Origin of the sequence: Leifsonia aquatica (assembly GCF_014190775.1) — a bacterium.
GTDB lineage: Bacteria > Actinomycetota > Actinomycetes > Actinomycetales > Microbacteriaceae > Leifsonia > Leifsonia aquatica.
In genome coordinates this window covers 1-56,349 of sequence record NZ_JACHVP010000006.1, presented here as the reverse complement: position 1 = coordinate 56,349, position 56,349 = coordinate 1, and the positions used below count along the sequence as shown (strand labels likewise).

Here is a 56,349-nt window from a genome sequence, read left to right as displayed (position 1 = left end):
CGCCGGCCCGGCGCGGTCGCCCAGATAGCCGAGGATCTCGAGATTCTTCAGAATCTCGCCCACCGGTTGGATCGGCGATGGGAAGGCGCCCAACAATACAATATCCCTGGCCTGGTGGAGGAGTTCTCTCGTACCCTTCGGGCTGAGTTGGACTACCTTCAAGAGGGCCGTAACGCTGAACGTTTCGCAGCGAATTTCGAGGGCTCATCCGACGTTCAGATTCCGCGAATTTTTTGGGAGACGACGACCTCGCGGGTGCTCACACTTGAGCGAATGCGGGGGATACGGATTGACGATGTCGAAGCGCTTGACGCCGACCATATCGATCGGCACCAGCTGGCCCGGCGAGGCTCGGATAACATCCTGCGGATGGTGTTCGAGCATCAGTTCTTCCATGCCGACCCGCACCCGGGAAACATGTTCGTGCAGCCCGACGGGTCCATCGCGCTGATCGATTTCGGGATGGTGGGCTCCTTGGGTGCCCGCGTTGCAGACCAGCTCGCCAGAGTGCTCCGCAGCTTCGCCGAGGGAGATTCTGATGAGATGACCGACGCGGTGATCGACCTCTCGGTCACGAAGTCATTTCTTGACCGGCAAGGACTTCGTGATTCATTAGCACTGCTAATAGCCGGATTCCGCGGGCACACCCTTGCCGAGGCGAATCTCACGCATTTCCTGACCCGGCTGCTCGGACTCCTGCGCGAGCATCATTTACAGCTTCCGCAAGAGACGGCTCTGCTGTTCAAAGTGCTCATGATCGCCCAGGGCGTCGCAACGAGGCTTGATCCGCAATTCGACATGATTCAAGCCATCAACCCGTTTGTCGAGCGATTCGCTCGACGCCAGTTCTCCCTGTCTGTTCTTGGGCGGCGATTGGCTGAGAGCTCATCGGACGTGGGGGCAGTACTGCTCGAACTTCCAGCCACACTGAGAAATCTTCGTCGCGTTCTTGACGCCGGCGGTTTCGAGGTGCACCTGAGAGCCAGGGAGCTCGAGCCACTGGTCAGGCGCTCCGAGCGAATCGGCAATCGACTTGTGGCGGGGCTGATTGCGGCCGCGCTGATCAATGGGATCAGCGGCTTGGCCAGCGGGCCGGCCGAATGGAGGCAGCGACGAGCCGCCATGATCGGCACGGGTGCAGGCCTGCTGAGCGCATTGGCGGGCTACTTGCTGTGGACCGCGCGACGTGGGCGCTGACTTGAGGTCGCGAACGTAGCGGTTTTCCCACGCACATGTCGGTTCGCAGATAGCCGTATTACAGTGGCACGGTCACCCACCTTGATCGGAGATTCGATGGCGCACGCCCACGCGCATTCTCATGGCGGCTCCCTCCGTTCCGGGGCCGGCGGCGGGACGCTTCGCGTTGTCGTTGCCGCCGTTCTGATAGCGGCGGCACTGGGCACGCTTGCGGGTCTGGCCCTTCTTTGGCCTGATCACGGGAAGGTGGTCGCTGCTTCTTCGGGTATCGAGTTCGCCGCGAAGGGGACGACGTTCCCGAGGGGGGAAATCGTCGCGATGGCGAAATCCTGTCCTGGCTACATCTCCTCGGAGAAGGCGCTCTCTGGCCCGGGCGACACGCGCGCGTGCCAGCTGGCCAAGGTTCGTTTGCTGGACGGTTCGTCCAAAGGGCAGGCAGTCACGCTCCCGCTGATCTGGCCGTTCTCAAGCGCCGGCCTGAAGGTGGGCGACACACTCGAACTTGTCGTCCCGCCGAAGGCCGCCCACCCTGCGGCGTCCGGACTGGACGCCCAAACTCTGGCGACCGAGGCGCAGGGAATCACAGTCAACGGTGTTGTGAAGGACCAATCACTGTCGACCTGGGTGATCGTGTTCGCCGTCATCGTCATCGCAGTCGGTCTTCTGCGCGGTCTGATGGCACTGGTCGCCTTGGGATTCAGCGGATTCATGCTGATGGAGTTCGTGCTCCCCGCCCTCGTATCGGGCCAGCCGGGACTAGCCGTCGCAGTGGTCGGCGGATCCGCGATCATGTTCGTCGTCCTGTATCTCGCTCATGGCCCGTCGATGCGGACGAGTGTCGCTCTTCTGGGCACGCTCTTCGGTATCGGGATAACGGCGGGGATCGCGCAGCTCGCGGTCAGTACAACGCATCTGACCGGGGTCACCGGCGATGTTGGCGGAATGCTTGCGGGGGTGACGCAGATCGACTTCCGGGGAGTTCTCAACTGCGCCATCGTCATCGCGGGCCTCGGGGTCCTGAATGACGTGACTGTTACCCAAGCATCAGCAGTGTGGGAGCTGCGGGCCGCGTCACCGGTCCTGACGCGCAGGCAGCTGTTCACCCGCGCCATGAGGATCGGTCGTGACCACATCGCCTCGACGATCTACACCATCGCCTTCGCTTATGCCGGCGCTGCGATGGTCACCCTCATGATCATCTACCTCTACAACCGCCCCGCAGTCAGTCTCCTATCTCAGGAGGATCTCGCCGCCGAGGTCGTTCGTACGCTGTGCAGCGGAATCGGGCTTGTCCTCGCAGTCCCGGTCACGACTGGGATCGCCGCCCTCCTCGTGCCCCAGGAGCTGACGCACCTCGAAGAGAACCGTTTCCTGAACGCGATGAAGCTGCGGTGGTACTCATTCATCCCGCGCCCGGCGCTGCAGCCGGCCAGTCGGCCCGACTCCATCAGGAACCCCGGAACCGGGCAGCAGGACCGGGTCGACGCGCTCTGAGGCATGAGGCGCGTTCCTGGCGCGGACGTGCCTCGGCTGGGCTCCACCGTGGCGCTCGACGCGAGTGCGGGCGGTGAAGATCAAACTGACCACGACGGTTAGGCCCAACATCCAGGCCAGACCGATGAGTAGTCCTCTTGTCTCGTCGAAGGTTTTCGTGAGACCCGCGTCGAGCAGGACCCGGTAGGGCCCATACCCGGGCAGGAGGACCGCGGCTGCGGGCGGTTCCAGCCTCAGCATCGGGCTCTGAGTGATACCCAAATCGAGGAACGGCACGACGAACGCTATGAGCACCCCGCTGACGCGATCGAGGAGGAACCCTAGGCACATCCCGAAAATCGCGTAGACCATCCCCAAGAGGACCATGCCCGCAATGAACACGCCCCACTGTTTGGCTGGGAACAGCAACGCGGTGACCGCCAGGGAAGCGGCCGTAGTGACCAGCACCGCCACGGCCACTTCACCGAAGCGGCTCGCCAGGAGCGCGGAGCGGTGTTGGCCTGCCAGGACGAGCCTGCGGTCGCCGGCACGAGCGTTCAGTGCAATGAACAAGCCGGCGACGGTGGAGAGCGACGCGACGGCGATGGGTGCCATGGTCCCGGCATGCGTGTCGGGTAGCCAGAACCGCGCGTCGACCACCTTGCCGTTCTCGATCACGCGCATCACCGAGTACTGCTCCTTCGTGATCAGCTTCGACATCCAAATGAAGATGATCGGGACAGTGATCAGCAGGATCCACAGCGCTGGGTTTCGACGGTACTGCCTGAGGCCCATGCGAAAGGCCATGTTCGTTTGGCGTGCCCAGCCGGGCCTGCGCTGGGAATGCGGGCGACGCCCCGCCCGCATCGCCCCCGCGAGTAGCAGCGCACTGACGAGCAGAGACGCGGCAACCCACACCCACGCGAGACCGAGGTCCCCGAGCAGTCCGCTGTGCCCGGAGGGGAGATCGACCATCCAGAGGGTGATGAAATGGGTCGGCATCCACCGGGTGAGCTCGACCCGGCTAGGTGAGGTCAGTGCTGGGCCGAAGAAGACATCGAGGATCCAGATCAGCAGGATAATGACGGTGCCGTTGACGGGGTCGCGGACGAGCGCGCCGACCGCTGCCCCGATTCCCACATACACGGTCGCGAACATCAAGGTTCCCGCGATTGCTCGAAGCGGATCGTCCACGTTGCTGCGCAGAAACAACGTGGACAGCGCCGCCGCTGAGACGAACACAGCGATCACCAGCCCGGTCGACACTCGCGCTGCGACTAGCACAGGGACGCGGACACCGCCGAGGGCCAGTCGCCGATCAGCCGAATGCGCCTGACGAGTCTGGAAGTACATCGCTAAGGCGGCGAGGAATGCGGCTGCCCATCCGGCGGTGGCGGTCTCCACGGCCAGACCCCTTCCGCCAAGCAGCTCGGCCGCGTCGGCCATCGGCTTGGCGGCAACCAGGACGAACACGACTGGAACCAATATCAGCACCAGCAGGTTGACCGGGTTGCGACCGTACTCGAGGAGGAACCGGCGCGCGAGCACAAAGTATGCCGTCACTTCGGGCTCGCTTTCCCGCCCTGGAGTTCAACGATGCGGTCGAACCGCTGCTCGTCGGCGATGAAATGGCTGATCACCAGTACCGCTCGGCCGGATTCCCTTCGTCGTGCCATCATCTCCCAAAACCGCACATAGGTGTCCCAGTCGAATCCGGCGTAGGGCTCGTCCAACATCAGGACGTCAGGGTCGGCGAGCAACGCAAGCGCGAGATTGAGTTTGGCAAGCGTTCCGCCGGAGAGTCGATCCGCCCGGGTGCCCGCGTACCGGGCGAAGTCGAGCTCTTCATAGAGCTGGGCTTGCGCTTGCAGCCGAGCGTTCCGGGTGAGCTTGTACGCCACACCGAACAGCTCGAAATGCTCGTCGCAGGTCAAACGCTCGAACACTACCGGGCGTTGGGGGCAGTAGCCGATCGAGCCGTGGAGATCGACTTCGCCGGCGTCGGCGGAGAGGAGTCCCACCAGTATCTGCATGAGTGTCGACTTGCCCGAACCGTTCTCACCGACTAAACCCATCACCTCCCCCGAGTTCACGCTGAGTGAGGCGCCGGTCAGCACCGGGTTGTTCCTTCGGAAGGGCCAGACACCTTGGCGATAAGTCTTGATGACGTCCCGGGCTTCGAGCACCGCCGTTCTTGACGTCCCGTTGCGTGGTGTCAGCGCCGTAGCCATCGCCAAACCTTTCTGATCCTCACGCGTGCAGCGAGCCGCTTCGACGCTCACACCGCGGATTCAGCGATTCTCAGCCAACGCCCCTCGCTTGCAGGCGAGAAGGGTCCTTTGGCCTGTTGTCTGTTTTGCTTTGAGGAAAGCCGCTAGGCCGCCGGCCCGTCCGGAAATCGTCGGGCCAGCCGACCTCGTCGCAGATAAGGAGGTCGGGGGCATCAGCGGTCGGCAGGCGGCTCATGCGGGCGTCCCGGCTCACTCAACGCTAGGTTGAGCCGCCTTCGGCGGCGCTGTTCTTGCCGTTTTGTTTGTCTTTCCGCCGGCCGATCGCAGCTCGTTCCCGGTTCTTCGTGCCGGGCTTTCGCGGCATATCCTCGCTCCGCTGCGCTCCGTTCCGGTATTCCACGGTCCCGGCACTGCGCCCCTCTCGCTCGCTCTCGATCTCTCCGCCGGAAGGCAAACAAAAACGATCGACAGGGGAGTGATCAGGATGCGGGTATTCGTCATCGATGCGAGCAAAATGGGTCCGGAACTGCAGGGCGGCCTCATCGGAGTGGTCGGCTCGTCGACGCCCAGTGCGGAAGAGAAGAAGGAATGCGTGGAGGTCGTGACCCGCTACGTCGTGGACGGGTGGGCGATAGCAGCTGACCCGGCAACCCCGATCGGGCGGCTTGCTGCCTTAACCGCTGAGACAGCGTGCGTCGCGTTCGTGGCGTTCAGCCGTGTGGCGCAGCGAGGAGGCCCGGTCATCGAGCCAGCTGTGATCAAGCCCTCGATCGGTGGCGTCTCCTGAGGGCCTTATGCGGAAGCGGGTCCCGACTCACGGGACCCGCTTCCCTCTGTGGTCAGGTGATCTAGGCCTGGGTCGCGCGTTCGACCGCGGCTTCTTCCGTGACGATCTGCTCGACCTCGCTCAGGCCGTAACCCCACGCCTCCAGCTGGGCGAAGTAGGCGGCATCGGTGGGGGACGGGTAACGCCAGGTCTGCTTGCTGGTCACGCTCTCGCACGCGCCCAGGACGACGGCGAGGGCGACGTGCTGCGCCTTGGCGGGGGTTTGCGCAATGAGCGCAGCGAGTTTGTCGGTTTCGAAGTACCCGGACGGCTCCAGTCCCAACAGCCGGTGAGCGAGCTCGTTGCCTTCTCGCGTGGCCGTGCTGATCGCCTGCCGGTGCGCGGTGAGGGCTTTGGCGATCACGAGGGTCGTGTCCTTCGGAAGAGTCTTCCGGGAGAGCAACTCGGTCAGCCATTCGCGGCGGACGATCTCGGCAGAGGCCCAGGCCTTGTTGTTGGCGATCAGAGTTCGCCGTTCGGCCTTCTCTTCCTCCGTCATCGGCCCCGACTTGGACTGGCTGCCTCCGTATGTGTGGAAACCTGCCATCTTGGCGTCCCGGATGAAGTAGATGACGTTCGCGTCGTTGTCCGCGTAGACGCGAACATGCGCGGCGCGGCCGTCGATGTTCTCGATGTTCTCGACGGTGACACGCTGGTCGTCGGCTGTGAGGAGTTCGCTGATGCGTGTGTACTCCGTCTCGTGGTAGCCAGGGTCGCTGTCGAGGATCGTGTACCCGCGCCCGACCAGGTCGGCTTCGGTGTCGGCCTTTGTCCTGGCTCGGGCCTTGTCGTCGCGTGCCCGCTGGGCCGCGTGCGCGAACTGGGCCGGGTCCGTGGTCGCGGCCTTGATCAAGTCACCGCGGACCTCGTCATCACCGTCGAACTCGATCAGCACGGCCGCCTGATCCAGGGTGAGCTGGTGCTCCTGAATCGCGGACGCCGCCACCGCGTTCTCGGCCACCGCCAGCGCGGTCTTGACCTCCCTCAGCTTGGTCCCGGTACGGCGGGCGATCGCGGTCACCGAAAGTCCTTCGAATGCGAGTTGCTGGAACGCGGCGGCACGGTCGCCGTCGGTGAGGGCTTCGCGCTGGTCGTTCTCGACCATCTGCTGCACGATGCGCTCGGTCGTCACCTCGTCCGCTTCCACCAGGTAGACGGGGATGGTGGTGAGTGCGGCTTCGCGGGCGGCGAAGACTCGTCGCTGTCCGGCCCGGACGATCACCTGGCCGTCGTCGTTGCGGTGTCCGAGGACCGGGGTGAGGACTCCGTTCTCGCGGATGCTTTGCACGAAAGCCGGGGTGATCGGGGCGGAGGGGCGCACATTGTCCTCGATGGTGAGGGTGTTGGGGTTGAGGTGTTCGATGGTGCCCGCCACGGTGGTGGTGTCGCTCATGGTTCTGTGATCCCTTCAACTGTTCTTGTTCGCCTGTCTGGCAAGGGGATCGAGGGTGAGCGGAACGGAGTGTAGTGCTGGGTCGACGCTTCTATATCTGTCAAGTCGTCAGCACTGGCTGGTGGAGCGCGTTGAGTGATCGATAAACGCTTCGGGCGAGGTAGCGTTTCAGTGCCCGTCGGATCTCGCGTCGGCTGCGTCCTTCCTGGAGCCTGTTTTCGACGTAGGCGCGGGTTTCGGGGTCGTGGACCATGCGGACGAGCACGGCCGTGTGGAGCGCCCTGTTGAGACGTCGGTCGCCTCCGCGATTGAGACGATGCCTGGTGGTGTTGCCCGAGGATGCGGGGATGGGGCTGACGCCGGCGAGGGCAGCGAAGGCGGCCTCGGAGCGCACCCTGCCGGGGTGGGACCACGCGGTGAGCACGATTGCAGCGGTGACCGGCCCAACCCCGGTGATCTGAAGAAGCGGAGCGGCGGGGCTGGTCTGAATCAGTCCGGTCATGCGATTCAGGTTCGCTGCCAGCTGCTCGGTGAGTTCGTGAACGCGACGGGCGAGACGGACGGCCTCTTCCCGAGCGATCACCGCTTCCAAGGGTTCATCTGCTAAGGCCGGCCTCCCGCACTGTAGCCCGCACCTCGATGGATGTGAGGATGACCAGCGCAGAGCAGCAGCAGCTCGCGCCCGGTGGGTTGACATTCCCCTATAGGGAAACGTGAAAGATGAATACAGACCGGTCGGGTATGGCCGGGATTGTCTGACCGTGGATGGAGAGTGCGATGTCCGAGAATCGTGGAGGCGGGATGAGCGTGGCGTTGATCGCCATCGGCGCGGTGGGGCTGGCAGTTGCGTGTTGCGGCGGCCCGGCGCTGATCGCGGCGGGTGGACTCGCGTTGGTTGGTGGAGTGCTGGGCAGCTGGCCGGTCTTGGCTGTGGCGGCCCTGGTGATGGCCGCCGCCGTGGTGTACACGGTGCTTCGGGCGCGGCGTCGTTCGGCCGCCCGTTCAGCGGAAACCAACAGCGCAGGCCGCGAGGGTGCTGGTGAGCAGGTGTTGCCAGTGATGGTTGACGACTGCTGTGCTGTGCCGAGCCCTGCAGTGGTGCCGCCGAATAAGGAGCGGCGCCAGCGGGCGGCGCGCAAGTGAGGCGCGGTTCGGGATCCAGCCTGTTGCGAAGCCGTCGAGGTCGTGGTTTCGCCGTCGCCTTGGCAGGGATCGCGGTGGCGTTGCTGCTTACCGGGTGCGGAGCGCAGACGTCGCCGGGCGCGGCAACGGGCCCGTCGGGTGGCTCAGCTGCCGGGTCCTCGTTCCCGTCCACGACGGTGCGGACGGTGTCCGGGACGAATTTGACGGTGCCGAACAACAAGCCGGCTCTGTTTTACTTCTTCACCGCCTCGTGTTCGAGTTGCGTGACGGGCGCGAAGTCCGTCGGGGCGGGTGTGGCGAAGGCTGGCTCGGGGGTGCAGGCCGTCGCGGTCGATCTGGACCCCGGCGAGCCGGTGAACATAATCAACGGGTTCATGCAGGACGTCGGGAATCCGCCGTTGTCGGTGGTACGCGACGACGGGACCCTGCTGAAGCGGTTTAACGTGGACGCGCTCGGGTTGACGATGGTGCTGGATAAAGCCGGGCGGGTGGTCTACCGCGGGGTGGACCCCTCAGCGGCCCAGACGGCCCAGGCCATCGCGGCCGCGGGCTCATAGGAGGCGTGTTGGGTACCTTCGCTTTCGCCTTCGCGGCGGGCATGCTGTCGACGGTGAACCCGTGCGGATTCGCGATGCTGCCCGCGTTCCTCGCCTACTACATTGGCCGCGACGAACCCGGCGCGCAGCAGAGCCTCGTACGGCGTGCGCTGGTCGGGCTCGGAGCCGGGCTGCTGGTCAGCGCCGGATTCGCCGGAGTGCTGAGCGTGGCCGGGCTGCTGGTCGCACTTGGAATGCGCAGCCTGATCGGAGCGGTGCCGTGGGTAGCAGTGCTGGTCGGTGTGCTGCTTGTCGGGCTTGGCACCGCTTTGCTCGCCGGCCGGCACGTCGGGTTCACCATGAACTCCAGCCGGATCGCTCGGCAAGGACGCGGCCCGAGCGCGATGCTCGCCTTTGGTGCCGCGTACGGGGTGGCGTCCCTGTCCTGCACCCTCGCGGTGCTGCTTGCGGTGATCGGCCAGGCTCTGGCAGCTGGCAGCGCGGTCGGCCTGGTGGTGGTGTTCGCCGCGTACGCAGCCGGAGCGGCGATGGTGCTGGTGCTCTTGGCTCTGTCCTCGGCCCTGGCCAGCGGCCTGCTGGCGCGGATCCTGCACCGCACCGCAAGGTATGTGCCCCGGATCGCCGGGGCGGTGCTGCTGCTGTCCGGGATCTACCTCGTCGCCTATTGGGCACCTGCGTTGGTCGCCGGGGGCGCGAATGAGAGCCTGGCCACGACCGGCAGCCGCATTTCCTCCGCTATGACCGCTTTCCTCAGCAGCAACATAGGTCTGGTCACCGGCTCCGCCCTGGCCGCGGTCGCGGTCATCTTGATCAGCGCAATTCTCGTCCGCGCGCGGAACCGATCCCGGAACACAGTGACGGCCGACGATGACGAGCCGCGATCACGGTAATCGCAGCCGGGAAATTCGAGGCCGCCGTGGGACGGTGGCCGCGCTGGACGAGGGACCGAGGAGATCGATGCTATCGAACAACGACCGCCGGCAGGCGGCGCGCTGTCAAGCAAGGAGGACATCGCTATCATCGTGACCCACGGCGGCAACAGTCCGGTTGCCCCCCAGGTTCGCCTGGCCGAGCGGCTACTGACCGCATCATGCAAGAGCGCCGACAGTTCGACACCGACCCGGAATTCCGTCCACACCGCTCGGACGGTCCGAATTCGGCCCGCCTGGCGTGCGCGTAGCCGCGGGGCCCGGACGTCGCTCCAAGTGGCCGATCCGACAGTCTCAGCGGCGGCGCCACCGTGTGGCTAGATGGCTTCGCAGGGTGACCACGGCAGCGAGGCCGAAGACTTGGTGGGCGAGGAAACCGTGCAGGTGGGTGACCAGCGGTAGGCGCGATTCGGGGCGCTGAAGCCGGCCGTCGGTGTCACCATGTCGTCGGCGATCAGTTGCCCCCGGGTCGGACAGCGTCCTCCATCGGCCGGGGCCTGCTTGGCTGCACTTCGTTGAGCTTGGTGCTCACCGGCTCCGCAACTTTCGTGCCGACGTAGCCGCCGACTTACGCGGTGAGTACGTCTTCGATCGCTCCTGGGATCTTCACGCTGATCTTTTCACGGCTCTTGAGGGAACGAAACCAGCTCGGGCAGCTCTTCAGACCGCCCCTCCCGCGCACGAGCTCAGGCCTTGATGTGGTCGAGGGCGGCGAGGTAGGCCTCGTTGTAGGTGGGGTATTGGGCGACCTGGTCGCGGAGGGTGTCTAGCGGTATCCGTGCCCGGATGGCGAGCGAGGCGTGGTGGATCCACTCCCCGGCCAAGGGTGCGACGGCCCAGGCGCCGACCAGCACCTTCGCCTCGGTATCGACCAGGAGCCCGAGGTTGCCGACGGGGTCCTTCTCGTAAGTCCAGGGCCGGGTGATTGCGTCGGCGAGGTCGAGCTCGGTGGCTGTGGTGTGCAAACCGGCGTGATCGGACTGCTGCTGGGTGAGCCCCACCGCGGCGATCTCCGGCTCCCCGAACACGACGCGAGGGATGCCGTCGTAGAACGCTTTCCGCGTCCCGCCGAGGATCGCCTCGGCGGCGATGCGGCCCTGGTACTTCGCCACATGGGTGAACGGCATGACCCCGGTCACATCGCCGATCGCCCAGATGTTCTCGGCCGCCCGGCACTGGTCGTCCACCAGCACCTGACCGTGCTCACCGAGCGAGACGCCGACGTCCTCGAAGCCGAGGCCGCCGCTGCGGGGGCTGCGGCCGGTGGCGAAGATCACGACGTCTCCGGTGGCCGTGCTGCCGTCCTCGAGCTCGATCACGCTCGCGCCGCCATCGCGGCGCCCTCTTCGGACCACCGCGTTCAGCCGCACGTCGACCCCGGCGCTCTGAAGGTAGTGCTTGGCAAGCTCCCCGACGCGCGGATCCTCGCGGTCGATCAGCCTGGGGCCACGCTGCAGCAGGGTGACGTTCACACCGAACCGGGAGAGGAACGTCGCCGTTTCCACCCCGACGGCGCTCCCGCCGACGATTACGGCACTGCCGGGCAGTGACGTCGCGGTGTAGGTCTCCCGGTTCGTCCAGGCGGTGATGTCCTCCAGACCCTCCAGTGGCGGCACGACCGCATCGGAACCGGTGGCGATGATGATGTGCTCGGCCAGTATTTCCTGCTCGCCGGCCTGGATACGGCCAGGGCCGGTGATGCGGGCATCCTCTTTGATGACGAGGGCACCTCGCTTGCTGTAGCCCTCGACCTGGCCAGCGTCATTGAGGTTCCGGATCATGTAGTCGCGGTAGTCGCTAGTCTCCGACCAGTTCAACTCCGCACCGCTGACTCCGGCCGCTCGCTGGACCTCGGTCTGCGCCTCCGGCGGCCGCAGCACGGTCTTCGAGGGGACGCAGGCCCAGTAGGCGCATTCCCCGCCGATCAGCTCCCGCTCGATCACGGCAACCTTCTTGCCAGCCTTCATCAGCCGGCTCGCCGCGACCTCACCGCCGGGGCCCATCCCGAGCACCGCAACATCGACACGTTCACTCATTAGCTACTCCTTGTGTTGTCGTCATTGATCGTTTCGGGTGCCGTTGGGCGTCGGCTGGCTCTTGCTGATCGTCGGGTCGCTGAGCCGCCTGTGTTCTAGCAGCAGCTGTCGGCGCCTGACGGGCCGCTTCCCTCCTGGGCATTCTCGATCATGGTTCGAGCCATTTGGGTGCCGAGGGCGTAGGCGTCGGCCACGGGCATGACTTCTCCTCCTGGGTGTGTCTCGAGCCAGGTTTGCGCGTCCTCGGCGGACGTGAAGTAGTGCACCTGGTTGCAGAACGCCGATCGGATCGAGGTCATGTCCTCGGGATTGACGAGGGAAACCACGGCGGTCTCGGGCGAGACCGACTGAACCCCGTGGGGGCCGACGGTGACGGCGATCGGCTCGCCGGTTGCGGGGCTAACGGACTCGACCCGCGCTGACGCGTCCAGCAGGGTGGGGAAGATCAGGGTGTCCAGTGCGCACCAGGTGTAGAGCTGCTCACCGTTGACCTCGAAGCGGTGCGGGGTGGGACGCAGGGTGAGGCCCTGGCCGATGATGCGGCCGTACTCGTACTCGATGTCGGGAACCGCGGCCAGCGCCTGTTGCACGTCGGCTTCGCTGCGCCCGGTCACCGTCGCGAGGGTGCTGACCTCAACCGGGTCGCCTTGGGCAAGTAGTTTCATCAGCGGCAGCCAGAGAGAGGCTTCCTGCCCGGTCTCGCTCGACGTGAGGCGCTCTGCGAGCGTGTCGTTCTCGGTCATTGTGACCCGCTTTCGTTGTTGGTGTGATGAAGGAACAAGGGGTTACGCGGCGCAGCAGGAGAGCTTACTGACGTCGGTGCTGAAGGACTGCGCGGCGATCCTGATACCCTCGGCCATGGTCAGATAGGGGCTCCAGAGCTTGCCGACCTGGTCAACCGTCATGCCGGCTTCGAGGATGTAGACCCCGGCCGCGGCAAGGTCGGCCGCTTCTTTCCCGACAGCGGTGAGTCCGACTATGCGGCCGGTGTCTGCTTCGGCGACCATCTTGATGAAGCCGCGGGTGTCGCGATTCACGATCGCTCGGGGCACGTACTCCAGCGGCACCACCTGGCAGCGGCAGCGGACCCCGGAGTGGTTGGCTTGCTTGTCCGTCATCCCGACAGCGGCGACAGTAGGGCTGGAGAAGATGATGCGGGGCAGGTGCCCGTAGTCGATCTTGCGGCCGGCGTTGTTGAACGCGTTCTCGGCCACGAGTGCACCGTGCGCCGCGGCGACATAGACGTACTCCGGATGCCCGGTCACGTCGCCCGCTGCCCAGATCCGCGGGTTCGAGGTCGCGAGTTCATCGTCGACGACGACCTCGCCAAGATCCCCGGTCTGCACACCTACTGCCTCGAGGTTCAGTCCCTCGGTTACGGGCCGGCGACCGGTGGCGACGAGAAGCCGTGCCGCCCTAAACTCCTCGCGGCCGCCCGAGACGGTGGCCGTCGCGAGGATCTCGCCGGTCGTCGGGTCGGCGCTCACGGAGGTGAGCGCGGCGCGACGCACCACCCGGATACCCTCGTCGGCGAACACCGCCGCAAGTGCGCGGGCGACCTCCGGCTCCTCCGTGGAGGCCAGTCGCGACCGGACCAGCATGGTCACCTTCGATCCGAGGCGGGAGAAGAGTTGCGCCATCTCGATCGCCACCGGTCCGCCACCGAGGACCAGCAACGATTCCGGAACCTCCGACACTTCCATCGCCGTCGTCGAGGTCAGAAAGTCGACCTCCGCCAGCCCCTCGACCGTCGGTGCCCACGGCCGTGATCCGGTCGCGACCAGATATTGCTCAGCACGAACGGGAACCTGGCGGCCCTCGAAGTCCGTGACGGTCAGCGCCGGGTCGTCGGGGGATCCGGTGAAGGTGGCGTCGCCCTGCAGCAGCTCCCAGCCGTACTCGCCGATCAGATCGACGTATTTCTCCGAGCGCATCCCCTCCACCAGCACCCGCTTCCCCTCGATCAGCGCCGGCATATCCACCGGCTCCACGGACGCGTCGATCCCCGGGAACCGGGCGGCGTCCAACGCGACGTGGCGTGCCTCGGCGGCCGCGACTAGTGCCTTTGAGGGCACACAACCGGTGTTCACACAGGTACCGCCGACGGTCGACCGCTCGATCATCACGACTCGCTTGCCAAGGTTGGTCGCCCGAATCGCGGCGGCGAAGGCACCGCCTCCGGAGCCGATCACCGCCAGATCGAACTCGGCGGGTGCGCTGTTGGTCATGAGGACTCCTGAATACGAGGTGCAGATGCTTCGATTTCCCCCATCATGCGCCTTGCCCTATAAGGCAAGGTCAACCCCCCGTGCCGAGCACTTGCGAGAACTCCAGCAGCAGCTCGGGCGGCTCAAATGATGCCCACCTCGCTCCCGTCCCAGGCCACGCACCGTGTTCACGTCGAGGCCTCTCGGGTTGCGCAGCGCCGGGTCGTGACGATCGCGGTCCCCGTCGCAACATCGTGCGCCAAGGAAGTGACCGCCTGGCCGTTCCTCAACGTATTCGGCACGCGCGCACGACATCCCCCATTTTCCCCTATACTGGACGGTCAGGTGGGGCTCCGGGAGGGTCAGATGCGAATCGGTGAGGCCGCGGCAGCGGCGAGCATGACAACGAAGGCGCTGCGGTTCTACGAAGTCGAGGGACTGCTTCCGTATCCGGAGCGGGCCCCGAACGGCTATCGGGATTACGGAGAGGAAACCGTGGGCCGGCTGCAGTTCATCCGCCGAGGGCGGGCCGCCGGACTGAACCTGGCCCAGATCCGCGAGATCCTCCGCCTGCGGGACGCCGGCACGGCGCCCTGCCGCCACGTCGTGACGCTGCTCGGCAACGAACTCGAGCGCCTGGACGCTCAGATCGCCGAGCTCACCGCGCTGCGCGCCACGGTCGCCAGCTTCCACGAGGCCGCCAACGCCGGGGATCCAACCCGGTGTGACGCGGAACTAATCTGCAGCTACGTCTGAAGCCCGACACAAAGGACGCATCAGGCAGAAACGAAACCGCGCCCGAAGCTGATCGTGCCGACCACTTTTGGCCAGAACGAGGTCACACCAGCCGCCACCGCTCCCTTTTGACAAAACTTCGGTCCGGACGGTCGACGCACTTGGTACCGGCTCGCTGACGGTCATCTCACGCCAGCGCTCGACGAGCTACTGCGTGTCGTGCTCTACGTCGAATCTGGCTGCTGCGCCGAAGAGAACTGCACCTTCGCATGACGGCCATGAGTCCCGCACTTGCCGACGAGCGCCGGCACGTCCTCCAGCACCGAATCCGGGATCGTCGCTGCGACCATCATCTATAACTGGTCGAGGCCGTTGTCGCGATCGCCGCGGGCGCCGCCGCATCATCGGCGGCGCTGATCGGCTTCGGTCTCGACTCGACAATCGAAATTCTGTCTGCGGCGGCTGTCGCGTGGCGGTTCACACGTCGCGACTCCGAATGGTGGGAGAAGGGCACACTGCGGGTGATTGCGGCCTGCAGGGGGCAGTCGTTCGCGCTCACCGGTACCATCTCATGGACGATGCCGGCGCTGTCTATTGCTGCTCTGGTTTTGTCGCTTGTTGCGGACCCGGACTCGACATACAAGGTGACGTTCGCGGTCACGGCGCACTCCTCTCTCATATCAACTCATTTGCCGTTCGGCGCTCTTGCCGAAACAGCGCCGACGGTGAATGAGCAAGAGACCGTGAAATACCGGAGCGAGCGCAGCGACGCTTCTATATCTGTCAAGTCGTCAGCACTGGCTGGTGGAGCGCGTTGAGTGATCGATAAACGCTTCGGGCGAGGTAGCGTTTCAGTGCCCGTCGGATCTCGCGTCGGCTGCGTCCTTCCTGGAGCCTGTTTTCGACGTAGGCGCGGGTTTCGGGGTCGTGGACCATGCGGACGAGCACGGCCGTGTGGAGCGCCCTGTTGAGACGTCGGTCGCCTCCGCGATTGAGACGATGCCTGGTGGTGTTGCCCGAGGATGCGGGGATGGGGCTGACGCCGGCGAGGGCAGCGAAGGCGGCCTCGGAGCGCACCCTGCCGGGGTGGGACCACGCGGTGAGCACGATTGCAGCGGTGACCGGCCCAACCCCGGTGATCTGAAGAAGCGGAGCGGCGGGGCTGGTCTGAATCAGTCCGGTCATGCGATTCAGGTTCGCTGCCAGCTGCTCGGTGAGTTCGTGAACGCGACGGGCGAGACGGACGGCCTCTTCCCGAGCGATCACCGCTTCCAAGGGTTCATCCCGTTCCCGCCATCGGGTCACGGTGCTCACTTGCGCTGCGCTGAGAGGTTTGCGGGCATCGATTCCGAGGTCGTTCACGCGAAGCAGCGCAGTGAGCGCGTTGATGTTCATCGTGCGCTCGTGGCTCAGTTGGTCACGCGCGGCGACCAGCGTCCGCAGCGCAGCGCGGGCGCCTTGGCCCTCTCGCGGCGTCCGCAGCTGAGTCTCCTCGAGGCTGAGGGCGGTGGCGGCGATCGTGTGGGCATCCAACGGGTCGGACTTCCCGATTCCGCGGCGGACGCGGGCGTTCATCCGCGGCGCCTCGGCTACCTGATAGCCGGCATTGGTGACCGCGCGGGCCAGGCCGGCGCCATAGCTGCCGACGCCCTCGATCACCCATAACGTCTCGGCGTCACCGCCGGTTCCGCGGCCGGCCCATGCGATCGCTCGGGCGATGCCGGCCGTGCTGGTGGGGAACTGCTGACAACCCAGCTGCTGCCCGGTGCTGGTGTCGATGACGACGTAGGTGTGGGTGCGGGCGTGGCAGTCCACCCCGACGACATACGGGCGGGAGTGCGCAACGATAGTCACAGCGGCCGCCTCCTCTCTCTAGGGGTCCTTCGAACGGCCGCGACGCGGCCGGCGCTGATCCGGGAGGAAATCACTTCGGGGCAACACTGTGAGGGGCCACAACCCTGACGGGGTTGGACAAGCTTCTAATCAAGCCACCGACGTGGGCCGGGCCAACGCCAGCCGCCCCGCCCCGAACGGACAAGTCGACCCGAAGGCACTCTGTCGAGGCCACGTGGAATATGAGTCACGAACCGGGCGAGACGACCAACATCAACCCTGCCAGCCAGTCCCAGACCAGCCAGTCCAAGACTCACAGTGGAATACCGCAGGGAGCGCAGCGAGTGAGGATATGCCGCGAAAGCCCGGAACGCAGCCCGCGGGAGTGAACTACGATCGACGGCCAGGCAGACGGACAACCCAACAAACACGGCGCCGCTCGCGGCTCATTCACCTCTGCCCGTCACATGAGACGAGCCCGCGCCAGATTGGCGTGGGCTCGCGGGTTGTTATTGGCAGCTGTCGCAGCCCAGGTCGTCCATCGGGTCGATCGGGACCAGATACTCGAGGGTGTCGCCTTGATAGTGGGCGTCGCCGAGTTCGTCGTCGGTGGCGTGTTCTTGGATCCAGGTGTTGGCGGCGGCGGGTTCTCCGAGTGCTCGGAGGAGGCCGGCGAGGGCTTCGACTTCGATGCAGCTGAGCCGGGGTGCCAGGTCGGCTGTGAGGTCGTGTTTGCTGAACACGGCCGTGAAGTGGATGAGCTCGTTGCTGTCACTGATGAGGGTGCTCATGATCGTTTCCTCCCTGCTGGTTGGTGTGCCGTGAAGGCACGCAGTGCCGATCAGGGAGACCCGCCCGGAGTGCCACCCGGTAGGGCGACGCCAGTCGGCCCCGTCAGGGGCTTGCGCGCAGGGTGCGCGACCGAACGATCGCCGCAGGCTTCACGGCACACCAACCAACCAGGTGAGGTGACAAGGTGCATCGAACAGTGGGGTCAGCGTCGACGCTCGATCGTCCGCGGTGGTTTCGAGCGGACGGCGTCCTTCCACACCCACCCTTCGTGGGTCTGGCCATCGCGGGCGGTGAACCGAACGCGGACGGCGTGCTCGTTCCACGCCACCACCTCAACTTCCGGTCGCACAACCGCTTCGTGGAAGCGCACGTACGCAATCGCCGGCGCTGGCACGGTAGCAACGACGGCCGGGTCGTGGTCGAGATCGACCTCCTCTTCGGTCAGCCAGACGGGTCGGGGCCGGGTGACGATTTGCTCGATCACTCGGTCCATCCCGGATCCCGGGTAGCGGCTGTTCTGTCCCACCGTCAGGCGGGGTCGACGTCGACCAGCACCCAGCCGGTGCCGACGGACTGCAACTGCATCGAACGGACTTCGGAGGGGTCCTGGTCTGAGATGGCGACAATTGACCACCCGACGAGCCGCTCGGCGGGGTGGGTGAGCGCGTCGTGTACTGCGGAAGAGCGAACGGGTTCAGCTGCGATGACGCGGTAGCGGTGATCGCGCCAAACGAGCCGGTTCGGGGTCCCGGAATCGGTCCAGATGTGGACGATGTCAGCGGCGGGAGCAATGCTCATGACCAGTTCCTCCGATCGGGTAGCGGGTGTCGGTCTTACTGGCCACAATAGAACATATGTTCGAATGTTTGGGTGGTGGGTCATGAGGGTTCTGCAGGCCGGAGAGCGCGTCTGGCTAGTCGTCGCCGACGCTGGAACGCGCATCCATTTCGTGATCGAGTACGGGCCGGCGGTGCATCAGCGCACCCACGAAACGCTGATGATGTACCGGGTCGACCACTTCACGATCAAGCGCGCCGAGCGGTGGCCGCTCGGATACTACGACGAGCTTCAACACGCGATCGACGCATGTGCGCTGAGCTTGGGGATGCCGAATTTCCTGGCTCCGATTACCGCTCCTGACGGTTCGATCGTGAGCCCAGAAGAGCAGAAGGCTCGTTGGCAGGTCGGGCGTGATCCCCGCACGGGCCTGCAGATGCGATCCGTTGTAACGCGGTACTGAGTTCGCAGAAGTTGCGGACGTCGGCCCCGGATTGACCCCAGTAAGCGGGTAGTGGGTCGCTGATCTTCCACCGTCGTGTCGTGTCAGGGTGGTGATGACGGCCATAGCTGACTTGGAGAAGATGATGGCGCGTACTTCCCAAGCGGAGCAGCGGCAAATCGTTGATTGGGCGACGAAGGCGATAGTTCGACGATGGCGGAGATCTCGTAAGTGGCGAATCCTATGTGCCTGGATCGTCGGCGTGGTCGGTGTCGCCCTGGGCCTCGCGATGTTCGTCGTGCCAAATCTGAGCGGTTGGCAACGGTTGCCATACTCCTTTACCGCTGGAGTTCTCATCGGTCTCGCATATCAGCTGATGCCGAACCGTGGGAACGCGTCAGCCTCACCGCGGCGTCGAGTATACATATTTGCGTTTGCGCTGTCCGGAGCAGCTGCCGCGACCGTTGGTATACTCGCAGCCCTTGTCGCACCTGGTTGGTGGGCGGCGGGGTTGAGCGTTGCGACCGCCGCGCTCGCGGTTGGACTTGCGGAGCGTTATCCGGGCAAGTACATACCTTTCGCATTCTTGCTGCCGGTCGCTCTGGACGCATGGATGTTGCTGCAGCTTTCCACCTCAGGAGACCGCACGCAGCTTGTTGTCGTTCTGACGCTTTTCGTGCCCGCGTTTGCCGTAGCAATTGTCCTCACAGTCTGGGCGTTCAAGCTTCGCAACCTTCCGTCGGCTGAGTACGCGAAAGCGACCGAAGTCGCCCGAGGCGTGCTTTGGGCATGGATTTTGTTGTTGGCCGCGACCCTAGCTTGGAGCGCGAGCGGCCTCAAGCTCGGCAGCGGTGAGCAATTTGACCCGCTCGTGTTCGCTATCCCGCTGGTCACCTTCGGGTCAGTGATCGCAACTGCGACGACGGGATGGACTCGATATCGAGAGGCGCGCTTACAGCTAGATGCTGACGATCAGCCGGCAGCAGAAGCAAAGCTAACCAGCTCCGAACAAGATGGCCAGCCAGCAATTCCTTCGCATGTGCGGGGGCTAGTTGAAGGGCTGATGAGACTGAGATCAAACTTCCTCCGGAACTTTGCCCGACCACGAGAAGACCCGGATGGCGAACCCGCCAGACACTCGTTACCGACGCCTCTCGCATCAGCTGGAGACCTCGTCGCTCTGATGCTTCGCGCCGGTGTAGGGGCACGTTACGAAGGACGCTTCGACAAAATCGACTGGGTCTACCGACTGCGGTACCGTGGCGAGGAATGTCGACTTCAGCTTGGTCGATCCGGCCTCTGGGCCGACTTCTGGATTGGGGAAGATGAAGGCGCGCGGCTCGCAGACCAACTCGGCAAGCAGTTGACGAAGGCTTTGAGGTTCCTGCATCAGAACGGTCTGAGGGATGCTATCGATGCTGGAATCAGCGTCAATGCAGTGGAGGTTGTCAACCAGTTCTTCCGTTACCGGGGGATGGTCAACTACTTCATTGCGCAGCTGCGAGGCCTCCGAGGTGCACCGATGCCTGAGGTCGACAGGTCGACGTTTACGGTTCACGACTTCGAGAGTGGAAAACAGGTCCCGGCACCCGACTTCATTGCAGACACAATGAGCTACTTTTCGGAGTTTCAGAATGAGCAGCAAAGGGCCGGGGAGATTGCACACGTGGCTACTGCTCTCGTAGCGTCTTACTTCGCCTACATCGAGCATGTATCGGTCCTCCTCGCCGCGTACTCGTCTGCCGCTTCCGAAGATGGATTCGCCGTAAGCGAGCTACTGCGAGAATCATGGGCCGTCAAATTCGACGTAGCGTTCGCTGATGTCTCGATCGGGAGCGCGAAGAGCGACCTGAGTCTCATGGCTTCCCGATTCAGAAACCCCCTCTTGCATGGAGGCGCCGGTCGCGCCGCCGACGGAATGTATGTCGAAGTCCTTCCTGACGTGGTCGCTCTGGCCACGGAGGATGGCTCACCCACCGACCAGTTCATGCTCTGGAAGCCGAGCCTGACTGCCGAGGAGATCGACTGGATACTAAGCAGAATCGCCCGCATTGATGCGGCCCTCGAATCTCACCCATACTGGGTGGCGGTATCCGCTGGGGCCCCGTCGAATTTCAGCCGCGATCGCGTGCGGAAGGCGTTGAGCGCCCAGCGAAGCGGAAACGCCGGCCAACTCGCCCGCGCAATGGCAGAAGCCTTAGACGACTGACGGGCAAATTCATAAGCTTTCATCCGCCGCGCAGATACCGGTCAGTCGGAGTTGGGACCGCATGGAGGAGCAGTATTCACCAAGGTACACACGCCTAGACGCGTTCGAGTCCGCCGCAGCTCAAGCCGCCGGCGCGGTGCTGCAACATGCGTTCGACAGGCTGACTAGCCTCATCGAGTCCGGGCGGACCGTCGTATCGAACGCCTCGGGTTCCACGTTGGAGCGCGATGACGAACTCACGCCGTACAACCCGATTAGCTACCAGCTCGCCTACTTCGCACTCGTTTCCGTAGATCATTTACGATTCGTGCGAGACGCGATCAGTACCCGACAGGATCTTGCAGTAATGGCCGAGTACTCCGTTATCCGCAGCGCGATTGAAGCTAGCGCCTATGCGGTCTGGCTAGCGACCGGGGGTACTCGCATCAAGCGAGTCAAGAATTCACTCCGGTTGTCCTGGGATTCGGCAAGCGACGCCGCCGCGTTGATGCGTGTCGCCGGCGACGATCGCAACCACCTTCTAGAGATCGAGGATCGCCTTCTCGAGATCCAGGCAGCCGGTCCGGCTCGCCAAGGTTCGATCGAAAACATGCCCTCGATCACCGAGGTGCTGATGATCGCCGACCGGCACGTCAATACCGGCCAAATCTCGGGGCTCGAAGCTTGGCGGATTTGCAGCGGAATTGCGCATTCAAACCCTCAGGTTGCCCTCGCTCTGCTCGAGCACACCTGGATTGACAAGGACGGAGGCCTCTCTCGAATAGCGAACAATGTCGACCTGCTCGCAACTGTCTACGAGATCGGTGTTACGTACCTTGAAGCCGCTCTTGCAGCATGGCGCAGACTTGCAGAGAACCCTGCGGCCGCGCTTCGGTGAGTTGTCGCCTACTGGGGTAAACCAGAAAGAAAGTCGTTCACCTGCCTGCTGATAACTGCCGCCAGAACGTTAGTGCCGACCTTATCGAGGAACTGGCCAATCCGGGAGACAATACTGTGGACTCTCCCCAGGTCAGCTGACCCTGCGATCTCCCCATCAAGAAGCTCGAGCTCGGAAGAGACGTCACGCCTAACGCTCTCGGGAAGTACAGGCATGGACTGCTGAAGGAGCGACGAAAGCTCCATCGCTCCCGAAAGCCATTCGCTCGGGGGTGTATGGATGGTCTGCGAGAAATGCGAGCTGTTATTGGCGATGTTTGCATTGCCGTTAATCACCGTTGAGTGATGCACGACTCCATCCTGGGATTCATCATTCACGCTTGTCCCGTTCTCTACCCTCCGTGAGCCCTTGGTCGTCACTCGTGGGCGCAGCGGCCCGCCATGGCCCCACGCTCCCGGCCCCTCGACGAAGCCTTCCTGCTCCAGCCAGTCACCTACACGTTGGATGTCGTCTTCGGTATAAACGACGCCTAGGAAGTTTGGTTCCCCATTCAAGAAGCCAGCCGGCGTGGGGGCGCGACCCTCCTCCTGTTCCTCGTAGATCCAACGTAAGTACGTGTCGCGGAGTTGCTTGCGTCGAGCGACCACCGATCTGCGGAACGTATCGAATTGCTGATAGGCGTCGGCTCCTTTCGGGGTGACGATTACCCCACCGATTCCGGCAAGGGAGTCAAAGAAGTCGACCCACCCACGGTCCTTCATGCGGCGACACTCGTCCTGCAGATCGAACGAACCGAGGTCACGCATTTGGATGAGCTTGTCGTTCAACTCGGCGAGTGAAACATCGCTCGCCGTGTGGTGCCCAGCAAGCTCGAATAATGCAGCCAGGATCCGCAGCCGGCGCGCCTCTTCCTGCGAAAGATCCATAACATACCCCTTTGGTGACTTCTCCAAATGGAGGTTATCGGCACCCACTGCTGGATCGCCTATTTGCGCTACGCGGTCCTCGGGTAAGGGAGGCAGTGATAGCCCTGCCTAGCGGGCCCGTATGACAACAATTTGACAACACTCGGGCGAAACTGGAGCCAATTGAAGAACATCGAGGACAACTACGAATCACCGTGGTTCCGGGGATCTTGGAAGACGAGAAGCTGTCCGCTGACCCGCGGCTAGAGTTCGAATCCCACGCCCTCCGCTCACGCGGTCTCGCCCTGGGCCGCCGCCCGCACGGCGGCGAACCCGTCCCGGATGGCGACGACCAGCTGCCGCACAGCGGGCGAGGGGTGGCGGGACGCGTCCTCCGCCGAGGTCGCCACCAGGATGGAGCGGGCGAACGACGGGTCGTTGATCGGCCGCAGGACGATCCCGGAGTGCTCGGCGGTGGTGGCGAGGCGCGGGATGAGCCCCACGACCATCCGGGCGGCGGTCATGCCGAGCAGGACCTGGAACTCGTCCGTGCGGATCGCGACGTCGAGGGTGTGACCTTCTGCCGCGAAGGCGTCGACCACGATGCGGTCCATCGGGTCGTCCACCGTCGTCGCGAAGACCCAGCGTTCGTCCCGCAGCGACAGGAGCGCGGGTACATCGATCGATGGACGTGAGGCGAGCGGGTGACCCACCGGGAGGGCGAGCATCAGCGGATCGCGGTGCACCTCCGTGGTCACCACGCCCGGGCGGAACGGGAGTTCGTAGCCGGGCACGGTGTAGACGAGCGCGACATCCAGAGCTCCCCGGTTCATCTGCTCGACGAGCGCCGGCACCTCCTCCAGCAGTGCGTCGATCTCGATCCCCAGGTCGCCGATGCGGGAGGCGACGAACGGCAGGACGTTCGCCGCGGCGGTCGCGAACGTCCCGAACCGGAGGCGCACCCGCCCCAGCTGACCGAACTCCCGCGCATCCCGGATCGCACGCGCGCTCAGCGTCAGGACCTCCTGCGCCCGCTCGGCGAGGAGCACACCGACGGGGGTCAGCCTGCTGCCGCGGGGGGAACGGGTCAGCACGGGGGATCCGACCAGCCGTTCCAGGTTCTTCAGGTGGTAGTCCACCGTCGGCTGGCCCCAGCCGAGCCGGCGCGCGGCGGCCGACACCGAGCCCTCCGCGTGCACGGCCGTGAGTGCCTCGAACTGCCGCAGATCGGCCATGGATGATCTCGTCCCTCTGTCGGTGAGGCCCGCGTCGAACGCCTGAGCCACATACAGTGTATGTGGGCTACGCGAAGATGCGGGGATTCCCACGGCGGACCGCGACCCGCACGATGGAGCAATGGCCTCCACACGTCCCTCCCCGGTCGACGGCGTGCGTCCGCCGGCGACCGCCGATGATCTTCGCCAGTGGGAGACGCCGTACGCGGACGCTCTCGACCGTCACGCCGCACGGGAGCAGATCCCGCTGATGGTTCCGGGGCACGGAGGCGACGGGCTGGGTCTCAGCGCCCGGCTCGCCGAGTTCCTCGGCGAGCGTCCGCTGCAGCTCGACGTGCCGATGCTGATGGACGACATCGATCTCGGGGAGGACTCCCCGCTGAGCCGCTCCCTCGACCTGGCGGCGGAGGCATGGGGCGCGCGGCGCACCTGGTTCCTCACCGGCGGTGCGTCCCAGGGCAACCGGATCGCCGCACTGGCGGTCCGGGGCCTCGGCACGAACATCCTGTCCCAGCGCAGCGCGCACTCGAGCTTCAGCGACGGCGTCCTCTCGGCGGGACTGGTGCCCTCGTTCGTCCTCCCCTCCATCGACACCGACCACGGCGTGGCGCACGGGGTCTCGCCCGCCGCGCTCGACGACGCACTGGTCGCAGCGGCGGCCGACGGGCGCCCGGCCGACGCGGTCTACATCGTCTCGCCGAGCTACTTCGGCTCCGTCGCCGACGTCGCGGGCCTCGCCCGCGTCGCGCACGCCCACGGCGCACCGCTGATCGTCGACGGCGCCTGGGGACCGCACTTCGGATTCCACCCCGACCTCCCGGAGTCGCCGGCCCGGCTCGGCGCGGACCTCGTGGTCTCGAGCACCCACAAGCTGGGCGGCTCGCTCACCCAGTCCGCGATGCTGCACCTCGGCCACGGCCCGTTCGCAGACGCCCTGGAGCCGCTGGTCGAACGCGCCGTCTCGATCACCGCCTCCACCTCGACGTCCGCGCTGCTTCAGGCCTCGCTCGACATCGCCCGGCACTCCCTCGCGACCGGCGCCGAGCTGATCGGCCGGTCGATCGTGGCGGCCGACGCGTTCCGGGATGCGCTGCGCGACGACCCGCGGTTCGGCGTCCTCAGCGACGGGTTCGGGGCCTTCGACGACATCGTCGCCGTCGATCCGCTCCGCGTGGCCATCGACGTGTCGAGCGCCGGTGTCAGCGGTCACTGGTTGCGCCAGCGCCTCGCCGACACGGACGGGATCTTCTTCGAGATGTCGACCGCGACCTCCCTGGTCGCCCTCATCGGCGCGGGCACGACGCCGGATCTCCAGCGCGCGCACCGAGCGCTCGCGGCGGCCGTCGACTCCGAGGAGGCGCAGACCCACCGCTCCCGGGTAGCCGACCACGGGTTCCCGGCCCTGCCCGACCCCGGTGCGCTGCGGATGTCGCCGCGCGATGCCTTCTTCGCCGACACGGAGCTCGTCCCCGCGGCGGACGCCGTCGGCCGCATCTCCGCCGACACCCTCGCCGCCTACCCGCCCGGGATCCCGAACCTCATCCCCGGCGAGGAGATCACGGCGCAGACCGTCGCGTTCCTCCGCGCGGTCGCCGGGTCGCCCTCCGGTTACGTCCGCGGCGCCGCCGATCCTGGAGTCGAGCAGTTCCGAGTGACCCGCCTAGGCTGAATCAGCGGCCGACTCCGACCCCCCCACCATTCAAAGGAGACTGGTATGCCCACGATCGCCCAGCAACTGCTGCGCAGAAAACCGACGACGCCCTCCGGGGTCGAGGACGGCCAGCTGAAGCGCAGCATCGGCCTGTTCTCGCTGACCATGATCGGCGTGGGAGGGACGCTCGGCACGGGCATCTTCTTCATCCTGTCCCAGGCCGTCCCCGTCGCCGGACCGGCGGTGATCTGGTCGTTCGTGATCGGCGGCGTCGTCGCCGGGCTGACCGCGCTCTGCTACGCCGAGATGGCGGGAGCCGTCCCGGCGTCGGGTTCCACCTACTCGTACGCGTACGCGACCCTCGGCGAAGGCACGGCGATGGCGGTCGGGGCCTGCCTGCTGCTGGAGTACGGCGTCTCGACGGCGGCGGTCGCGGTCGGCTGGTCGCAGTACGTCAACCAGCTGCTGCAGAACCTCCTCGGCTGGCAGCTGCCGGTGCAGCTCTCGCAGGCTCCCGAGCAGGGCGGCATCGTCAACGTCCCCGCCGTGATCGTCATCGTGCTGTGCTCGCTGCTGCTCCTGCGGGGCGCGCGCGAGTCGACCACGGTGAACAGCATCATGGTGGTCATCAAGATCGCCGTCGTGCTGTTCTTCTGCGCCGTCGCCTTCACCGGATGGAACGCCGACCACTTCCACAACTTCGCGCCGGCCGGGTTCGCCGGCATCGTCGGCGGCGCCGGCATCATCTTCTTCTCGTTCGTCGGCCTCGATGCGGTGTCGACAGCCGGGGAGGAGGCCAAGAACGCCAAGCGGAACCTCCCGCTCGCGATCATCTTCGCGCTCGTGATCATCGTCCTGCTCTACGTCCTGACCTGCCTCGCGGCCCTCGGCGCGCAGGCGCCGGAGAAGTTCGCGAACCAGGATGCGGGACTCGCCGCGATCCTCCAGAACATCATCGGGTCGGCGTGGCCAGGGACCATCGTGGCGATCGGCGCGATCATCTCGATCTTCTCGGTGACGCTGGTCGTCCTCTACGGGCAGACGCGCATCCTCTTCGCCATGTCACGCGACGGGATGATCCCGCCCGTGTTCGCGAAGGTCAATCCGCGGTCGATGACGCCGGTGCGAAACACCGTCATCGTCATGATCGCCACGAGCATCCTCGCCGCCGTCATCCCGATCGACTTCCTCGCCGAGATGACGAGCATCGGCACGCTGGTGGCCTTCCTCGTCGTCTCGCTCGGCGTCATCATCCTGCGCGTTCGCGAGCCGGAGCTGGAGCGCGGGTTCCGCCTCCCGCTCGGCTGGACCATCCCCATCCTGTCGATCGCGGGATGCATCGCCATCATCACGCAGCTGCGGGTGATCACCATCGTGGTGTTCCTCATCTGGACCGCCGTCTTCCTGGCCTTCTACTGGTTCTACGGCCGTACGCACTCCAAACTCGAGACGGGCCAGCGGGTCGGCGAGGGGGAGGCCCCCTACACGAGCAACTTCGCGCAGCCGAGCAAGAGCGAGATCCGCGAGGCCGCCGCGCGCCGCCGGGCAGGCCGGAAATGAGCATCGTCGTCGGGGTGGACCCCGCGCACCGCTCCGCGTCGGCGCTGCACCTGGCCGGGATGCTCGCCCGCTCCTCCGGCACCAGTTTGATCGTCGCCGCGATCGTCCCGCCCGCCTGGCCCGCGACGGCGGGCGGCGCGGACGCCGAATGGCTCAGCTACACCCGGGAGGCTGCGGACAGCACGCTCGACCACGCCGCCGCCGTGCTGGGCGGCTCCATCGCCGCGGAGTACCTCATGTACGAGGCTCCCTCGGCCCGGCGCGGCCTGCACAGCCTCGCGGAGGAGCGGGATGCGGGGTTGATCGTCGTGGGGTCGGCGACGCAGGCGCCGCAGGGGCGCATCGCCCTCGGCGCGGAGAGCGACGCACTCCTCCACGCGTCACCGGTTCCCGTGGCGATCGCGCCGCGGGGCTATCGCGTGGAGCAGGGCTCCCGCGTCGACCGCGTAACCGCCGCCTACCGTGGGACCGGTGCCTCGGCCGGCCTCGTCCTCGGCGCGGCGGCGGTGTCGGCGTCGGTGGGTGCCGCGCTGCGGATCGCATCCTTCGCCGTCGTGCCGCCCGACTCCGGGACCTCGGGAGCCGGGCTCGACGCCGAGACCGCCATCGCGGACACCTGGGCCGCCGACATCGAGAAGCACGCGACGTCGCTGGCGCGCCGGGTGTCGGAGCTGGACCAGGCTCCCACCGTCTCCGACGTCGCCGTCGGCAGGGGCGAGACGTGGGAGGCGGCCATGGCGGCCGTGGAGTGGGAGCCGAACGAAGTCCTGGTCGTGGGTTCGAGCACCCTCGGTCCCCTCGCGCGCGTGTTCCTCGGCTCGCACGCCGCGAAGATCGTCCGCCACTCGCCCGTGCCGGTCGTCGTCGTCCCGCACGGCGTCGCCACCCGGGACCGGGAGTGAGCGGCCGCCGCACTGGCGCACCAGAAGCAGGCATCGCCTGACCCGACATCGATAGAAGGACCCAGCCATGGCGCACCCCATCCTCGACCTCTTCCCGGCCGGGGCGGCCGTCGACCCCGACGGCACCCTGACGATCGCCGGGTGCCGGGTCGACGACCTGGCCCGGGACTTCGGGACCCCGGCCATCGTCGTCGACGAGGCGTCCCTCCGGGCGCGTGCCAGGGAGTACCGCGACGCCCTCACCACCCGCTGGCCGAACGCACGGGTGGTGTTCGCGTCGAAGGCGTTCCCGGCGACCGCCGTCCAGCGGGTCATGGTGGAGGAGGGGCTCGGCCTGGATGTGGCGGGCGGCGGCGAGCTGCTCAGCGCGCTGCGCGCCGGCGTGGACCCGGCGCTGATCGTGATGCACGGGAACGCCAAGACCACGGAGGAACTGCGGATCGCGGTGGAGGCGCGGATCGGCCTCGTCGTGGTGGACAACGAGGACGACGTCGACCGGTTGGAGCAGCTGGTGCCGCCCGGAGTTGTGCAGCGCGTCCTGGTCCGCATCGTCCCCGAGGTGGCGTCGTCCACGCACCCGCACGTGCAGACCGGGCAGGTGGGGTCGAAGTTCGGCCTGACCGCCGCGGCTGCGCGCATCCTCATCGCCCGGATCGAGGCCAGCCCGGTCCTCGACATGCGCGGTGTGCACGCCCACGTCGGGTCGCAGATCATGGACCCGGCGGAGCTCGCGGCGGCCGTCGCGCCGCTGGCGGCGCTCGGCACGTTCCCGGTCTACGACCTGGGCGGCGGCCTCGGCGCCCGGTACACGTACGACGACCGCCCCGCGTCCGTCGACGAGTACGTCGGTGCTCTGCTCGCGGCCGCTCAGGAACACCTGCCCGCGGATGCGGAGCTCATCATCGAGCCCGGCCGCAGCATGGTCAACGGGTCCGCGTTCACGCTCTACACGGTCACGACCGTCAAGCGGGACGCCCGCACCTTCGTCGCCGTCGACGGCGGCATGGGCGACAATCTCGAGGCGGCGATGTACGACCAGCGCTACGAGGCCGCGCTCGCCGGCCGCATGCACGACGAGGATGCCGAGGACGTCGTGGTGGTCGGCCGGCACTGCGAGTCGGGCGATGTGCTCGTCGATCCGCTGCGGCTGCCCGCGGCGCGCGTCGGTGACCTGCTCGCGGTGCCCGCGACCGGTGCGTACACGCACACCATGGCGAACAACTACAACGGCTACCGCCGTCCGCCCGTCGTCTTCGTGCGCGACGGGGAGGCGAGGGCCGTCATCCGGCGCGAGACCTGGGAAGACCTGTTCGGTCGCGACGCCTGAGGCGAGGGTCGAATCCCACGCCTTCCGGAGCACTCCGCGGGTGCCGCGGAACGGTCAGCGCCCCCTGTCATGCAGGGCAGCCCGGACGCGGGCGGCGAGGTGCAGGTGAAGCCTCGCGTCCGGGTCCCCGAGGTCCCGGCCGCTCACCTCGCGGATGCGGCCGAGCCGGTACCGCAGCGTGCTGCGACCGATGATCAACGCATCCGCCGCGCGATCGTAGTTGCCGCCGGAATCCAGGTAGACGGTGAGCGTGTGAACCAGGTCCGAGTGGTGATCCCTGTCGTGAGCGATGAGGGCGCCGAGCCACTCGTCCACGTAGCGGTCGACCTCCGCTCCGTCGCCGGACAGGTCGAGGATGCGGAGAAGGCCGAGGTCGTCGTGATTGGACAGCCCGTACGGACGGCGTGACTCGGCCCGGATCTTCTGGGCTCGCGCGGCCTCGGCGAAGGAGCGGGGGAGGTCCTCGGCCGTGTAGCGTCCACCCACTCCGATGGTGCCTCGAGTGCTTGAGATCGAGGACGAGAGCCGCTCGTGCAGGCCCGACAGGTCCTCGCCGTCGGCGAACACCACGAGCACGGCGTCATCCCGCCGCGAGATGAGGGCCGGCACTCGCATCGCCGCGAGCACGTGGCGCACCGCCGCGCCGATGTCGACGCCGTTCGGGGTCGGGTGCTCCCACGAGACGACCGCTACCCGGTGGTGACCGCTGAGATCGAAGTGCAGTGACTCGGCGCGGGCGAAGGCATCGACGACGTCGCCGCCGGTGACGAGCTCATCCGCGAGGTCGCGCCCCAGCCGGATCTCGACCTCCGCGACACGGCGTCGGTTTGCGAGCTCGACGGCGATCATCGCCCCGGCGAATTCGACGGCGAAGCGGTCATCGTCACTCCGGTCGTCGTCCGGATCGTAGATGCCGATCACTCCGAGGGTCTCCTCTCCGGAGCGGATCGGGGTGGGCTGCCAACCGGAGGTCGGCGCAGCTCTGGCGAGGCGCGTCGCGGGGGGCGCGCGCAAGTCGGACGGCGCGGGGGAGTCTCCGGATCCGATGTACGCGCGTTCGTTGCCGAAGGAGTCCTGCAGCACGATCGAGCGCCGGGTGATCGCACTCACGGTCTCGACGATCTGCGCCTCCGCGGCGCTGGTTCCGGCAGCGGTGACGATGGAGTCGCGGATCTGCTGGTGCATGTTCAACCGCACGATCGTCGCTGCCATCGTACGGTTCGAGCCCGCCTGCGCCTCGCCGAGCCGCCGGAGCTCATGCGTCTCGCGCCGCTCTCGGCCGATCAGCTCGGCCGTGGCCAGCGCGGCCCCGGTCGGCTCGGCCAGTGCGCCGAGCAGGAACATCTCCGCGCGTGACGGTTCGACCTCCGCCTGGAGCACGAACGCTCCCCTGACCCTGCCCGTGCCGCGGAAGAACAGCGCGTAACGCCAGACGGTGCCGCTCTCCAGCACGCCGTCCCTGCCCGCGCGGGCCTCCACCAGCAGATCGAGCCGACGGCTCGCCCTGCCCGAATACCGTGCCAGATGATCGCCCTCCGCGACGTACGCGGCGGCCACGGTGCACCCGGCGATCGACTTCACGGACGCGCAGGCGATCCGCAGCGTGCGTCGGATCGTCGGCTGCTCGAACATCTTCGAGCCCGCCCTGAAGACGTCGTACAGATCGGCCTGCGGCGTGGCAGCGTGGCCGACCCGCTCGACGAACTCTTGATCGCTCCGTGCGCGCATCATGGTGGACTCCGTTCTTTCGATGCTAGCCGTCTGCGCATGGACACGACAGTGCAAGTCCCGCGTCTTCTTTTGGCTCCCTGAGGTCGAACGAGCGGCCTCGTGCCGGGCGCACACTCATCTCAGCGAGACCGTGATCGGTCGACCGAGGAGGTCATCATGACGCTGATGGGACTCGACGCGTCCCGCGATGTCGATCGTGCGGTCGAGGAGGCGCTGGGCAGGAATCGGCGCACCGTCGCGGTCCCTCTCGAGGCGTACCGGCGCGACGATCACTATGTCGTGGTGGCGGACGTCCCCGGCGTGGAACCTGCCGACGTGGACGTGCGCGTCGAGCGCAACGTGGTGACCATCACAGTGCGGCGCCGGCCGGCGTTCGAACCCGACGACACCGTCTTCATCGACGAGCGTCCGCGCGGCGAGTTCGTGCGTCAGCTCTTTCTCGGCGAGAGCCTCGACAGTTCAGGGCTGTCGGCCGAATGCGGGAAGGGTGTGCTCACCCTGCGCATCCCGGTCGACGAGTCGAGCACATCGCGTCACGTGGAGATCTCCTCGACATGATCGCGATCATTCCGCGTGCGCGACCGGCATCGGACGCGGGCAGAGACGCGAAGCCGCCCGGCGGCTGACACGACGAAACGACGAAAGGGCAGCTCTCATGGCCAAAGCAGTGGGCATCGACCTCGGCACCACGAACTCGGTGATCGCCGTCTGGGAGGGCGGCGAGGCGAGAGTCATCCCGAATGCGGAGGGTGCACGCACGACACCGTCCGTCGTCGGGTTCACGGACACGGGCGAGCGGCTCGTCGGGCAGCTGGCCAGGCGGCAGGCGATCCTCAACCCCAAGGGCACGATCTCGTCGGCCAAGCGCTTCATCGGGCGCACGTTCGACGAGGTCGGGGAGGAGGCCAGAGCGGTCGGGTTCGACATCGCGGCCGGACCGAACGGGGAGGCCAGGTTCGCCGTCCGGGGAAAGCTGTACGCGCCGGAGGAGATCAGTGCCCTGGTCCTGCGCAAACTCGTCGACGACGCCGCCAAGTTCCTCGGCGAGAAGGTCACGGAGGCCGTCATCACCGTCCCGGCGTACTTCAATGACGCTCAACGGACGGCGACGAGGGATGCCGGTCGTATCGCGGGCCTCGAGGTGCTCCGCATTATCAACGAACCGACCGCGGCCGCCCTCGCATACGGGCTGGACAAGAAGGAGCACGAGACCGTGCTCGTCTTCGACCTCGGCGGCGGAACCTTCGACGTCAGCCTTCTCGACGTCGGCGACGGTGTCGTGGAGGTGCGTTCGACTGCCGGCGATACCCACCTCGGCGGCGACGATTTCGACCGGCGAATCGTCGACTATCTCGCCGACGAGTTCCAGAAGGAGAACGGAATCGATCTTCGCAACGATCCTCAAGCCCTCCAACGGCTGTTCGAAGCCTCCGAGAAGGCGAAGGTCGAGCTCAGCACTGTGAGCCAGACGCAGGTCAGCCTTCCGTTCATCACGGCGGACGCCTCCGGCCCGAAGCACCTGACCACCACCCTCAAGCGCGCCACGTTCGAGAACATCACGGCCGATCTGGTCGACCGCTGCCTGACACCGGTGCGGCGGGCGATGGAGGATGCGAAGGTCTCGGAGAACGACATCGACGAGGTCATCCTGGTCGGCGGTTCGACGCGGATCCCGGCCGTGCAGGATCTCGTCAAACGGCTCACCGGCGGCAAGGACCCGAACATGACGGTGAACCCGGACGAGGTGGTCGCCATCGGTGCGGCGATCCAGGCGGGCGTGCTGAAGGGGGAGGTCAGCGACGTGCTCCTGCTCGACGTGACCCCGCTCTCGCTGGGCGTCGAGACGCGCGGCGGCGTGATGACCAAGATCATCGAGCGCAACACCACCATTCCGGCACGCCGGAGCGAGGTCTTCTCCACCGCGCAGGACGATCAGGACTCGGTCGAGATCGTGGTCCTGCAGGGCGAGCGCGAACGAGCTGCCGACAACCGCGTGCTGGGCCGGTTCACCCTGACCGGGATCCGGCCGGCGCCCCGCGGCGAGCCGCAGGTGGAGGTCACCTTCGACATCGACGCGAACGGGATCCTCGATGTGAAAGCGCGCGACAAGGACACCGGGGTCGAGCAGGGGATCACGATCAGCGGCACGACGAACCTCGACCAGGCTGAGATCGAGCGCATGGTGCAGGAGGCCGAGCAGCACCGGGCCGACGACCAGCGTCTGCGCGAGGACATCGACGCCCGGAACGAGCTCGACGCTGCTGCCTACCGGGTCGAGCGCACGCTCGCGGACCGTGGCACATCGGTGCCCGAGCACGAGCGCTCCCGCGCCGAACTGCTCATCGGGCAGGCCAGGGACGCCGTCGCACGAGAGGTCCAAGCGGCCGAGGCGCGCGAGCTGGCGAGCGAACTGCTTCAGGTGGAGGCGGCACTCTCCGTCGCCCGCCCGGCCGAGGGGTCCTCCGCCGCCGGTGCCGCCGACTCCGCTGGTCCGACGGACGTCGACGACTCGGACGATGTGGTCGACGCCGACTTCGATCGCGACTGAGGACCTCGGACCATGGACGATCCCGACACCCGCAGTACGGAAACCGATGACGGCCCCGCGTCCGGCCAACGCTCCGAGCGACCCGACGAATCGGGCACGACCTCGAGCGACGAGCTTCGCGCGCGCCTCGCAGACGTCGAGGATCGCTGGCGTCGCGCGGCGGCGGACCTCGACAACAGCAGAAAGCGGGCGGCTCGCGAACTCGCGTCGGCGCGGGACGCCGAACGGGTGCGCGCCGCAGCCGTCTTCCTGCCGGTCGTGGACGGACTGCAGGATGCCGTCACCTACGCCGAAGGCGTGGACACCGGGCTCGCGGCCGGCATCGAATCGATCCGGGAGCTCGCCATCGTCTCACTCGAGCGTCTCGGCTTCCCGCGGATCGACGCCGTGGGTGTGCCGTTCGACCCGCGCATCCACGAGGTCGTGTCTGTGGTCGATCGGGGCGGGCAACCGCCCCGTACCGTCGTCGCCGTGACGAGACTCGGATTCGGAAGCCCCGAGCACCTTCTGCGGCCCGCCGGCGTCGTCGTGACCGCAGCGGAAGAGTGACGCCGTGGCAGACGACTACTATCGACTGCTCGGTGTTCCACGGTCGGCGGATGCGAAGGAGATCCAGCGCGCGTACCGCGAACTGGCGCGCAGATACCACCCCGATGTGAACAAGCAGGCGGGCGCCGAAGAGAGGTTCAAGCAGATCAGCGAGGCCTACCACGTGCTGGCCGACGCGGAGTCGCGGGCCCAGTACGACCGGTTCGGACCGGAGTTCCGCCACTACGCGGGCGCCGAACGCGAACGCCAATCCGCCTCCGCGTCCCGCCGCGACGGCGGCCGAGGGGCGCGCCGCGCCCGACCGGGCCCTGGACCGTCCGGGTTCAGCTGGTCGAGCGCCCAGGGCGCCGCCGGTCCCGGCGGCACCGCGGTCGATTGGGACGACCTATTCGGTGACGTCTTCGGCTCGATGCGGGGGATGGACGCCGAGGCCGAACTCGAACTCTCCGTGGAGGAGGCCTATCGCGGCGGCCCCCGGACCCTCGTCCTCTCCGGCCCGGACGGCGGCCGGCAGACCTTCGATGTCCAGATTCCGCCGGGCGTGCTCGACGGTCAGCGCATCCGCGTCTCCGGCGGTGGAAACGCCGGGCGGCAGGACGGCGGCACGGGCGACCTCGTCATCACCGTCAGGGTCCGGCCCGATCGGCGATTCCGGCTCGACGGGAAGGACATCGAGATCGACCTGCCGATCGCCCCCTGGGAGGCTGCGCTCGGATCGGGCGTCCCCACGCGGGCGCCCGGCGGCCAGCTCACCGTGCGGGTTCCGCCGGGCTCCTCCAGCGGCCGGCGGCTCCGTCTGAAGGGTCAGGGGATGCCGCAATCGGGCGGAAAGCCCGGCGACCTGTTCGCGCGGGTCAAGATCGTGGTCCCCCCGCACCTGAGTGACCGCGAACGCGAACTGTACGAGCAGCTGAAGGCCGCATCCACCCACGACCCGAGGTCGTCGTCATGACTGCATCCCTCGTTCTGGCGCTCCCACCCCGCCTCGACCTCGGCATGGTCGCCGCTGCATCAGGAGTCCATCCCGACCTGGTGCGACGGTTCGTCGACCTCGGGCTCGTCTCCGCTCGGCGCGACGACTCCGGTCGGCTGTGGTTCTCCCCGGCCGCGCCGGGCCTGGTCCGGCGCATCGTGCGGCTCCACGCCGACCTTTCACTCAACTACACCGCCGTCGCACTCGTCATCGACCTCCTCGACCGCATCGACGTGCTCGAGAACCGTCGGTGGGCGCTCCGCTGACGTAAAGGAGACTCCACCATGGAGATGAACAAGCTGACCCAGAAATCCCAGGAAGCCCTTCAGGAGGCGCAGAGCATCGCGAGCCGGAGCGGTCAGACGGAGACCGAGGGTGAGCACCTCCTGCTTGCCCTGGTCATCCAGGAGGGGGGCCTGATCCCGCGACTCCTCGAAGCGGTCGGGGTCGACCTGACCGTCCTACTCGCCGAACTCCAGCAGCTGATCGCCCGCAAGCCGAGGACGACCGGTCCCGGCGCGACTCCGGGCCAGGTGTTCCTGTCGAGGAGCCTTGCGGCGACCCTCGATCGGGCCGAGCGGGAGGCGACGCGGCTGAAGGACTCGTACGTCTCGGTCGAGCACCTGCTCCTCGCGCTCGCCGACGACCCCTCCGGCAGTGCGGCTGCGCGTCTTCTGCAGAGCAATGGCGTCACCCGGGAGAGCTTCCTGGCAGCGCTCGCCTCCGTGCGGGGCAACCAGCATGTCACGTCCGCCACGCCCGAGCAGACCTACGAGGCTCTGGAGAAGTACGGTCGCGATCTCGTCGCCGACGCGCGTGCAGGCCGCCTCGATCCGGTCATCGGGCGAGACGCGGAGATCCGGCGCGTCGTGCAGATCCTGTCCCGCAAGACGAAGAACAATCCCGTCCTGATCGGGGAGCCCGGCGTCGGCAAGACGGCCATCGTCGAGGGCCTGGCGCAGCGGATCGTGCGCACCGACGTTCCCGAGGGTCTCCGCGACAAGACGATCTTCCAACTGGACCTCGCTGCCCTCGTGGCGGGCGCCAAATACCGCGGCGAGTTCGAGGAGCGCATGAAAGCCGTCCTGGCGGAGGTCATCTCGTCCGACGGGCGCATCCTCCTGTTCATCGACGAGCTGCACACACTCGTCGGGGCCGGGGCGACCGAGGGGGCGATGGATGCGGGCAACATGCTGAAGCCCATGCTGGCGCGCGGAGAGCTCCATCTCATCGGCGCGACCACACTCGACGAGTACCGCCAGCACATCGAGAAGGACGCCGCGCTCGAACGCCGGTTCCAGACCGTGATGGTGGAGGAGCCCGACGTCGAGGATGCCCTCTCGATCCTTCGCGGGCTCCGCGAACGCCTCGAGGTCTTCCACGGGGTGCGGATCCAGGACAACGCTCTCGTGGCCGCCGTGACCCTCTCGCACCGGTACATCACCGAGCGGTTCCTGCCCGACAAGGCGATAGACCTCGTGGACGAGGCCTGTGCCCGGCTGCGCACCGAGATCGACTCGATGCCGGCGGAGCTCGACGAGCTCATCCGGCGCGTGACGCGACTCGAGATCGAGGCGGCGGCGCTGGAGAAGGAGAAGGACAAGCCGAGCCGTATCCGCCTCGACGAGCTCCGCCGGGAACTCGCGGAGCTTCGGGCCGAGACGGACGCGAAGCGCGCACAGTGGGAGGCCGAGCGTCAAGCGATCCGCAAGGTCCAGGAGCTGCGCGGCGAACTCGAACGCGTCCGGCGAGAGGCGGAGGACGCCGAGCGGGGCTACGACCTCAACCGTGCCGCCGAGCTCCGCTATGGCACGCTCGCCGAGCTCGAACGACAGCTCGCCGCCGAGGAGGAGCGACTCCGCTCGAAGCAGGGCCGGCAAAGGATGCTGCGGGAGGTGGTGACCGAGGAGGAGATCGCCGAGATCGTCGCGGCCTGGACGGGCATCCCCGTCGCGCGGCTGCAGGAAGGGGAGCGGGAGAAAGTGCTGAAGCTCGACGAGATCCTGCACGAGCGCGTCGTCGGTCAGGCGGAGGCCGTGCGCCTCGTCACCGACGCGATCATCCGCGCGCGGTCGGGCATCCGCGACCCCCGGCGGCCGATCGGGTCCTTCATCTTCCTGGGGCCGACGGGCGTCGGCAAGACGGAGCTCGCGAAAGCACTGGCGGCAGCCCTGTTCGACAGCGAGTCCGCCATGGTCCGTCTCGACATGAGCGAGTATCAGGAGCGGCACACGGTCAGCAGGCTGGTCGGGGCCCCTCCCGGGTACGTCGGGTACGACGAGGGCGGCCAGCTCACCGAAGCGGTACGGCGGCGGCCGTACTGTGTCGTCCTCTTCGACGAGATCGAGAAGGCGCACCCGGATGTCTTCAACACGCTGCTGCAGGTGCTCGACGACGGCCGCATCACCGACAGTCAGGGTCGCACGGTCGACTTTCGGAACACCATCGTGATCATGACGTCCAACATCGGCGCAGAGCACCTGTTGACCGGCGCTCGCGACAGCAGCGGAGGCATCGCCCAGGACGTCCGCGACCTGGTGCTCGCCGAGCTGCGCGGCCGGTTCCGCCCCGAGTTCCTCAACCGCGTCGACGACATCATCGTGTTCGCGCCGCTCGGTCTCGACCAGATCGAGTCGATCGTGGTGCTGCTGACGGACGACCTGCGCCGCCGCCTCGCCGAACGCGGGATCGCGCTCGAACTGACTCCCGCCGCGCGGCGACTGATCGCGGAGCGCGGCTACGACCCGCTCTACGGCGCGCGACCGCTCCGGCGGTACATCTCGCACGACATCGAGACCCGCCTGGGCAGGGCGCTCCTCTCCGGAGCGGCGCCGGAGGGCTCCACCGTGCGGATCGACGTGCGGGACGGCGACCTGGCGGTCGACGTGATCCCGGCGCCGGACGATGCGGAAGTCGAGGCGGCACTGTGACGAACGCGACCACGATCATCCGCTGCCCGAACTGCGGTCACAAGAACCGCGTTCCTCTCGCCGCCGCCGGGCACCCCCGCTGCGGGAACTGCCACAACGCGCTTCCCTGGATCGTCGACGCCCTCGACGACACGTTCGCGGAAGTCGCCGAGAAGGCGGACCCGCCCGTGATCGTCGACATGTGGGCCACCTGGTGCGGACCGTGCCGGATGGTCAGCCCGGTACTGGAGCGGCTGGCCGTCGAACGGGCGGGCGACGTGAAGCTCGTCAAGGTCGACGTCGACCGTGCCCCGCGGCTCTCGTCGCGGTTCGGCGTGCAGGCCGTGCCGACCCTGATGATCCTGCACCACGGTGCGGTGATCGCCCGACAGGCCGGAGCGGCCCCCGTCGACGTGCTGCGGCGCTGGTTCGACGACGCGATGGAGAAGGATGCGCGCGACGAGGACAGAGCCGCCCGCGATTCCGAGCAGGGGCACCGGTCATGACGAGCCGCCCCGATCGCCATCTCGTCTCTGTCCGCCCTGTGTCTCCCCGCACCCCGGGCGTCTGCGAGGACTGCGTGGCCCTCGGCACGGCGTGGGTGCACCTCAGACTGTGTCTGACGTGCGGCAAGGTCGGCTGTTGCGACTCCTCGCCGATGAGGCACGCGAGAGCGCACGCTCTGCACCAGGGCCATCCCATCGTCCGTTCCCTCGAGCCGGGAGAGTCGTGGCGCTGGTGCTATCTCGATGAGGACTTCGTCTGATGGGGGCCCCGGGCCCGCAGAGCCTGGTCCCCGAGACGCCGGACGTCTCGGGGGCGTTCCCTCGGCTCACGTCACCGCAGTTGGACGCGCTGCGCGCGGTCGGGAAGGTCGTGCCGGTCGCCGAGGGACAGGTGCTCGCGCGGGCGGGCGAGTCGTTCGCCTCGTTCTTCGTGGTGCTGGAGGGTCGCCTCATGGTCTACGAGGGCGATCCGGTCGGCGCGGACGCGCTGTTCGAGATCCATGGTCCCGGACGCTTCGTCGGCGACATCGGGCTGCTCGAAGGTGAGCCGTCGTTCGCCACGATCGCCGCGTTGGAGAGCGGCAGCGTCCTCGAGGTGCCGATCGGCGAGCTCGAGCGGATCGTGACCGGTGACCCGCTGCTCGGCGACGTCATCCTGCGCGCGTACCTGATCCGGCGTTCGATGGCGATCGGATTCGGCGCGGGGCTGCGGATCGTCGGGTCGCGGTTCTCGCCCGACACCCGTCGATTGCTGGACTTCACGGCCCGCAACCGGGTGCCGCACCGGCTCCTCGACGTGGAGCAGGATCCTGCCGCCGACGCCATCCTGCGGCGGATGGGCCTGGACGTCGCGGATGTGCCGGTGGTGATCGTCTCCGGATCGCGCGTCCTGCGCAATCCGTCCATCGTCGACGTCGCGCAGGCGCTGGGCCTGCGGAAGACCCGGCCGGCGGCGACCAGCGATGCGCTCGTCGTCGGGGCGGGGCCGGCGGGCCTCGCTGCGGCAGTCTACGCGGCCTCCGACGGGCTCTCGGTCGTGCTCTCCGATGCCGTGGCGACCGGCGGCCAGGCCGCGCGATCGTCCCGGATCGAGAACTACCTGGGATTCCCGTCCGGGATCTCCGGCGCAGAGCTCGCCGAGCGCTCCACCCTCCAGGCCGCCAAGTTCGGCGCCACGGTCTTCGCCCCCTCGACCGCTCAGAGTCTCACCGCCGACGAGGGGGCGCTGGTGGTGCGCTTCTCGGACGGGACGAGTCTCCGCCCGCAGGCCGTGGTCGTCGCCTCCGGGATGGAGTACAACCGTCTCGCCGTGGCGAACCTCGATCGGTTCGAATACACCAGCGTCTACTACGCCGCCACGATCGCCGAGGCGCGGGAGTGCGGCGCCGACCCGGTCGTCGTGGTCGGAGGAGGGAACTCCGCCGGGCAGGCGGCGGTCTTCCTGGCCGGCACCGCCTCACGCGTGCACCTGGTCGTCCGCGGGGCGGACCTGGGGGCGAGCATGTCGCGATATCTGGTCGTGCAGGTCGAGGACCACCCCCGCATCAGTGTGCACCGGAGGACGACGGTGGTCGCGGCGAACGGCGGCGCTCACCTCGAATCGGTCGTCGTCGAGGAGGCGGCATCCGGCGTGCGGGAGGAGATCCCCACCGTGCACCTCTTCGTCTTCATCGGAGCGACCCCCGCGACGTCCTGGCTCGGACCGGACATCGTGCGCGACGATCGGGGCTACGTCCTCACCGGGCGCGGGGCGACTCCGGCGGGCGCGAGCCGCGGCTTCCTCGAGACGTCGCTGCCCGGTGTCTTCGCCGTCGGCGACGTTCGAAGCGGTTCGGTGAAGCGCATCTCGGCGGCGATCGGTGAAGGTGCGAGTGTCGTCCGGATGGTGCACGAGCACCTCGAGACGGCGGGATACCGCCGTTGAGCACGGTACGGGTGCGGCGCTACAGCGCGGACGGCGCATTCTACGAGTCCGATGAGATCGCCCCGGAAGACCTCCGCGGGGACTCCGCTGAGGCGGAGGGCGGCTTCGTCTGGATCGGGCTGACGGATCCCGATCCTGCCCCCGTAGAGTCCTTCGGCGTCGCCGTCGGACTGCACCCGCTGATCCGCGACGACATCGCCGGCGCGCGTCAGCAACCCAAGGTGCAGTGGTTCGACGACCAGCTGTTCATCGTGCTGCGGGTGCCTCATTCGGTCGACGGCGAATCCGAGACGATGTCCGAGCTGTACGTCTTCGCCAGACCGGGCATCCTCATCACCATCGGCTCCCGCGGGGGCGGCGAGGGCTTCGACGTGGCGGGCGCCCTCGACGGTGCCTACCCGACCGTTCTCGGCCTGGGCACCCTCGGCGCCGTCCACGCGATCGTCGCGCGCGTCGTCCGCGCCTACCTCGCCGTCGCCCGCGACATCGAGGAAGACCTCGGGGAGTTGGAGGACCAGGTGTTCGACGAGACGCAGCAGGACGACACCCTCCGCATCTACCGACTCCGCCGCAGAATCGGCCGGGTCGATCGAGCGGTGACGACGCTCGCCGTCGCGTTCGAGAACAGCCGGGACAAGCTCGTCGACTACTCCCGCGTCCACCCAGGCCTTGCTCCCTACGTGATCGACCTCATCGAGGACTTGGCCGGGGCGGCACGTCTCGCGAACGACCAGCGGTCGGCACTCGACGGGGTGATCTCGAGCCACGAGAACGCCGTGGCCTCGGAGCAGAACAGCGATTCCCGCACCATCTCCGCCTTCGCCGCCCTCCTCGCCATCCCGGCCGTCGTCGCCGGGCTCTACGGCATGAACTTCACGGACCTCCCCGTCACCGGCTGGCGGTACGGGTGGGTCGTCATCATCGCCTTCATCGCCTGCCTCGAGCTCTGGGCGTACATCGCGCTCAAGAGGAGGCATTGGTTCTGAGTCGCGCGCGCCTACTCCGCGTCGTCCTCGCGGTCCGCCCGGAGCGCGCCCCGCGCGGCGATCGTCACGTCGGCGGCCGACGGCCGGTCGGCTGCCCGGGCGGCGGTCATCTGGCGGATCAGCGGCCGCCACCGTTCGGGCACCGCGTCTGTCAGCTCGGGGTCGTGGTCCAGCCGGCCGAGGGCGGATTCGACCGGGTTGCCGGGGAAGGCGATCGTGCCCGAGAAGCATTCCAGCAGCACGAGGCCGAGGGAGTAGATGTCCGAGGCGGGGGTCAGGGGCTCGTTGCGCACCTGCTCGGGGCTGAGGTACGCGGCCGTCCCGTTCGTCGTCCCCTCCGGGTCGCGCGGGATCGAGCCGTGGATGGCGAGGCCGAAGTCGGTGAGGCGCGCTCGCGGCCGGGAGAAGCGGGTGCGGTAGTCGACGATCATGATGTTCGACGGCGTGACGTCGCGATGGATGACGCCGCGCGCGTGGATGTATTCGAGGGTCTCGGCGACCTCGAAGACGAGCTCGCCGATCTGCCTGGTCGTCAGTGCGCGGGTGCCCAGGGCCGCGCGGAGGGTGTCGCCCTCGACGAGCTCGATGACGAGGAACGGCCGCGGGTCCTCGGGGGACGAGTCGTCGACGCCCGCGTCGAGGATCGACACGACGCCGTGGTGGCGCAGCCCGGCCAGCACGCCGACCTCGGTGCGGAAGCGGACGACGTCGTCCTGGCTGCCCGAGGAGAACAGCTTGATGGCGACGTCGCGGCCGAGGTTCTCGTCCACCGCGCGGAAGACCATCGACGAGCCGCCGCGCGCGAGCAGCTGGTGCGGCCGATACCGTCCGAGAAGCAGCGGAACCGAGGTTTCAGGAATACCCACCGGACCATTCTCCGATACGCGAGGCACTCCAGTATTCCGGTAGACAATCAGCCGAGAAGGTGCTTGAGGTGCGCGGCCAGCTGGTCGCCGACGTCCACGCTCTCCGGGTCGTAGAGCCACTGCAGCTGGAGGCCGTCCCAGAGGGCGACGAGCCAGATGGCCTCGGCCTCGGGCGACAGGCCGGGTCGGAGGTGACCGTCGGCTGCCGCGCGGGCGAAGAGGTCACTGAACCGGGCGATGGCGAGCTCGAACCGCCCGCGGAAGTACTCGTGAGCGGGATGCGCCGGAGCGGCCGCCTCTGCGGACAGCACGGCGTAGAGCTCGACGAGGCCCGGCTCCTGCCGCGCGTCCCGGCGGCTGGCGTCGGGCAGCTCGAGCAGGAGGCGCAGCGGGTCGTCGGAGTCGATGCCGTGGCGCTCGTCGAGGGTGGCGTCGCGGTGGGCGATGACGGCGGCGAGCAGCTCCTCCTTGGTCGAGAAATGGTGCAGGAGGGTCGACTTGCCGATGCCGGCCTTCTCGGCGATCTCGCGCAGGCTCGTCGCGTGGAAGCCGCGGCTCGCGAAGAGGGCGGAGGCGTCCTGGATGATCTGCGCCCGGCGAGCGCGGCCCGGTGCGTACCCGAGGGCGTCGGCCCAGGTGGTCTCGGCGGGCCATGGCGGCGCGACCGGAGCGACGGGGGCGTCCATCACCGCGAGGCCCTGCAGCCTCCGCACGTACGCGTCGACCATCCCGGCCACATCCACGCGTGCCGGCAGGTAGAGGGACATGAGCTGCAGGCCGTCCCACGCCGCGGCGAGACGTACGGACTCCCCGGCGATGTCGGTGTCGTGCGGCAGCAGGCGGTCCTCCACGGCGGCCTGGAACTGCTGCATCGTCCGGGTGCGGATCTCGCGGTGGCGCTCGCGGAAGCGCTGATGCGCGGGATGGTCTGCTCGCGTCGCCTCACCCGCGAGGGTCGTGAACAGCGCGGTGTAGCCGGGGATCTCGGCATTGTGCCGGGCGAGGTCGCCGTACATGTCGAGGCCGAGCCCGTGCGCGTCGATCCACTCGCCGTTGCTCCGCTCGAAGCCGTCGACGACGGCGTCGAGGATCTCGTCCTTCGAGGCGAAGTGCTTCAGGACACCGGGATGCGAGAGCCCCGCCCGTGTCGCGATGTCGCGGAGGGAGACGGCTCCGAAGCCCTGCTCCACGAAGAGGGCGGAGGCCGCTTCGAGGATCGCTTCGCGCGTCCGCATCGCCGCGGCCGCGCGCCCGGAGGCGGGACGCTCGTCGGTCGCCAGTCGTCCGCTCATCGATCCCCTCCCCTCCTCGAGCCTGGTCCATTCTGTCACAGCGCAGTTACCAGTCGGACAGGTTTGAGTTACCACACGGTCTAATTGTGTGTACACTCATCCCGAGCCGACGAAGGCTCAGGTCCACCCGAAAGGAACACCATGACAGAGTCGTCCACGGCGTCAGGGGCGTCCACGGCCACCCCGTCCGGCTCCGGCCCCTCCGGCGCCGACTCTCCGAAGAACGGCGCGCCCCGCGGATTCATCCCCGGCCTCGCCTTCGCGAACTTCGGCCTCTACCTCGCCCTGCTCACGCCGGTGCTGGTCTCGCTCGCCTTCAAGGTGCAGCACATCACCGCGTCTCCGGAGGAGGCCACCGCCTCCCTCGGCATGATCACCGGCGTCGGCGCGCTCTTCGCCCTGATCTGCAACCCGCTCGTCGGCCGCCTGTCGGACCGCACGGCCTCCCGATTCGGGATGCGCCGCCCGTGGATGCTCGGCGGCGTGCTCGTCGGCCTCGCCGCGTTCGTGCTGATCGGCGTCGCGACGAGCCCGTGGATCGTCCTGATCGGCTGGTGCATCGTGCAGGCGTCCCTCAACGGCGTGCTGGCCGCCTCCACCGCCACCGTGCCCGACCAGGTGCCCGTCGAGCGCCGGGGCAAGGTCTCCGGCATCGTCGGCATGACGACGCCGGTCGCCATCCTCGGCGGCAGCTTCATCGTCAACTTCCTCGCCGACGACTTCAGCCGCTTCGTCGTGCCCGCGGTGATCGCCGTGATCCTCGTCGTCGTCTTCGTGCTCACCCTGAAGGACCGCGTGCTCGCCGAGAAGCCGGCCGAGCGCTACGGGCTCAAGGAGTTCTTCGGCTCGTTCGTCTTCAACCCGGTCAAGCACAAGGACTTCGGCTGGACCTGGCTGACCAAGTTCCTCATCTTCTTCGGCTACGCCGGGATCGCCACCTTCCTGCCGTTCTACCTGACGGAGAAGTTCCACCTGAGCGAGTCGGCCGCGATCGAGACGATCCTGCTGGCGAACGTGGCCTCCACCCTCGCGATGGCGCTCTCCGGACCGCTCGGCGGCATCCTCTCGGACAAGATCGGCAAGCGCCGCCCGTTCATGACCGCCGCGGGCCTCATCATGGTGGTCGGCCTGGTCGTGCTCGCCTTCGCTCCGAACATCGGCGTCGTCATCGTGGCGCAGGCGATCATCGGCCTGGGCACGGGGTCGTTCCTCTCGGTGGACACCGCGCTCGCCACCCAGGTGCTGCCCAACAAGGCGGACACGGCCAAGGACCTCGGCGTGCTCAACATCGCCAACGCCCTCCCGCAGTCGATCGCCCCCGCGATCGCCCCCTCCGTCATCGCCTTCGGGGCGACGACCGCCCTCGGCGGCTACACGCTCTGGTACCTGCTCGGTGCGCTCGTCTCCCTCGCGGGGGCAGTGCTCGTCTATCGAATCAAGGGAGTCAAGTAACGCATGACCGACACCATCCACGTCACCGGCGCGGCAGACGAACTGCCCGTCGACCCCACGTACCGCGACGCCTCTCTGCCCGTCGAGGAGCGGGTCGAGAACCTCCTGGGCCAGATGACCCTGGAGGAGAAGGCCGGCCTGTTCTTCCAGACCATGATCTCCATGAGCCAGGACGGCGGGCTCGCCCCCGCCGACCCGATGTTCGGCCTGCCGTCGAACGAGGAGTACGTGATCGGCGCGGGCATGACGCACTTCAACGTGCTCGGCTCCGCCCCCACGGCCGAGCTCATGGCGCGGTGGCACAACGCCCTCCAGGAGCTCGCCGCGTCCACCCGCCTCGGCATCCCGGTCACCATCTCCACCGACCCGCGCCACTCGTTCAGCGACAACCCGCTGGCCGGGATGATGGCCGGCCCGTTCTCGAGCTGGCCGGAGTCAATCGGCCTCGCGGCGACCCGCGACGAGGAGCTCGTCGAGCGCTTCGGCGACATCGCGCGCCAGGAGTACACGGCGGTCGGCATCCGGGTCGCGTTGCACCCGCAGATCGACCTCGCCACCGAACCGCGCTGGGGCCGGCAGGTCGCGACCTTCGGCGAGGACCCGGAGCTGACCTCCCGTCTCGGCGCCGCCTACATCCGCGGGTTCCAGGGCGCAGAGCTCGGCCCCGACTCGGTCGCCACGATGACCAAGCACTTCCCGGGCGGCGGCCCGCAGCTGGACGGCGAGGACGCGCACTTCGCCTACGGCCGCGAGCAGGTCTACCCGGGCGGCCAGTTCGAGCTGCACCTCAAGCCGTTCGAGGCCGCATTCGAGGCCGGCACCAGCCAGATCATGCCGTACTACGGCATGCCGGTCGGCACCGAGTACGAGGAGGTCGGCTTCGGCTTCAACAAGTCCGTCATCACCGGCCTGCTGCGCGAGCGTTACGGCTTCGACGGCATCGTCTGCACCGACTGGGGACTCATCTCGGACTCCGAGATCATGGGCCAGCCGTTCCCCGCCCGCGCGTGGGGCGTCGAGCACCTCAGCCCGCGCGAGCGGATGAAGAAGGTCATCGAGGCCGGGGCCGACCAATTCGGCGGCGAGGCCATCCCGGACCTGCTGATCGACCTCGTGCGCTCGGGCGAGATCTCGGAGGAGCGCATCGACGTCTCCGCCCGCCGCCTGCTGCGCGAGAAGTTCGTGCTCGGACTCTTCGACGCGCCGTTCGTCGACGTGGAGAAGGCCGGTCGCGTGGTCGGGTCCGCCGCGTTCCGGGAAGCGGGGGAGGCCGCCCAGCGCGCGTCCATCACCGTGCTGACCAACCGCGCCCCCGCGGACGGCGTGCCGACGCTCCCGCTGCCCGCCGGCTCCCGCCTCTACGTCGAGGGCATCGACCCGGCCGTCGCCGGCGAGTACGGGACGGTCGTGGCGACTCCGGAGGAGGCGGACTACGCGATCGTCCGCACGCACGCGCCGTTCGAGGTGCGGGCGACGACGTTCGAGAACTTCTTCCACCAGGGTTCGCTCGACTTCACTCCGGAGGCTGTGGAGCACCTCCGCGCCATCGCCGCGACCGTCCCGACCATCGTCGACGTGCACCTCGACCGTCCGGCCATCCTCACGCCGTTCGTCGACGCGCCGGCGGCGATCGTGGCGAACTACGGTGCCAACGCGCGCGCTCTGCTCGACGTGCTCACGGGTGCTGCGGCGCCCAGCGGAAAGCTCCCGTTCGACCTGCCGTCGAGCATGGCGGCCGTCGAGGCCAGCCGCGAGGACGTGCCGTTCGATACCAAGGACCCGCTGTTCCGCTTCGGGCACGGCCTGTCGCTCTAGCGACGTACTGCGCGATCGGAGGCCCCGGACACGTGTCCGGGGCCTCTGCGGTCACATCTCGTCGAGGTATTCGTCCAGCACGTCGAACAGCTCGCGGCTGCCGAGGATGCGGAAGTGCCCGCTGATCCCGAGGCGGATATTCGTCGCCCCGTCCAGGTGACTGCCGCCCGGGATGTGCGGGTCGAAGTCCGGGCTCACCGCGACGATGCGCGCGTTCGCCGAGGTGCGCCGGGCGAGCTCGAGCACCTCGGCACCGGACGGCCCGAGCGCGCGCACGGTCGGCAGCGGCACGAAGCGGGCCAGCGTCGAGCCCGCGAACGGCGTCGCGACGGTGATCGCCCGCACCACCTTGTGCCCGACGCCGGGCGTCTCCATCAGGTGCTTGGCGATCAACCCGCCCTTGCTGTGCGCCACGATCGCCACCCGGTCCAGGTCCGCGTGCTCCAGGTAGGCGGCCACGCGCGCCGACCCCTCGGCGATCGTCGAGACGTTCCAGCGCAACGTGTTGACGATGTGCACCGGATGCCCGCGCTCGTGCAGATGCCGCGCCAGCGGGAGCAGGAACCGCCACGTCTCGTACACGCCCGGCAGCAGCACCACCGGGATGCGGCGCCCCGACGAGCGCACCAGCACCCCCGGATCGCTGCGATCGAGACCGGCCCTCAGCTGGTGCCGCACCGCGAACGCGTAGTCGGCCGCGACCACCGCCAACTTCCGCAGTCCGCGCAGCACGTCGCCCCCTCATCGCTCGCTCGGTGCGGACGACGGTACCCGCGAGCACAGGAAAAGTGTTCGATATCGGTCGCCGACCGCGCACTTTTCCTGTGCTCGGCGGCTGGCGGAGCGCGGCGGGGCGCGGGCGGGCGGACGCGAGCACAAAGTGGTTGCTTCGCGCAAACTTTGTGACGTCCATTGCGTGTCGCTACCGACTGTGACGGGGAGGGTCGCGGGGGCCGGCGGGGGAGTCCTAGCCTCAGTCCACCCGACCCCCTCCCGTTCGAAGGACACCCCCATGAAGAAGCTCCTCCGTGGCGCGGCCGTTGTCTCCGTGGCCTCGCTCACCATCGTCGGCCTCGCCGCCTGCGCCGGCGACTCCGCAGCGTCGACGGACAGCTCGTCCGGGAAGAGCACGGTGTACTTCGGCGTCTCGGCCGCGACGACCGGCCAGTACGCGCAGTACGGCGAGCAGTTCAAGGAGGCCTTCGACCTGGCGGTCGAGCAGGTCAACGCGAAGGGCGGCATCGACGGGCACCCGGTCGCGCTCAAGTACGAGGACTCGCAGTCCGACCCGAAGCAGTCGGTGGCGGTCGCGCAGAAGTTCGTGGGCGACGACAGCATCAGCCTGGTCTTCGGCGACTACTCGTCGGCGGCCTCCATCCCCGCGTCGCCGATCTACACGGCGGGCAAGCTGCTGCAGTACGGGTTCAACAACTCCAACCCCGACTTCACGGCCAAGGGCACGCAGTACCAGTGGTCGACCTCCATCACGACGAGCGCGACGTACACGTGGACGGCGGACTACATCAAGAAGCAGGGCATCGACTCGGTCGGCGTGACGTACCTCAACACCGCCGACTGGGGCATCCCCGCGTACGATGCGTTCAAGACCGAGGCGAAGAAGATCGGGCTGAAGATCGTCGATGCCGAGGGCGTGCTCGACACCTCCGACGACTACCGGCCGTCGCTGACGAAGGCAGTGGCTGACAAGCCCGAGGCGTTCGTGCACATCGGCTACGGCCCGGACGCGGCGAAGATCGTCACCCAGCTGCGCGCGATCGGCTACGACAAGACCTTCTACGGCGGCCAGGACGAGGAGTCGTTCGACGGCACGAAGGACGCCGAGGGCGCGATCAACGGGGCCGAGTTCCTCGCCTCCAACCCGGCGACCGAGGTGCAGGACTTCGTGAAGGCGTTCAAGAAGAAGTACCCGCAGGAGACCGAGGTCACCGGCTTCGAGGCCGGCGCCTACGACGCCCTCAACGTGGCCGTCGCGGCCGCGAAGATCGGCGGCACGAGCCGGGAGGGCATCCTCGCGGGCTTCAAGAAGGTCAAGGACGTGCCGAGCGTCGTCTACGGCAAGATCACCTTCGACCAGTCGACCCGCCGTGTCGCGTCGCCGCAGCTGACCCCGAGCATCCTGAAGGACGGAAGCTGGGTCGCGTACAACGGCTAGTCCGTCGACGCCACCGCACACACCATGCTCGACACTCTGATCGCCGGCCTGCTCCGAGGGAACGTCTACGCCCTCGGAGCGGTCGGCATCTCCCTCGTCTTCGGCGTCATGAACGTCGTCAACTTCGCGCAGTTCTCGTTCTTCGGCCTCGGCGCGATGCTGTCCTGGTTCTTCATCGTGAAGATCGGGCTCCCGTTCTGGCTCGCGCTGATCGTGGTGCTCGCGATCTGCGGTGCGCTCGGCCTGCTCATCAACGTGACCGTCGTCCGCCCGCTCGCGAAGTACCTGCCGCTGGCGGCGATGCTCTCCACGTACGCGATCTCGCTGATCCTGGATAACGCCTCGCAGATGGCGTTCAGCGCGCAGTTCCGCGTCTTCCCGGACGTGCTGCCGACCTCCAACCTGCACATCGGCAACATGCGGTTCGGCACCTCGGACGTCGTGATGCTCGGGACGACGGCGGTCATCATGATCGTGATGACGCTGTTCCTCAAGTACGGCAAGGTCGGCCGCGCCATCCGTGCGACGGCGCAGGACCAGGAGGCCGCCCTGCAGATGGGCATCCCCGTCGGCCAGGTGCAGCACGTTTCGTTCGTGATCGCCTCCGCGCTCGGCGGTCTCGCCGGCGTCTTCATCGCCCTCTACGTCGGCGTCGCGAACCCGACATCGGGCCTGGATGTCGGCCTCACCGCGTTCGTCGCGGCCACGCTCGGCGGCCTCGGGTCGCTGGTGGGGGCGGTGATCGGCGGCTTCGTGCTGGGCGTCCTGGAGGCGTTCGGCATCCACTTCTTCGGCGACACGGCGCGCGAGATCATCGTGTTCGTCATCCTGATCGTGGTGCTCATCGTGCGGCCGGGCGGGCTGCTCGGCAAGGTGCCGCTGGTCTCGAGCGAACCGTTGACGGGCACCTTCCTCGGCAAGGGCCGGCCGATCCGCATCCCGCGCTGGGTGTGGCTGGCCGCGTTCGTCGTCGGCGGCATCGTCATCCCGCTGGTCGCGAACGACTACGTGCTGACGACCGGCACCCAGGTCCTGATCTACGCGATCATCGCGGCCGGGTTCACCGTGACCGCCGGACAGGCGGGCGTGCTCGCCCTCGGCCAGGCGGGCCCGATCGCCATCGGCGCGTACGCCTCGGCGCTGCTGTCGCTGTACCTGCACTTCCCGTTCTGGGTCGCGCTGCCGGTCGCGGGGATCGTGGCCGCGGTCGTCGCGTCGATCCTCGCCTCGCCGATCTGGGGCGTGAAGGGCCACTACATCTCGATCGCGACGCTGGGCCTCGGCATCGCCATCGTCGCGGTGATCCAGCTGGTGCTGCCGCAGGGTCTCTACAACATCCCGGTGCCCGAGTGGTTCGGGACGCCGCTGAACACCCCGCAGGCGTACTACCTGATCGACTTCGGCGTGCTCGTGGTGACGCTGCTGGTCATGTGGCGGATCCGCGGATCGCACCTCGGCAAGGTGATCTCGTCGGTCGGCTCCGACGAGGTCGCAGCGCTCGCCTCCGGAGTCCGCGGGCGCAACTACAAGGCGCTCTCGTTCGCCGTCTCGGGCTTCTTCGCCGGGATCGGCGGCTCGCTGCTCGCGCACCAGTACACCTACATCGACCCGACGATCTTCACCATGCTGATGTCGCTGCTCGTGGTGACCATCGTGATCCTCGGCGGGATCAACCTGCCGTACGGCGCGGTGATCGGCGCGATCGTGCTGATCGGGGCGATGGAGCTGCTGCGCTTCACGCCCGAGCTGCGCATCATCGTCTACGGGCTGGTCCTCATCCTCGCGGTGCGGTTCCGGCCGGGAGGGATCCTGGTGAAGAACGCATGAGCGAGCCGCTGCTGGACGTGCGCGACCTCGCGCGCCACTTCGACGGCGTGAAGGCCGTGGACGGCATCTCCTTCTCCGTCGCGCCGGGGGAGGTCGTCTCCATCATCGGGCCGAACGGCTCGGGCAAGACCACGACACTCAACCTGGTCACCGGCACCTTCCGGCCCAACAGCGGGACGATCGCGCTGGAGGGGGAGCGGATCGAGCGCGCCGACAGTGCGCGGATCGCCGAGCACGGCATCGCCCGCACCTTCCAGAACGGGCGCGTCTTCGCGACCCTCTCGGTGGCGGACAACATCGAGGTCGGCCTCCACACGACGCTGCGGGCCAACCGCCCGTTCCGCCGGCTGTCGAACCTGTTCCTGCTGCGCTGGATCCCGCTGCTCGCCGAGCTGTACATCGCGATCGTCGGCACCCCGGCCTCCCGGCGCGAGCAGAAGGAGATCGCCGCGGTCGTCGAGTCCGAGATCGACCGGTTCGAGGCGCGCCTCGGGCCGCGCCGCGACGACCCGGCCTACTCGCTCAGCTACGCCAACCGGCGGCGCACCGAGATCGCCCGCGCGCTGGCGCTCGCGCCCAAGCTGCTCGTGCTCGACGAGCCGACGGCCGGGATGAACCAGTCCGAGACGGCGGAGGTGCTCGAGCAGCTGCTGGAGCTCAAGGCGGCCGGGCAGACCATCCTGCTGGTGGAGCACAAGCTCGACCTCGTGATGACCGTCTCCGACCGCGTGATCGTGATGGACGGCGGCCGCATCATCGCCGAGGGCCGCCCGGACGAGGTGCGCGCGGACCCCGCCGTGGTCGAGGCCTACCTCGGCCGCCGCCGCGGCCTGGGAGGGGTGGACCTCAAGTGACCGAGCTGCTCGCGCTGGACGACGTCAACGTCTACTACGGTCCCTTCCATGCGCTGCGGGGCAACTCGCTGACCGTGGGGGAGGGGGAGATCGTCTCGCTCCTCGGCGGCAACGCCAGCGGCAAGTCGACGACGATGAAGACCATCCTCGGCCTGGTCCGGCCGAAGACCGGCACCGTCCGGTTCGCCGGGGAGGACGTCACGCACGCCCCCACCCGCCGCCGGATCGCCGCCGGCATCGCCTCGGTCCCGGAGGCGCGGCGCGTCTTCCCCGAGATGACCGTCGACGAGAACCTCATCGCGGGCGCGTACACCCGGCGCGACAAGGCCGGCGTGGCCGAGGACCTCGACCGGATGCGCACCCACTTCCCCCGCCTCGCCGAGCGTCGCCGCCAGCAGGCCGGGACGCTGTCGGGCGGGGAGCAGCAGATGCTCGCGTTCGCCCGCGCGCTGATGAGCCGGCCCCGCCTGGTCTGCATGGACGAGCCGACGATGGGCCTGTCGCCGAAGCTCGTCGACCAGGTGCTCGACGAGATCGTGCGGATCAACCGAGAGCTCGGCGTCGCCGTGCTGTTCGTCGAGCAGCAGGCGGAGCTGGCGCTCTCCATCGCCTCCCGCGGCTACGTGCTCGCGACGGGCGCGATCGTGCTCGAGGGCACCGCGCAGGAGCTGCTCGACGACCCTCAGATCCAAGAGGCGTACCTCGGAAAGGCGGGACAGTGACCGGCACGGCCCAGCGACCCCAGCGGCTCGGGTTCTTCACCCGGCTGCTCGACGACGGGAGCGCGCTCGACCGCTACCGCAACGCGATCGACCAGTTCGCACGGGCGGAGGAGGTCGGGCTCGACAGCGTCTGGGTCGCCCAGCACCACTTCCACGAAGGCGAGGGCGGCCTCCCGTCGCCGTTCGTGCTGCTCGCGCAGGCGGCGGCGCGCACCTCCCGCATCCACCTGGGCACGGGAATCGTGACGCTGCCGCTGGAGGAGCCGCTGCGCGTCGCGGAAGACGCCGCCGTGCTGCAGCTGCTCTCGGGCGGACGGGTCGAGCTCGGGATCGGTTCGGGAGGCACGCCCTCCTCGTTCCCGCCGTTCGGGCACGAGTCGGGCGACCGCGCCGCGATCTACGACCGGCACCGCGAGACGCTGGTGGCCGCCCTGCGCGGGGACGAGCTCACGTCGGACGGCGGCGCGCTGTATCCCGCCGCACCTGACCTGCTCGGGGCGATCTGGGAGGCGACCTTCTCGGCCGCGGGCGCCGAGCGCATCGGGCGCCGGGGCAACGGCCTCATGCTCTCCCGCACCCAGCCGCGGAAGAACTGGACCGACCCGACCTCCCCCGAACTGCAGGAGGCCATCGTCGACGCCTACCTGGCCGCGCTGCCCGAGGGCGTCGAGCCGCGCATCCTGGCGTCGCGATCCGCGCTCGTCGTCGACACCGAAGCGGAGGCGGCCGCCTGGGTGCGGCGCGGCATCGACCGCGGGCGCAGCTTCATCGACGCCCAGGGGCTGGAGGTTCCGGCCGGGGTCTCCGACGCCGAGCTGCTGGCCTGGCTCGACGTGCACATCGGGACGCCGGAGCAGGTGCTGGCGACGCTGCGGGCCGACACGATCCTGGCGCGCGCGACCGACGTCGCCTTCCAGCCGCATCCCATCGACCCGCCGCACGCCGCGGTGCTGCGCTCCATCGAGCTCATCGCCGCCGAGGTCGGGCCTGCACTCCTCGACTGGACGCCGGCGCTGCCCGCGCCCGCGCACCGCTGACTCCCGCGAACCGCTGACCCCGCGACCCCCTGACTCCCGCGAACCACCGAAAGGACCGTCCATGCCCACCGACGTCATCGACCAGCTGGTCGGCATCGCCCCCGGCGACGCCCTCGACGCCCTCCGCGACCAGCGGCCGAACGCGCGCGCCAACGCGCAGGCCAGCTACGACGCCCTCTTCCACTCCGACGAGCGGGCGGAGGTCGGCCAGCGCGAGCGGCTCGCCGTCGCCTACTGGACGGTCGCGCTCTCGCAGTCGCCGACCGCCTCCCACTACCGCGACCTGCTCGCGGCGGAGGACGCCGATCTGCTCGCCGCCCTCGAGGTCGCCGTGCCCGGAGCGCTCACCGAGGGACCGTACGGCGACTACCCCGCCGGGCCGCTGACCGTCGAGAACGTCGCCGGACTCGTGTGGACCCCGGACGCGGCGCTGTCCGCAGCGGTCGGCGAGCGTCTCGCCGCCGCCCTCGCCCACACGCACCTGCTCGTCTACCGCCCGCGCGACTCGTCGGCCGACGCGCTGCAGGCACTGCTCGACGCCGGCTGGTCCACGACCGGCATCGTCACGCTGTCCCAGCTCGTCGCGTTCCTCAGCTTCCAGCTCCGCGTCGTCGCGGGGCTCACCGTCCTGAAAGGAGAGCTCGCATGAGCGGCACCGTCATCCGGCACGACTTCGAGGCCCCCAACGCCTTCACCCAGGCCGAGCTCGGCTGGGAGGCGTGGCTGGAGCCGCTGCCCCTCGACGAGCTGACCGAGCGGCACTACGAGGGGCTCGTCGACAAGGGCCGGGCGAACAGTCCGTACTTCCGCCTGCTGGTGCGCGACCCCGACATCCTGGGTGCCCGCACCCGCACCGACAACGACATCTTCTACAACGAGAAGGGCGGCCTCACCCGCGCGCTGCGCGAGCTCTCGGCCGCCAGCGCCTCCCGCACCAACGGCTGCATCTTCTGCGCGTCCGTCCACTCCCGCTTCGCCACGCACAAGTCCAAGCGCCCGGACGACGTGCAGCGGCTGCTCGACGAGGGTCCGGCCGGGCAGCAGGACGACCCGCAGTGGCGCGCCGTCATCGACGCGTCGGTCGCCCTCACCGTGATCCCGGGCGCGTTCGGCCCTGAGCACGTGCGTCAGCTCCGGGAGGCCGGGCTCGACGATCTGGCGATCATCGACGCGATCAACGGCGCGGCCTTCTTCAACTGGGCCAACCGGCTCATGTTGTCGCTCGGGGAGCCGACCCCGCCGGCCGAGTAGCGGGCGGCTCAGTCGCCGTTGCGGAAGTCGCCCGGCACGTCGGTGGAGTACGCGATCGTGTCGAACACGGCGACGCAGGTGTCGCCCATCGGCGCCTGCGCCATGAAGCCGACGTTCACCGGGCCGTCGTAGTCGAGCCGGAAGACGCGCACGAAGTCCCACGTCACGCCGTCGCGCGAGGAGTGGAACGCCCAGCCGGTGCCGGAGCGGACCACGCGCAGGTACACGTGGTCGTCGGTGACGATCGTCGAGTTGCAGTCGTCGGAGAACGTGTTGGTGACGACGGACACGACCATCGGCTGCCCCTGCGGCGAGTTCTCGAAGCAGAGCTTCGCCCAGTGGTCCCGGTCGCCCCAGATGGCGAGCACCCCGGCGTCGAATGTCGTGCGCGGGGACGTCACCCGAACCCGCGCGCTGAGCGCGAAGTCCTCCGTCGGCGTGAAGCCGAGCGAGGTCGCCGCGTGCTGCTGCGGGCCCCCGAAGGCGTCGTTGGTCCAGTCGCTCCCGGCGACGGCCGTGACGACGACTTCACCGTCCGCGGTCTGCTCGGCCTGTCCTGCTCCGTTGCTCCACGTCAGCGGCGGGAGGTTTTCGACGACAACTGTCATGCGAACCAGGCTAGGGGATGGGACGCACCGCCGGCGTGGAGGTGTCGACCCGGACGGGGGTGCGGACGCGGGCCCGGAAGCCTCCCGTCAGCTGCGCGAAGACCGTCGGCTCCGTGCCGAGCGCATCCCCGAGCCGGAGGACCGCGTCGTCGATCGCGTCGACGATCGTGCGAGGAGAGGCGCCGCGACGGCAGTCGACCGTCACCTTGAGCGCGGGCTGCCGACGCACGCGGTACGCGCTGACCGCGACGCCGGCCACGCCGGGCACGCCGCGCAGGCGTTCGACGAGCAGGCTGGCGGGCACCGCGGTGTCGATCTCGATGCCGCCGTCCTCGCCGCGGGCCCGCACGACCGTGGCCGTCGAGCCGCCGCCCTGCCGGAGCACGAAGTCGAGGAGCAGGACGATGACGACCACGGCGACGGCCAGGGCGATCACCGCGGCGAGGCTCACGGTGGTGCCCGTCCACAGCGGCCGGCCGAAGACGTCGTCCGTCGAGGCCAGCGCTGCGGTGCCCCACTCGCGCCAGAGCGCACCGGCTCCGGGAACCACGAGCAGCCAGACGAGGGATGCGGCGGCCGCGAAGGCGAGCAGCCCCACGACGGCGAGCAGTGCGCGGTTGAGCGCGCGATTGGTGGTGTTCACGATCCGACCTTTCCTGCCGCGGAGACGAGCACGGCGACGCGGACCGGCCGTGCCGGCCCTGCCTGGGCGAACTCCTCGGAGACGGCGCCGCGGACCGCATCCCGATCGACGCGCGTGCCGGTGACCGGCACGACGCGGACGGTGGCGGTGCGGCGGCCGAGCGACACGCTCACGGCATCGGCGGAGACGGCGGCGGTCCTGGCCGCGGTGCGGGCGAGGGCCGAGGCCAGCATGGTGTCGTCCGCGACCACGATCGCGTGCTCGGCGTCCAGCGGGCGGCGCGCCCGACGACCGGGCAGCAGCGCGACGGCGAGCAGCAGGACGCCGACGAGCCCGGCCACCACCGCGACGGCGATGAGGGAGGCTGCCGGAGCGTCAGGCGCTCCGGCGACGGAGGTCAGCATCCCGCGCGGCGACAGGAGGAGTGGGTGGACGCCCAGGAGGGA

General features: G+C 68.0%; 53 protein-coding genes and 1 pseudogene (1 of these 54 only partly in view). 33 read left to right on the top strand and 21 right to left on the bottom strand.

The window, feature by feature from the left end:
* Positions 1 to 1,197, top strand: the 3' portion of a protein-coding gene (locus FHX33_RS20065) for an ABC1 kinase family protein (protein WP_246397621.1). 468 nt of this gene lie to the left of the window's left edge; the window shows 1,197 of its 1,665 coding nt (coding positions 469-1,665); its start codon lies beyond the left edge, outside the window; the stop codon is at positions 1,195 to 1,197.
* A gap of 96 nt (positions 1,198 to 1,293) precedes the next feature.
* On the top strand, positions 1,294 to 2,691 hold the full coding sequence (locus tag FHX33_RS20060) for a YibE/F family protein (protein WP_021763140.1): 1,398 nt from the start codon (positions 1,294 to 1,296) through the stop codon (positions 2,689 to 2,691).
* On the opposite strand, the gene FHX33_RS20055 is transcribed toward FHX33_RS20060, so the two are convergent.
* Both FHX33_RS20055 and FHX33_RS20050 read right to left on the bottom strand, forming a co-directional pair.
* Positions 2,596 to 4,233: an ABC transporter permease gene (locus FHX33_RS20055; RefSeq protein WP_021763141.1), complete on the bottom strand. Its 1,638-nt coding sequence runs from the start codon at positions 4,231 to 4,233 to the stop codon at positions 2,596 to 2,598. The genes FHX33_RS20060 and FHX33_RS20055 overlap by 96 nt on opposite strands.
* The gene (locus FHX33_RS20050; protein WP_081703969.1) at positions 4,230 to 4,901 is read right to left on the bottom strand and encodes an ATP-binding cassette domain-containing protein; all 672 of its coding nucleotides are present in this window, start codon (positions 4,899 to 4,901) and stop codon (positions 4,230 to 4,232) included. The genes FHX33_RS20055 and FHX33_RS20050 overlap by 4 nt, the downstream gene beginning before the upstream one ends.
* Before the next feature lie 484 nt (positions 4,902 to 5,385).
* Between FHX33_RS20050 and FHX33_RS20045 the strand changes: the two genes are divergently transcribed.
* On the top strand, positions 5,386 to 5,688 hold the full coding sequence (locus FHX33_RS20045) for a hypothetical protein (protein WP_155829029.1): 303 nt from the start codon (positions 5,386 to 5,388) through the stop codon (positions 5,686 to 5,688).
* Between the two features lie 61 nt (positions 5,689 to 5,749).
* On the opposite strand, the gene FHX33_RS20040 is transcribed toward FHX33_RS20045, so the two are convergent.
* Positions 5,750 to 7,102 (bottom strand): ParB N-terminal domain-containing protein, encoded by a 1,353-nt coding sequence (locus FHX33_RS20040; protein ID WP_183428905.1) that lies wholly within the window; start codon positions 7,100 to 7,102, stop codon positions 5,750 to 5,752.
* Positions 7,103 to 7,220: 118 nt separating this feature from the next.
* A pseudogene (locus FHX33_RS20035) lies at positions 7,221 to 7,721 on the bottom strand (IS110 family transposase); the annotation flags it as partial.
* A gap of 200 nt (positions 7,722 to 7,921) precedes the next feature.
* On the opposite strand from FHX33_RS20035, the gene FHX33_RS20030 reads away from it, so the two are divergent.
* The 3 genes from FHX33_RS20030 (at position 7,922) to FHX33_RS20020 (ending at position 9,710) form a co-directional block, all read left to right on the top strand.
* A complete protein-coding gene (locus tag FHX33_RS20030; RefSeq protein ID WP_051337006.1) occupies positions 7,922 to 8,263 on the top strand; it encodes a hypothetical protein in 342 nt (113 codons plus the stop codon).
* A gap of 185 nt (positions 8,264 to 8,448) precedes the next feature.
* Positions 8,449 to 8,820, top strand: a complete 372-nt coding sequence (locus FHX33_RS20025) for a TlpA family protein disulfide reductase (RefSeq protein WP_168688435.1) — start codon at positions 8,449 to 8,451, stop codon at positions 8,818 to 8,820.
* Between the two features lie 5 nt (positions 8,821 to 8,825).
* Complete coding sequence (locus FHX33_RS20020; RefSeq protein WP_021763754.1) at positions 8,826 to 9,710, top strand: cytochrome c biogenesis CcdA family protein; 885 nt, start codon at positions 8,826 to 8,828, stop codon at positions 9,708 to 9,710.
* A 725-nt stretch (positions 9,711 to 10,435) separates the two neighbouring features.
* On the opposite strand, the gene FHX33_RS20015 is transcribed toward FHX33_RS20020, so the two are convergent.
* From FHX33_RS20015 to merA, 3 genes are all read right to left on the bottom strand, one after another.
* The gene (locus tag FHX33_RS20015) at positions 10,436 to 11,785 is read right to left on the bottom strand and encodes a dihydrolipoyl dehydrogenase family protein (RefSeq protein WP_021763755.1); all 1,350 of its coding nucleotides are present in this window, start codon (positions 11,783 to 11,785) and stop codon (positions 10,436 to 10,438) included.
* A gap of 95 nt (positions 11,786 to 11,880) precedes the next feature.
* Positions 11,881 to 12,528 carry an organomercurial lyase MerB gene (gene merB, locus FHX33_RS20010; RefSeq protein WP_021763756.1) on the bottom strand — a complete coding sequence of 216 codons (648 nt, stop codon included), beginning with the start codon at positions 12,526 to 12,528 and terminating at the stop codon, positions 11,881 to 11,883.
* A gap of 42 nt (positions 12,529 to 12,570) precedes the next feature.
* A complete protein-coding gene (merA, locus tag FHX33_RS20005; RefSeq protein WP_021763757.1) occupies positions 12,571 to 14,013 on the bottom strand; it encodes a mercury(II) reductase in 1,443 nt (480 codons plus the stop codon).
* Positions 14,014 to 14,358: 345 nt separating this feature from the next.
* On the opposite strand from merA, the gene FHX33_RS20000 reads away from it, so the two are divergent.
* Positions 14,359 to 14,748, top strand: coding sequence for a heavy metal-responsive transcriptional regulator (locus FHX33_RS20000; protein WP_039922792.1), 390 nt, complete (start codon positions 14,359 to 14,361; stop codon positions 14,746 to 14,748).
* A gap of 328 nt (positions 14,749 to 15,076) precedes the next feature.
* Here the strand turns inward: FHX33_RS20000 and FHX33_RS19995 are convergent, their stop codons facing one another.
* From FHX33_RS19995 to FHX33_RS19975, 5 genes are all read right to left on the bottom strand, one after another.
* Positions 15,077 to 15,388 carry a hypothetical protein gene (locus FHX33_RS19995; protein WP_155829054.1) on the bottom strand — a complete coding sequence of 104 codons (312 nt, stop codon included), beginning with the start codon at positions 15,386 to 15,388 and terminating at the stop codon, positions 15,077 to 15,079.
* Positions 15,389 to 15,510: 122 nt separating this feature from the next.
* Positions 15,511 to 16,581 carry an IS110 family RNA-guided transposase gene (locus FHX33_RS19990; protein WP_168688437.1) on the bottom strand — a complete coding sequence of 357 codons (1,071 nt, stop codon included), beginning with the start codon at positions 16,579 to 16,581 and terminating at the stop codon, positions 15,511 to 15,513.
* 488 nt (positions 16,582 to 17,069) lie between these two features.
* Positions 17,070 to 17,351, bottom strand: a complete 282-nt coding sequence (locus FHX33_RS19985) for a hypothetical protein (RefSeq protein ID WP_021762910.1) — start codon at positions 17,349 to 17,351, stop codon at positions 17,070 to 17,072.
* A gap of 203 nt (positions 17,352 to 17,554) precedes the next feature.
* Positions 17,555 to 17,845, bottom strand: a complete 291-nt coding sequence (locus FHX33_RS19980; RefSeq protein WP_021762911.1) for a hypothetical protein — start codon at positions 17,843 to 17,845, stop codon at positions 17,555 to 17,557.
* 35 nt (positions 17,846 to 17,880) lie between these two features.
* Positions 17,881 to 18,150, bottom strand: a complete 270-nt coding sequence (locus tag FHX33_RS19975) for a hypothetical protein (RefSeq protein WP_021762912.1) — start codon at positions 18,148 to 18,150, stop codon at positions 17,881 to 17,883.
* A gap of 82 nt (positions 18,151 to 18,232) precedes the next feature.
* Between FHX33_RS19975 and FHX33_RS19970 the strand changes: the two genes are divergently transcribed.
* The 3 genes from FHX33_RS19970 (at position 18,233) to FHX33_RS19960 (ending at position 21,657) form a co-directional block, all read left to right on the top strand.
* A complete protein-coding gene (locus FHX33_RS19970) occupies positions 18,233 to 18,592 on the top strand; it encodes a hypothetical protein (RefSeq protein WP_155829011.1) in 360 nt (119 codons plus the stop codon).
* 94 nt (positions 18,593 to 18,686) lie between these two features.
* Complete coding sequence (locus FHX33_RS19965) at positions 18,687 to 20,780, top strand: hypothetical protein (protein WP_179603904.1); 2,094 nt, start codon at positions 18,687 to 18,689, stop codon at positions 20,778 to 20,780.
* Between the two features lie 61 nt (positions 20,781 to 20,841).
* On the top strand, positions 20,842 to 21,657 hold the full coding sequence (locus tag FHX33_RS19960; protein ID WP_021762915.1) for a hypothetical protein: 816 nt from the start codon (positions 20,842 to 20,844) through the stop codon (positions 21,655 to 21,657).
* A gap of 8 nt (positions 21,658 to 21,665) precedes the next feature.
* Here FHX33_RS19960 and FHX33_RS19955 read toward each other — a convergent pair whose 3' ends face one another.
* Entirely contained in the window at positions 21,666 to 22,583 is a 918-nt protein-coding gene (locus FHX33_RS19955; RefSeq protein WP_021762916.1) for a hypothetical protein, read from the bottom strand.
* 269 nt (positions 22,584 to 22,852) lie between these two features.
* Positions 22,853 to 23,797, bottom strand: coding sequence for a LysR family transcriptional regulator (locus FHX33_RS19950; RefSeq protein ID WP_021762917.1), 945 nt, complete (start codon positions 23,795 to 23,797; stop codon positions 22,853 to 22,855).
* Positions 23,798 to 23,918: 121 nt separating this feature from the next.
* Here FHX33_RS19950 and FHX33_RS19945 point away from each other — a divergent pair, with 121 nt between their 5' ends.
* The 4 genes from FHX33_RS19945 to lysA all read left to right on the top strand — a co-directional run bounded on the left by FHX33_RS19945 (position 23,919) and on the right by lysA (position 29,237).
* On the top strand, positions 23,919 to 25,466 hold the full coding sequence (locus tag FHX33_RS19945) for an aminotransferase class I/II-fold pyridoxal phosphate-dependent enzyme (RefSeq protein ID WP_183428904.1): 1,548 nt from the start codon (positions 23,919 to 23,921) through the stop codon (positions 25,464 to 25,466).
* A gap of 45 nt (positions 25,467 to 25,511) precedes the next feature.
* On the top strand, positions 25,512 to 27,008 hold the full coding sequence (locus FHX33_RS19940) for an amino acid permease (protein ID WP_021757414.1): 1,497 nt from the start codon (positions 25,512 to 25,514) through the stop codon (positions 27,006 to 27,008).
* A complete protein-coding gene (locus FHX33_RS19935; RefSeq protein ID WP_221209757.1) occupies positions 27,005 to 27,910 on the top strand; it encodes a universal stress protein in 906 nt (301 codons plus the stop codon). The genes FHX33_RS19940 and FHX33_RS19935 overlap by 4 nt, the downstream gene beginning before the upstream one ends.
* Before the next feature lie 67 nt (positions 27,911 to 27,977).
* A complete protein-coding gene (gene lysA / locus FHX33_RS19930) occupies positions 27,978 to 29,237 on the top strand; it encodes a diaminopimelate decarboxylase (RefSeq protein ID WP_021763429.1) in 1,260 nt (419 codons plus the stop codon).
* 54 nt (positions 29,238 to 29,291) lie between these two features.
* On the opposite strand, the gene FHX33_RS19925 is transcribed toward lysA, so the two are convergent.
* Positions 29,292 to 30,968, bottom strand: a complete 1,677-nt coding sequence (locus FHX33_RS19925; protein ID WP_021763428.1) for a PucR family transcriptional regulator — start codon at positions 30,966 to 30,968, stop codon at positions 29,292 to 29,294.
* A gap of 156 nt (positions 30,969 to 31,124) precedes the next feature.
* Here FHX33_RS19925 and FHX33_RS19920 point away from each other — a divergent pair, with 156 nt between their 5' ends.
* From FHX33_RS19920 to FHX33_RS19875, 10 genes are all read left to right on the top strand, one after another.
* The gene (locus FHX33_RS19920) at positions 31,125 to 31,526 is read left to right on the top strand and encodes an Hsp20/alpha crystallin family protein (protein ID WP_021763427.1); all 402 of its coding nucleotides are present in this window, start codon (positions 31,125 to 31,127) and stop codon (positions 31,524 to 31,526) included.
* Positions 31,527 to 31,623: 97 nt separating this feature from the next.
* Positions 31,624 to 33,516 (top strand): molecular chaperone DnaK, encoded by a 1,893-nt coding sequence (gene dnaK, locus FHX33_RS19915; protein ID WP_021763426.1) that lies wholly within the window; start codon positions 31,624 to 31,626, stop codon positions 33,514 to 33,516.
* A gap of 12 nt (positions 33,517 to 33,528) precedes the next feature.
* The gene (locus tag FHX33_RS19910) at positions 33,529 to 34,065 is read left to right on the top strand and encodes a nucleotide exchange factor GrpE (RefSeq protein WP_021763425.1); all 537 of its coding nucleotides are present in this window, start codon (positions 33,529 to 33,531) and stop codon (positions 34,063 to 34,065) included.
* A 4-nt stretch (positions 34,066 to 34,069) separates the two neighbouring features.
* Positions 34,070 to 35,017 (top strand): DnaJ C-terminal domain-containing protein, encoded by a 948-nt coding sequence (locus FHX33_RS19905; protein WP_183428903.1) that lies wholly within the window; start codon positions 34,070 to 34,072, stop codon positions 35,015 to 35,017.
* The gene (locus tag FHX33_RS19900) at positions 35,014 to 35,304 is read left to right on the top strand and encodes a chaperone modulator CbpM (protein ID WP_021761074.1); all 291 of its coding nucleotides are present in this window, start codon (positions 35,014 to 35,016) and stop codon (positions 35,302 to 35,304) included. Before FHX33_RS19905 ends, FHX33_RS19900 begins: the two co-directional genes overlap by 4 nt.
* A gap of 18 nt (positions 35,305 to 35,322) precedes the next feature.
* The gene (gene clpB, locus FHX33_RS19895) at positions 35,323 to 37,968 is read left to right on the top strand and encodes an ATP-dependent chaperone ClpB (RefSeq protein ID WP_021761076.1); all 2,646 of its coding nucleotides are present in this window, start codon (positions 35,323 to 35,325) and stop codon (positions 37,966 to 37,968) included.
* Positions 37,965 to 38,453: a thioredoxin gene (gene trxA, locus FHX33_RS19890; protein ID WP_021761078.1), complete on the top strand. Its 489-nt coding sequence runs from the start codon at positions 37,965 to 37,967 to the stop codon at positions 38,451 to 38,453. The genes clpB and trxA overlap by 4 nt, the downstream gene beginning before the upstream one ends.
* Positions 38,450 to 38,713, top strand: coding sequence for a UBP-type zinc finger domain-containing protein (locus FHX33_RS19885; protein WP_021761080.1), 264 nt, complete (start codon positions 38,450 to 38,452; stop codon positions 38,711 to 38,713). The genes trxA and FHX33_RS19885 overlap by 4 nt, the downstream gene beginning before the upstream one ends.
* Complete coding sequence (locus tag FHX33_RS19880; RefSeq protein WP_021761082.1) at positions 38,713 to 40,377, top strand: FAD-dependent oxidoreductase; 1,665 nt, start codon at positions 38,713 to 38,715, stop codon at positions 40,375 to 40,377. The genes FHX33_RS19885 and FHX33_RS19880 overlap by 1 nt, the downstream gene beginning before the upstream one ends.
* Positions 40,374 to 41,363: a CorA family divalent cation transporter gene (locus tag FHX33_RS19875; protein ID WP_183428902.1), complete on the top strand. Its 990-nt coding sequence runs from the start codon at positions 40,374 to 40,376 to the stop codon at positions 41,361 to 41,363. Before FHX33_RS19880 ends, FHX33_RS19875 begins: the two co-directional genes overlap by 4 nt.
* An 11-nt stretch (positions 41,364 to 41,374) precedes the next feature.
* On the opposite strand, the gene FHX33_RS19870 is transcribed toward FHX33_RS19875, so the two are convergent.
* Both FHX33_RS19870 and FHX33_RS19865 read right to left on the bottom strand, forming a co-directional pair.
* A complete protein-coding gene (locus FHX33_RS19870; protein WP_248616235.1) occupies positions 41,375 to 42,229 on the bottom strand; it encodes a serine/threonine-protein kinase in 855 nt (284 codons plus the stop codon).
* Between the two features lie 47 nt (positions 42,230 to 42,276).
* A complete protein-coding gene (locus FHX33_RS19865) occupies positions 42,277 to 43,521 on the bottom strand; it encodes a TetR/AcrR family transcriptional regulator (protein WP_021761088.1) in 1,245 nt (414 codons plus the stop codon).
* A gap of 141 nt (positions 43,522 to 43,662) precedes the next feature.
* Between FHX33_RS19865 and FHX33_RS19860 the strand changes: the two genes are divergently transcribed.
* Positions 43,663 to 44,973, top strand: coding sequence for an MFS transporter (locus FHX33_RS19860; protein ID WP_021761090.1), 1,311 nt, complete (start codon positions 43,663 to 43,665; stop codon positions 44,971 to 44,973).
* Between the two features lie 3 nt (positions 44,974 to 44,976).
* Positions 44,977 to 46,788: a glycoside hydrolase family 3 protein gene (locus FHX33_RS19855; RefSeq protein ID WP_021761092.1), complete on the top strand. Its 1,812-nt coding sequence runs from the start codon at positions 44,977 to 44,979 to the stop codon at positions 46,786 to 46,788.
* 51 nt (positions 46,789 to 46,839) lie between these two features.
* On the opposite strand, the gene FHX33_RS19850 is transcribed toward FHX33_RS19855, so the two are convergent.
* Positions 46,840 to 47,520, bottom strand: a complete 681-nt coding sequence (locus tag FHX33_RS19850) for an esterase/lipase family protein (protein WP_021761094.1) — start codon at positions 47,518 to 47,520, stop codon at positions 46,840 to 46,842.
* Between the two features lie 280 nt (positions 47,521 to 47,800).
* Here FHX33_RS19850 and FHX33_RS19845 point away from each other — a divergent pair, with 280 nt between their 5' ends.
* The 7 genes from FHX33_RS19845 to FHX33_RS19815 all read left to right on the top strand — a co-directional run bounded on the left by FHX33_RS19845 (position 47,801) and on the right by FHX33_RS19815 (position 54,652).
* Positions 47,801 to 48,961: an ABC transporter substrate-binding protein gene (locus tag FHX33_RS19845; RefSeq protein ID WP_021761096.1), complete on the top strand. Its 1,161-nt coding sequence runs from the start codon at positions 47,801 to 47,803 to the stop codon at positions 48,959 to 48,961.
* 24 nt (positions 48,962 to 48,985) lie between these two features.
* Positions 48,986 to 50,788: an ABC transporter permease gene (locus FHX33_RS19840; protein ID WP_021761098.1), complete on the top strand. Its 1,803-nt coding sequence runs from the start codon at positions 48,986 to 48,988 to the stop codon at positions 50,786 to 50,788.
* Positions 50,785 to 51,642, top strand: a complete 858-nt coding sequence (locus FHX33_RS19835; protein WP_021761100.1) for an ABC transporter ATP-binding protein — start codon at positions 50,785 to 50,787, stop codon at positions 51,640 to 51,642. Before FHX33_RS19840 ends, FHX33_RS19835 begins: the two co-directional genes overlap by 4 nt.
* Positions 51,639 to 52,364, top strand: coding sequence for an ABC transporter ATP-binding protein (locus tag FHX33_RS19830; RefSeq protein ID WP_021761102.1), 726 nt, complete (start codon positions 51,639 to 51,641; stop codon positions 52,362 to 52,364). Before FHX33_RS19835 ends, FHX33_RS19830 begins: the two co-directional genes overlap by 4 nt.
* Positions 52,361 to 53,401: a putative FMN-dependent luciferase-like monooxygenase gene (locus tag FHX33_RS19825; protein ID WP_021761104.1), complete on the top strand. Its 1,041-nt coding sequence runs from the start codon at positions 52,361 to 52,363 to the stop codon at positions 53,399 to 53,401. The genes FHX33_RS19830 and FHX33_RS19825 overlap by 4 nt, the downstream gene beginning before the upstream one ends.
* A 61-nt stretch (positions 53,402 to 53,462) precedes the next feature.
* Entirely contained in the window at positions 53,463 to 54,050 is a 588-nt protein-coding gene (locus FHX33_RS19820; protein ID WP_021761106.1) for a CMD domain protein, read from the top strand.
* Positions 54,047 to 54,652, top strand: coding sequence for an alkylhydroperoxidase domain protein (locus FHX33_RS19815; RefSeq protein ID WP_021761108.1), 606 nt, complete (start codon positions 54,047 to 54,049; stop codon positions 54,650 to 54,652). Before FHX33_RS19820 ends, FHX33_RS19815 begins: the two co-directional genes overlap by 4 nt.
* 8 nt (positions 54,653 to 54,660) lie before the next feature.
* On the opposite strand, the gene FHX33_RS19810 is transcribed toward FHX33_RS19815, so the two are convergent.
* The 3 genes from FHX33_RS19810 to FHX33_RS19800 form a co-directional block, all read right to left on the bottom strand.
* Positions 54,661 to 55,260: a DUF1349 domain-containing protein gene (locus FHX33_RS19810; RefSeq protein WP_021761110.1), complete on the bottom strand. Its 600-nt coding sequence runs from the start codon at positions 55,258 to 55,260 to the stop codon at positions 54,661 to 54,663.
* A gap of 10 nt (positions 55,261 to 55,270) precedes the next feature.
* Positions 55,271 to 55,903, bottom strand: a complete 633-nt coding sequence (locus tag FHX33_RS19805; protein WP_183428901.1) for a hypothetical protein — start codon at positions 55,901 to 55,903, stop codon at positions 55,271 to 55,273.
* On the bottom strand, positions 55,900 to 56,349 hold a 450-nt coding region (locus FHX33_RS19800), incomplete at its 5' end, for a DUF6286 domain-containing protein (protein ID WP_183428900.1). The genes FHX33_RS19805 and FHX33_RS19800, both read right to left, overlap by 4 nt.

Excerpts from the sequence above, each read along its gene's own strand:
- FHX33_RS19935 (WP_221209757.1), top strand. The coding sequence starts at position 27,005 with ATGAGCATCGTCGTCGGGGTGGACCCCGCGCACCGCTCCGCGTCGGCG.
- FHX33_RS19865 (WP_021761088.1), bottom strand. The coding sequence starts at position 43,521 with ATGAGCGGACGACTGGCGACCGACGAGCGTCCCGCCTCCGGGCGCGCG.
- FHX33_RS19900 (WP_021761074.1), top strand. The coding sequence starts at position 35,014 with ATGACTGCATCCCTCGTTCTGGCGCTCCCACCCCGCCTCGACCTCGGC.
- FHX33_RS19970 (WP_155829011.1), top strand. The coding sequence starts at position 18,233 with ATGAGGGTTCTGCAGGCCGGAGAGCGCGTCTGGCTAGTCGTCGCCGAC.
- FHX33_RS20045 (WP_155829029.1), top strand. The coding sequence starts at position 5,386 with ATGCGGGTATTCGTCATCGATGCGAGCAAAATGGGTCCGGAACTGCAG.
- FHX33_RS19910 (WP_021763425.1), top strand. The coding sequence starts at position 33,529 with ATGGACGATCCCGACACCCGCAGTACGGAAACCGATGACGGCCCCGCG.
- FHX33_RS20015 (WP_021763755.1), bottom strand. The coding sequence starts at position 11,785 with ATGAGTGAACGTGTCGATGTTGCGGTGCTCGGGATGGGCCCCGGCGGT.
- FHX33_RS20050 (WP_081703969.1), bottom strand. The coding sequence starts at position 4,901 with ATGGCTACGGCGCTGACACCACGCAACGGGACGTCAAGAACGGCGGTG.
- FHX33_RS19820 (WP_021761106.1), top strand. The coding sequence starts at position 53,463 with ATGCCCACCGACGTCATCGACCAGCTGGTCGGCATCGCCCCCGGCGAC.
- FHX33_RS19885 (WP_021761080.1), top strand. The coding sequence starts at position 38,450 with ATGACGAGCCGCCCCGATCGCCATCTCGTCTCTGTCCGCCCTGTGTCT.
- lysA (WP_021763429.1), top strand. The coding sequence starts at position 27,978 with ATGGCGCACCCCATCCTCGACCTCTTCCCGGCCGGGGCGGCCGTCGAC.
- FHX33_RS19945 (WP_183428904.1), top strand. The coding sequence starts at position 23,919 with ATGGCCTCCACACGTCCCTCCCCGGTCGACGGCGTGCGTCCGCCGGCG.
- FHX33_RS19965 (WP_179603904.1), top strand. The coding sequence starts at position 18,687 with ATGACGGCCATAGCTGACTTGGAGAAGATGATGGCGCGTACTTCCCAA.
- dnaK (WP_021763426.1), top strand. The coding sequence starts at position 31,624 with ATGGCCAAAGCAGTGGGCATCGACCTCGGCACCACGAACTCGGTGATC.
- FHX33_RS19960 (WP_021762915.1), top strand. The coding sequence starts at position 20,842 with ATGGAGGAGCAGTATTCACCAAGGTACACACGCCTAGACGCGTTCGAG.
- FHX33_RS19855 (WP_021761092.1), top strand. The coding sequence starts at position 44,977 with ATGACCGACACCATCCACGTCACCGGCGCGGCAGACGAACTGCCCGTC.
- FHX33_RS19920 (WP_021763427.1), top strand. The coding sequence starts at position 31,125 with ATGACGCTGATGGGACTCGACGCGTCCCGCGATGTCGATCGTGCGGTC.
- FHX33_RS19975 (WP_021762912.1), bottom strand. The coding sequence starts at position 18,150 with ATGAGCATTGCTCCCGCCGCTGACATCGTCCACATCTGGACCGATTCC.
- FHX33_RS19860 (WP_021761090.1), top strand. The coding sequence starts at position 43,663 with ATGACAGAGTCGTCCACGGCGTCAGGGGCGTCCACGGCCACCCCGTCC.
- merB (WP_021763756.1), bottom strand. The coding sequence starts at position 12,528 with ATGACCGAGAACGACACGCTCGCAGAGCGCCTCACGTCGAGCGAGACC.
- clpB (WP_021761076.1), top strand. The coding sequence starts at position 35,323 with ATGGAGATGAACAAGCTGACCCAGAAATCCCAGGAAGCCCTTCAGGAG.
- FHX33_RS19980 (WP_021762911.1), bottom strand. The coding sequence starts at position 17,845 with ATGGACCGAGTGATCGAGCAAATCGTCACCCGGCCCCGACCCGTCTGG.
- FHX33_RS19840 (WP_021761098.1), top strand. The coding sequence starts at position 48,986 with ATGCTCGACACTCTGATCGCCGGCCTGCTCCGAGGGAACGTCTACGCC.
- FHX33_RS20030 (WP_051337006.1), top strand. The coding sequence starts at position 7,922 with ATGAGCGTGGCGTTGATCGCCATCGGCGCGGTGGGGCTGGCAGTTGCG.
- FHX33_RS20000 (WP_039922792.1), top strand. The coding sequence starts at position 14,359 with ATGCGAATCGGTGAGGCCGCGGCAGCGGCGAGCATGACAACGAAGGCG.
- FHX33_RS19810 (WP_021761110.1), bottom strand. The coding sequence starts at position 55,260 with ATGACAGTTGTCGTCGAAAACCTCCCGCCGCTGACGTGGAGCAACGGA.
- FHX33_RS19950 (WP_021762917.1), bottom strand. The coding sequence starts at position 23,797 with ATGGCCGATCTGCGGCAGTTCGAGGCACTCACGGCCGTGCACGCGGAG.
- FHX33_RS19835 (WP_021761100.1), top strand. The coding sequence starts at position 50,785 with ATGAGCGAGCCGCTGCTGGACGTGCGCGACCTCGCGCGCCACTTCGAC.
- FHX33_RS19925 (WP_021763428.1), bottom strand. The coding sequence starts at position 30,968 with ATGATGCGCGCACGGAGCGATCAAGAGTTCGTCGAGCGGGTCGGCCAC.
- FHX33_RS19985 (WP_021762910.1), bottom strand. The coding sequence starts at position 17,351 with ATGAGCACCCTCATCAGTGACAGCAACGAGCTCATCCACTTCACGGCC.
- FHX33_RS19880 (WP_021761082.1), top strand. The coding sequence starts at position 38,713 with ATGGGGGCCCCGGGCCCGCAGAGCCTGGTCCCCGAGACGCCGGACGTC.
- FHX33_RS20060 (WP_021763140.1), top strand. The coding sequence starts at position 1,294 with ATGGCGCACGCCCACGCGCATTCTCATGGCGGCTCCCTCCGTTCCGGG.
- FHX33_RS19845 (WP_021761096.1), top strand. The coding sequence starts at position 47,801 with ATGAAGAAGCTCCTCCGTGGCGCGGCCGTTGTCTCCGTGGCCTCGCTC.
- FHX33_RS19955 (WP_021762916.1), bottom strand. The coding sequence starts at position 22,583 with ATGGATCTTTCGCAGGAAGAGGCGCGCCGGCTGCGGATCCTGGCTGCA.
- FHX33_RS19815 (WP_021761108.1), top strand. The coding sequence starts at position 54,047 with ATGAGCGGCACCGTCATCCGGCACGACTTCGAGGCCCCCAACGCCTTC.
- FHX33_RS19940 (WP_021757414.1), top strand. The coding sequence starts at position 25,512 with ATGCCCACGATCGCCCAGCAACTGCTGCGCAGAAAACCGACGACGCCC.
- merA (WP_021763757.1), bottom strand. The coding sequence starts at position 14,013 with ATGACCAACAGCGCACCCGCCGAGTTCGATCTGGCGGTGATCGGCTCC.